Genomic DNA, 47,381 nt, shown 5'->3' with positions numbered 1-47,381 from the left:
ACCAAACGGGGCGAAAAGTAGCTGAAGACTTCAAAGCCACGATGACAATTGTCTTTGATGACCTCTTGCCTCAATGGAACTACACCGCCGTCCCAGAAGTTCAGGTTATTTAATCCACGTTCCTAAGCGTGCTGAAAGATTTGACTCAAACGCAAGGCTACATGATTCGAGGGTTGGCCCCAAGCGCTGAAGCCGCTCATGTGTTGGGGGAATCGCTGGGGATTGAGACCACAACCGTAGCGGGCCTATTGGTTTCTGATACACCTGATCAAGCACCCCAACCCACACTTTGGATTGTGGATGAGGCAGGGCTGTTGAGCATGAAGGATGCCCATGCCCTATTGCGGCGGGCGGCACTGGAGCAGGTCAGGGTCTTGCTGGTAGGGGATACCCGGCAGTTGTCAGCGGTGGAAGCGGGCAATCCCTTCAAAAGCTTGCAGGTGGGTGGAATGACCACCGCCTATCTGGAAACCCATCGGCGGCAACAGAATAGGGTGCTGCGATCGGCTGTAGAACTGGTGGCTCAGGGGCAGGTCAGCGAAGGCATTGAGATCCTGGCCCAGGCCGGATGTGTCAAGGAAGGGGATCAAACTCAGGAACGAATTCAGCAGGTGGCAGCTGATTATTTGGCGCTAGCGGCAGGGGATCGGGAGAGCACGCTAGTGCTGGCGGGAACTAATGCGGAGCGGTTGGCCCTGACTCAGGCGATGCGATCTGGGCTACGGGATGAAGGGGCTTTGGGCGCGGATAGCTTTGTGATGCAGAGCTTGCGGCGGAAGGATTTGACTACGGCTCAGGTCAGTTACCTCAAGGCCTACGCACCAGGCGATGTGCTGGTGCCGATTCAGGACTACCGAAAGCAGGGATTGATTAGAGGAGCAGTACCGGGTGGTGGCGGTGAATGCCGAGGCTCAGCAGGTGGTGCTGGAGACGCCGAGTGGATCGGTATTGTCAGTCGATCCGGCAGCGTGCCCGCGCAAAACTGTTTATACAACGCAATCGATTCAGGTAGCGGTGGGCGATCGCCTCCGATGGACACGCAATAACGCCAAAGCCAGAATCCGCAATGGACAAGGGTTTGTGGTAACGGGGCTTGAAGCCGATGGGATGGTGACTATTCAAGATAGTGCAGGGCAGACCACCACCATCAACCTCAGCGGGAATCAGTACATCGACTACGCCTGGGTGAGCACCACCTACAGCAGCCAGGGCAAGACAGCGGAGCTGGTGCTGGCGTTGCTGGGCGAAACGACGAATCGAGAAGCGTTTTATGTGGCGATCTCCAGAGCCAAGCGAGCGGTGACCTTGTACACCACCAGCCAGGCAGACTTGGAGCGGTTGGCCCAGGTGTCGCGGGCCAAGGAGAACGTGAGTGACTACGTGCCTTTAACTCAGCAGGTGATTAACCATGGACAAGTACTCGAACGGGAACAACGGAAACCAGAACCCATCCCCAGCGTTGACCCCAGAGCAGTGGGAGAGCGTATTGGAAACCGTGTTGCAGAGCAGCTTAGAGCCGCTGCGGGCCGAGATTTGCGTCAATACGCAGCGAGTTCTGCACCTCGAAGACCACGTCCAGACCTTGGGCGAGGATTTGGCGATGTGGCCGCAGCACTGGAACCAGAGCTTGGGGCGCTTGGTCGCGCAATTGCAGCATATCGTCAGCGACGACACCTCCTCCGATGCGCAGGCGACCTTGCAGGAGCAGTTGCGGCTGTTGATAGCAGCCTTGAGCAGTTGGAACGGGCAGCTCAAGATCGAGTTGGCTTTGCAGCAGCCGTTGATCGACTCGCTGGAGCGGTTGGAAGGACGGTTGGACGAGAGCAGCAAGGGGTAGATTCCCCCGAACCGCCAAAGGCGAATTCCAGGGAGCAGCTTTTGAAGCGGTGGGAGCACTACTCGGCGGGGTTACCGGCAGCGAGTTTGGATCTGCGGGTGGCGCAGCGGGCATTGCGGGATGGGTGCTCGGCTAAGGAGGTGACGCTGATGCTGGTGGCAGGGAGTGAGACGGTGAGGCTGATTTATGACAAGCAAGGTAGGAAAGAGGCGATCGCCTTTGCCCATCACATAGTTACCGTTGCTAACCTAAACCACACCTCATCTACAGTTACGAAGCACCATAGCCATGGGCTGGAGGTAAGCGACTGAAGTAGCTGTGGAGCCTTGAAGTTTTGAATCATTGCCGAAGTTGGCGGGGCGATCACGATCTAAACGGCCTTACAGCGCTGATCCCTGCCCCCTCGTTACGGAGTTTGCGAGAGACTGCTAGCTCAGCGAAAATCGCTCTGGCCAAAATGGTTTAGGGATGGGGAGTTTAGGTTGAACCGCTGACTGATTCTAGATGTGGACATATGTGAGTATGGTATTGGGCAGCTTTGGCAAGGCTGATAACCAACTTGGCTGACCCAGTGGATCTGGGCCTCGGTTAGCAAGCAGCAAGTCTCGAGGTTTTAGGGAGCACTCAGCAGAGGGAGTTTGGCACTGACGGTGGCTGGCACTGGGATACTCCAAGACCTGCTAAAGCAAAGATACGGCTCGTCATTGACTTAGCAACGACAGCACTTGATCATAAAGACAGGTGGTGGCTGACATAGTACAGCCCCTGAGCTGAAGCAAATTTCAGTATTTCATGACGGTCAATCTTTTTGCCGGGGCCTACAAGTTTTCAAGGCTTTCACACACTTATGTACGGGCATCTAGTGCAGGGAGATAATTGATGATTCAACGGCTTATTCTCGAAGATGAAGCAAACACCTATAACGTTCTGGTTGAGTCAACCTCAGCGTCTCCTGTGCGCAGCGTTGATGAGGATTTCGATTCTTACGATCCGAATACACCTAGAGGAGGTGTTCCAGGAATCCGTCAGCCTCAAATTACGCCTGAGCTGAGGGTCAAGTTGGCAGACGTACATCGCACAATCCAAGGCTATACGCAGTATGCCATTGGGGCATTTAAAGACTTGGCGATCGCAGAAGTCGAAGAGATTACTCTCCGCTTCAATCTCAAAATCACGGCGGAGGGAGGGCTGCCCATGCTCGCTAGCGGCAAAGCAGAGTCAGATTTTGCGATCGAGGTGAAGTGTAAATTCCCTACGTCTGGCTCTGAGGGCTAGCGATTGGCTCAATGATTAACCCTGTGTATGGCAGGCTTCAAAACCAGCAGAGTGCGCAATTCGATTAAAGAAGTTTGGGGAATCCCCAATGCGGGGGCATGATCTGAGCCTGGTTATCTAGGTGTGGCGGGGCTTTGGGCGATCGTGTTGGGGTATTGGCTTTGGGGTGGATGGCTTGGTGAAACTGGGCTCAAAGCAAATCGCCCTAGGAATTACGCAGGTACTCCCATGGTGACTTTGAGTTTATTGCCCACTGTTGCAGATGCCCGCCCAGATCGGTTTTCTGAGAGTCAAGAGGAACCCAGAAGAGCAGAGCTGGCTGTGCTAAGCCGTCTTTTTGAGGGGTTTGCGGATGGTGTGTTGTTACTGACCCAGGAGGGAAGCTGTCTCTATAGCAATGAGGAGGGGCGGAGGCTTTGTCAGGTTTTGAAGGAGGGGCAGCATTCTGCTGATGCTTTGCCGCTGGGGGTGTGGCTGATATGTAGGCACATGATCGAAAGCCGTAGTCTGTTTACAGATGAGGCTTTGGTACCCACTCAGACGCTTACAGGAGCTAAGGATCAGCTGGTTCGGGCTAAGGTGCAGTGGTTAGATTTGCCGCCTGACTCGGACGCTTACCTGTTGGTGTTGTTGGAAGATCAGTCTCGGTCGGCCCAGGCGACGGCGCTGCTGGAGGCGGTGCGATACAAGCTAACGCCACGGGAGAAGGATGTTTGGCTGCTGCGGCACGCGAATTGTAGCTATAAGGAAATCGCGGCGAAGCTGTTTGTCAGCGTCAATACGGTGAAACGCCATCTTAAGAGTATTTCTGCCAAACGCACGCTTGTACTTGAAGGTTGATCGTTAATGCCGCACCTCCTTTGTCCTTGCTCGTTGACAACTGATACATAGGCGTATCAGAGGGTTGTGGTACTTTATAGCTACCTATCAGCAGCGGCGGACTACTGTGGCCACCACCCAAGCCAAGCAGCGGATTACCTTTGATCAATTTTAAAGAAGTGACCAGAAGATGGCTGCAATGAGTTGATTGGCAGAGAAATTGAGAACATTCTAGACACCCGGCAGTACGTTGATAGCGTAGATTTTATTACCAAGAAGCTAGACCAAGTGATTGATCGAGAATAGTTGACTACAAAGGCTCTAGTCCATTTTTCTGGCGACTTAAACTGATACAGCCATTAAGCAGGGGCAAGAGCAGAACTACTGTTAGGTTATGGAAAACAGCATGGGCGAGGAAAAATTAGATGCCCGAGAGTCACAAGGGCTGATTTACGGTCAGTCAAGCCCAGTAAATCAGCAATATGGTGACAGACAGACTACCGACACTGGTGGGGGTGACTACTCTGGCGGAGATATTGATAAGCGCACCACCTACAATTTTTTCCTGAATTCAGAATTACCCAGCGCTATCTCGCATCAGTCCATAGAAGAATTAAGCCAAAGTCTTAGAGATCTAGCAAATGACCAAGCTGTAAAGCGTGCCTATCATGAATCGTTACCGCCAGATGCCTATGTATCTCGCCATAAAGCGACTGATGTTTTGGATATGCTAACTCAACTTCAGGAGTTCCGGCGATTGCAGGTTTTCTTGCAAAGGCTTGCGGTAGATCTTGATATTCCACATGATGTGAATAAGCAGATTGAAGAAATTAAAGACAAGCTAAAGGAAATAGAGACACAAAATCAGTCTTTTGCTCAGCCCAGTGACAACCAAAAGTCTCTCCAAGCTTATTTACAAGTTGTGTTGCGCTCCGACATTAACGTAGATAGGTTGCGCATGAATGCTTGGCTGATTCCTGACGATACAATTACTGACCCAGCCAAACGCTATCAGCCATTAGATCTTGAGGATGCTCAAAAAGGAGCGTTATGCCAGATCGAAGAGGCCCCTCAGATTTTTAACCAATTTTTGAATAAGGCTCTTGAGTGGCTGATGATACACCACTATGAATCGATGTATGAGTTGACAGTTGAAATCTTCTTGCCGCTAGACTACCTCTGCATGGGAGTAGATTGCTGGAAGCTTACTAACGATCAACCCTTTCCTGATGAATTCTTTTTGGGTGCTGATTACCAGGTAATTGTGCGTTCTCAGGAGCGTCTAGATATTCGTTACCTCAAGTCGCGACGAAACCTGTGGCGTCAGAACTGGGATAGGGTTAAGACCTATCTCGCTAAAACCCCTCAAGCTGATGATTTTGAGAACTTGGAGCAGGTTAATAGCTGTAATTGGGATCAGTTGAGTTATCGCCTTCAGCAAAAACTTGGTCTGAAGGCAACGTGTGGTCTTGATACAAACGCTAAAAAAGATATTTTCACCTGCATTTTAAAAGCAGCATCACCAATTGCTCTGTTGCCTAGAGTTGATTTGTCAGCTATGGGAAAAGGGGATGAAATTAATCGCTTAGTAACTTCCGGCCCACTTACGGAGTTACTAGCCTTGATTCAAAGAATTCGGCAGGATGCTGTGGGCGGTAGCAATCTAGAAGCACTTGGCTCACACCTGACTGTGTTGTGGGAAGATCCAAATCGACTCACACCGGATGCCTTAGCTCAGCTTAGACCACCAGAACAGTAGAAATCAGAGGTTGCAAAGTGACTGATTGGCGAATTTTCATGGGGGAGGGAGAGCCCCATAATAGAATTTTCGAACTGCCAGACCCTCCTACCTGGCGAAGCTTTGAGCGAGTATTTGAGGACGCTGATTGGGTGGATGTCCCACGGGAGTTAAGTAAACGGGACGAGATTAGAGGAAAAAGTTTTCAAGTCTCCTCTGATGATGAGGACTTGATCAATGTTGTAAACGCGGCGCTATATCTGCGGCGTCCATTGCTGGTAACGGGCAAGCCTGGCACTGGAAAGACATCGCTGGCATATCGTATTGCCTATGAGTTGAGTCTAGGGCCAGTATTGCCTTGGCCGATTACAGCTAGATCTACACTACAAGATGGTCTGTATCGTTACGATGCGATTTCGCGGTTACAGGATGTGCAGCTTAAACCCCAACAACCTGATCAGGTTAATGGGGCAAGCAGCGGTGATATTGGCCGATATATTCAGTTAGGGCCTTTGGGGACAGCGCTTTTGCCGACTGCCAGACTAGAACCTGGCAAACCACCTCAACCATTGCCGCGCATACTTTTGATCGATGAGTTTGACAAGAGCGACATTAATTTGCCCAATGATCTGCTGAATTTATTTGAAGAAGGACAGTTTGAAATTCCGGAGCTAGCACGGATGGCTCAAGATAAAGATAGAGTTCGAGTACGTACCTATGATGGCCAGCAAGTTAGCCTCAAGGCTGGACAAGTTAAATGTGCTGGCTTTCCGCTGGTTATTCTTACGAGCAATGGAGAGCGGGATTTTCCGCCTGCTTTTTTGCGGCGCTGCCTACGGCTAACAATGCCCGACCCAGATGAAAAGGCTCTGGTAGATATTGTAAAAGCTCATTTAGGAGAGGAAACCTTACAAAATGCAGCGCCACTTATAGCGCAATTCGTCAACAAGCGAATGAAGGGTGATCTTTCTCCTGACCAGCTTTTGAACGCAGTGTATCTGATTACTCGGCACTTTAGCTCGGTTGGAGAAAATCGAGAAAAGCTGATGGATGTGATATTGAAATATCTGACCAGTGCGGAGGATGGATGATTAACGGACTGGTAGCAGCACTGAGGCAAGAAATCGGTCTGTCGAGTGAGGAAATCGCAGACGTAGTTTGGCTGGCGTTGCAAATGAAATCTGTGCGGCAAGCACCCTCTAGGTCAGATGGTGGGCTTACTGATTTTGATATACGAGAGAAAATTGCAGAGAGGCTTGCTGCTAATAAGTCAAGTTTGACCTCCAACCTAGGACATACCTCTGAGCAGGGACAGGCTCCTGATGCAGCAATAAAGCCTTTTGATGCTCAATTGACTAATGAAAATGGTTTTGGAGAAGGACTATCTTTAAAGCTCCCCGATGCTCGCTCTTTGCGAGACCAACTGACTCTGGCTAAGTCATTAAGGCCTCTGCTGCGTAAAGTCAGCGCAGGGCCAAGTGCGGTTCTAGATGAAGAGGCGACAGTATCTCGAATCGCGGATGAAGGCATATGGATACCAATTTTGAAGCCAAGTTTAGAGCCATGGCTAGATTTAGCACTGGTTGTGGATGAAAGCATCTCAATGCATCTTTGGCGGCGAACAATAGAAGAACTGCAAAAGCTTTTAGCTCACTATGGAGTTTTTCGGGATATTAGATCCTGGAATTTGGTGACAGATCAAAATAATCAGATCAAGATTCAGCCGAGAGCCGGGTCTCTGAATCGTCAGAAGGTGCTACACGACCCTGGTGAGCTTATTGACCCCAATGGTCGGCGAGTAATTTTAATTGCGACAGACTGTGTCTCCCAAATTTGGCGAGACGGCTCTATATTACCAACTTTAAAGCTGTGGGCATCTAGTGGATCAATGGCCATTTTGCAAATGCTGCCAGAATGGTTGTGGGCAAGGACAGGTCTGGGGTTTGCGGCTTCTGTTCAGTTTCAATCGCTAATGCCAGGGGATAATAATCAGCAGTTAAGGGTGCAAGGGCTGTCGCCTTGGGATGACATTGATCTGAAAGCTGGAATACGAGTGCCTGTGGTGACTCTAGATCCGCAATCTTTTTCATCATGGGCAAATTTAGTCAATGCTAGCGGGGGCTCTAGATCGTTAGGATTTATTTTTGAATCGGAGAGCGTTGCTTCATTTGAGAGCATAGCCCAGTTGAATCAGTCTGTTGGAGGAAGTGCCCAAGACCATGTGCAACTTTTTCGCACGGTAGCTTCGCCAACGGCGCGGCAACTAGCAGGTTTGTTAGCTGCCACGCCAGTTATTAGTTTGCCTGTCGTTCGTATCGTTCAAGATCGACTGTTGCCTAAGTCGAGGCAGGTACATGTAGCTGAAGTATTTCTGGGCGGACTACTAAAGTCAGTAACGGAGATACAGCCAGAAACAAATCCAGACTTGGTGCAGTACGATTTTTTACAAGGAGTGCGGGATTTACTCCTCGAATCAGTTCCTCAAACAGATGCAATCAATATTTTATCTGAAGTTTCAAACTATATCGCCAGACGGATGGGGTTAACTGTAGAAGAGTTTAGTGGGGTTCTGAGGAGTCAAAACCAAGCCACTTCACTAGGTCTGGAACATGAAATCCGACCGTTTGCGATAATTTCTTCTCAAATTTTAGAGAGCTTGGGCGGTCAATATGCTGAGTTTGCTCGGGAAATAAAAGAGCAATTTACTGATGAAATCGCTGAGAAGAGTGACCAGAATGAACCTGTAATGGTTAACGGCACTATGATGCAGTGGTTTCATTGGTACACTCCTGCTGATGGCAGCCACTGGAATCGACTAAAAGAGGAAGCTGGGGCTTTAGCCAAAGCTGGCTTTACAGCCCTCCGACTTCCCCCAGCCTTCAAAGGGATAGGCGGTGGCTACGATGTGGGCTATGGAGTGTATGACTTATTTGATTTAGGAGAATTTGACCAGCAAGGCACGGTAAGAACTAAATATGGAACGAAGGACGAATATGTTAGTGCTATAGAGGCATGCCATGATGTCAAAATTGACGTTTATGCAGAGGTGGTATTTAGTCGTAAAATGGCTGCCGATTTTGAAGAAGAATTTGATGCAGTACCCTATGATCCAGGTAATCGATCTCGGGCTTTAGGCGAATCTCAGAAAATAAAATCATGGACAGGTTTTAATTTTCCTGGTCGAGGAGACAAATACTCCAGCATGAAATGGCATTGGTGGCATTTCATTAGGCTTGATTATAATAGCTATGAGCCAGACTTGAAAGCGTTCTGGGTAATAGGTGATAAACTTCTAGATAAAACAGAAAACAACCTTGAACTTGGTAGTTTTGATTACCTCATGGGTTGTGATATAGATGTGAATCATCCTGAGGTCATAGCTGAACTAAATTACTGGGGACAGTGGCTTATTGATCTAGTTGGCATTGATGGCTTTTTTATAGAGGGAATTGGCCATGAAAATATTGATTTCTTCAAAGAGTGGATGACTCATCAAGAAAATTATGTTGATCGAGAGCTTTTCTTTTTTGGCGAACGATGGAGTCAGACTTTAGAAGAGATAAAATGGGGTATCGAGAAATCAGATGAGCGGTTAAACTTTTCTGATATTCCTCTGCACTACAACTTTTCTCGAGCTAGTAGAGTTGGCCTAGACTACGATATGCGCACCATTCTGGAGGGTACTCTTATGCAAGAGTACCCTCGATTTGCTATAACCTTCGTGGATGATCATAATACCCAGCCTCTTCAAGCACTAGAGTCTACAGTTGAGTCATGGTTTAAGCCTTTAGCCTACGCCATTATTTTATTGCGAATGCAAGGCTATCCTTGCATTTTTTATCCTGACTATTATGGAGCCAATTATGTAGATAAAGGGCGCGACGGGAACGAATATGAGATTTGGATGGACTCTCACAAATGGATTATTGATCGCTTCTTAATTGCCCGCCAGAGATATGCTTACGGTCCCCAGTATGACTATTTCGATCATCCTTCCGTCATTGGCTGGACTCGTCTTGGCAACGAACAGAACCCTCGTGCCATGGCAGTGCTCATGAGCAATGGCGACGTAGGCAGAAAATGGATGGATGTTGGTAAGCCATTGACAAGATTTACTGATCTAACTGAACATATCTCGCGCGAAGTCTATACCAACAATGATGGATGGGCTGAATTCTTCTGTAATGGTGGTTCTGTTTCAGTGTGGATTGAAAGCTCCTAGACATTCAAATACTCGACCTGGATTAAAGCTTTGCTATTTTGATATGTTTCCTCCGGCATAGTCGCCACCGCCTGTATTGATATTTGTTGTATTCCCAAACTGCTGAGTAATAGAACTCTTTCCCCCAGGGTTCAAAATCGTGCCTGATGAATCGCTTAAATTGATACTGCTGATACCACTATCTGAACTTTCCTTTTCTGCTGTTTCAGATGCAGCAGCAGGCTCTTGCTGCAATTGATCTTTTACTGCCGAGTTGGTGAGTAGAACCAGTTTCTGGCTTTCCTTAAGTCCAATTAACTGTGATTTAGCAAGGTCAAAAGAAAACTCAACCGTGTCTCCTTCTCCAAGCGTTTCGTAAAAGGCAATCGCAAACTCAATTGCAGCCTTATCGCCAATCGCCTGATTCATCCCAATAACGTAAGGTACGAATTGATTAATGGCCTTGGCTTGTACCTCTGAATAGCAGGCATTTAAGACCACGCATTCTAACCCCTTGCTTACAAATAGCCTGAACATCTCTGCTATTTGCTCAGTTTGCAAGAATTGTGCTTTGCCATCGTTATTTTCTAGAACAATTCCATGATCGCCGCCACCATGACCACTAAAGTGAACAATTTGAGGCTTAATTCTCGCCATATGTCGGCGAAAGTCTCGTAATCGCACTGCCCCTTGATTTATCAGCTCAAATTGATCACGTTGAGACGATTGCCTCAGCCCATCGTCAATATCTCGAACTTCCTGATCTAAGCGAAGTCGGGCTGTGTCATGCGGATTTGCTGACAATATCAAAATCCGTTTCATTGGTGCATCCTAGGTGTACAAGCTAAAAAGCAAAGAGACTCGATATTTTTTAACGTCAGGTTTCACTTAAAATAAGTTATTTCTCAGTTCTGCCAGGGGAGCGATCATCATCAGATGTTGCCCCTTCGTCCGCACTAGGTTTTACCAAATCTCGAATTGCATCAGGCTGCTGACCTGCCTCAGGTTCAGGATCAGAGAGTATGTCTCGCTCAGTTTTAGTTGGGGAGCGATCGCCATCCTCTTCTCCACTTTGCTGAGCACTAGGAACGACTAATTCCCTGACAACCTCAGAGTTTTCTAATTCCTTATTTTCTTCCATCATAGTTACTGCACCCTTAACGTGTGGATAATCTAAACTTCAACTTTCACTGCACCCAACGCCCGCAGAACCTCAACCTGGGGCAGCAGTCAGTCCCGTAGCCCCCATAATATTCATGCCTTCATAGGGGCGATTACTTCTTAATACCCTTAAACAATCTCCCGTTTCAGTATTCCAGATTCTAATCGTGCCATCTTCACTACAACTCGCCAGCACCTGCCCATCACTGCCAAACGCCACCGACCACACAATCTGGCTATGCCTACTGATACCCGCAAGAATCCACGGCACTAGTTTTCTAGCGGGTGATGGCTAGAATGCAGGCAGTGATTGTCTTCATCTTGCCTTCGGTGTAGGATCCGTGACCCCAGGGGTAAGTGCGCGAGTTGTTTTGCCTAATTTTTATGCTGGCCATGTTGACACCTACCGCATGGTAACCTTTAGAAACCCTTAGCTTTTGCCTGATCCAATCAAAATACTCGGAGATTAAATCGTGACAGTTCATTGTTTTATGCCTTAATAGTTAGTATTCAAAGTTCTAAGTCCAATCCGCCACGTCGGCGGTGCGCTCTAGCTTCAGAGAGACGGGCTGAGTGAGCCGGTGGGCAGCTTTAGTTGTTTGGAAAAATCGCGGCGAATCAAGGCTGAATGAGCCTTCAGACGTCACCTGCTTTTGCAAAGCCACCCAATAGCGAACCATGAGGCGATCGCGCTCGCCGGACAGGGCTTCTGCAACACTGTCCTGCTGTGCCTCAGTCAAGTTGACGCTGAAAACAGCGGCGTAGGGCGGATAGCCCGAGGAGCCGCTAGTGCCTAAAACCTGAGGCTTCTCCGCTTTGGGGGTGAGCACCAAGGACACCTCCTCAACGGTTACGGGAGCAAACGCCACCTGAAGGGTTGCTGGGTCTACATCGCTGCACTGCTCGGCCAGAGCGGCCCGCAGTTCATCAAGCTGCAGGGGACTCAGACACCACTGACTGGTTAGCTGCAAAAAGCCTTTTTCGCCAACCTTCATCAGGGAAATCGCAGTTCTGCTCTGGGCATCTCGCTGGGGAACGGGTGCGCCGGGCACATAGTAGAACCGGGTAGGCGCGGCAGCATAACGAAAGCAGTGGATATCTTGGTAGACAAATTCTTCGAAAAAATCAGTCATAGTCTGACTCCTTCATTTTGAGAAAGGATTTGGAACCATCAAAAAACCACCAAGGTGTTCAGTCCCTTTGATTTCGTGGGGGCTGCCTTCAGACGAAAAATAGTTTACTTGATACTGATAGGTTCTATGACTTGGATTAAGTAGCCTAAGCCTCCAGATTTGAGCTTCACCACTTGGTTTTACAGTAAAGGTATTGCTAATTGCTACGTCTTGAGCCTCGTCTTGATAGGTCAAGGTAACTTCAGCTTTCTCAATGTCAGAGTGCTTTAATAGATAGCTAAGGATTGTAACTTCAAAGAACATAAAAAGAGAGTTGAGTGAAACTAAGAAGAACCTTTCAGTCCATTCTTCCCAAGGAAATAAAATATGGTTTGACTGACCCTGCCAGGACGATTCAGGCCTAAATAAAACCTCTAATTTGCTGCGATAACCCAGACTTCCCCAGTCTGGCCAGTCTTGAATCTCCCACTCCTCTCTGTTGCTAAAGAACGAATGCTGATAGATTTTGCCTTGGCAATCAATCTCGATAGTTATCTTTTCAATATCCAAGGCGTCAAACTCTTCTAAAACCATGGCTGTTAGCACAGTTTTCTTTAGACAAGCGTCAAGATAAATTGCAGAAACTAGGTCCTCTGCCGAAGTAGAAGCAATGCTGAATAAAGATAGCTCCTCAAGGGAAACATCGAACTCAACTAAATCATTTTCATGCTCTCCTGGTGACACAGACTGTCTAAAGCTGAGCATTCTCTCCAGTGTTGAGCGCAGGCTTGATTCAATGGTGGCGACCATTCTCTCTCGCTCACTCTCCTCAAAAGGACGCTCAAATGCCATAAAAATAGATTTATTGGCCCAGCGTTGAACGTCCTCGACGATACGAATTCGATCCCTAACCGAAGCCAAGAGGAACTGACTAGCCTGTTGATGAAGAGCCTCTATGAGGATCGAGATCTCCTCACCTGACATCTGATCAGATTCAATGGTAATTTGGCTAACCTCCAAATCCTTGACTCTCATTTCAAGGGAAGGCTCTGCCAAGTTAGACCAGCCAGATTGAGTTTCAGAATAGGTAATGAGCGGACTTTCGGCGAAATACTGCTTGGCATCAAAGGTGACGGATGCCAAGAGACTTGACGTTTGACCTAATGTTGTCAGACTTGTTGCCGTTACGGATAGCGTTGATGCTTCAAACCAGTCGCTTTCTAATTGGCCAACTTGTATAGGCGTGAGTTCTACCACAAAGAACGCTATGTTGTCTTGAACTGTGACGCTTTCAACAGGAGAGCTCAGCCATGGTGTACGCAAAGTGGCTTTTCCGGCGTTGATGGTCAGAGGTAATGGTTGAACAACCGAAGGATTTTCTTCGGCTATATCAGGCTGAAGGGCTTGATTGTTGAGTCTACGGGTGACTGTAGATAGTTTCTCAGCGGGAACAAACAACTCTATAGCGAAAAGACAGAGCCCCCCTCCTCTGGCCGTGGTGGCAGTAGGGTTACTCCACATAGGGAGGCGGTATTTCAAGAGTTTAATCAGGGGTTTGCCATGACGATCTGTCCCGAAGCGACCAGCGCTGGGTAGAACATGAATGATTGTGTCGCTCTGCTGGTCTTGATATATCTGTAAGCCATCAATTTCTGAGCGGTTTCTGGTATTTAACATGGGTTTTTACTCTGTGAAGATAGTTGTTTGATTGGGTAAATCACCGCAGGATTTTTGGGTCTCAGCTAGGGTGAGGCGGAAACATGATCAGATCGACATCTGAAGGTTTTTCTTCTGTGTTGACCTCAGTGCCATCGCTCAAAACCCTACGAGCGCTCCATCGATAGGGGCCGGGGGAGATTGAGAGCGTTTGGGGCGCAGTGCTGGTAATTACGGCGGTTCTCACCTGCTCTCCTTGGGCCAGGGTGAGGTCAATTTGACGGGTTGTCGTTGCGTCGAAGTAGATAGGCAAAATCTGCACGTCGCGCCGGGGCAATCCTGCTATCGAGATGACAATCACCCTGTCATCGGTGGTGTGCCACGGGCTTTGTTCAAAACGACCATCGGCAAAGCTGGCGTGGTAGCGCCAGGCCACAGCGGTTGGGGCGGCATCGCGGGCGGGGGCCTTCCACTGGGCTAGGGTATCGGGCTGGGTTAGCTCTAGCGTTTCTTCAAAGCAGACATCCCCATCGCAGTGGCGCAAATCTACCATCACCGCACTAACGTCATCCCAGCCGCTGCCCTGGGGTACGAGGGTGACTTGGCGTTGGGGAATTGCCAAGGGCTCACTGACGACGAGCTGGTCACCGGCAATCTCTACGGTCTGTTCAACGGATAGCCCCTGGTAGGACAGATAGGTCAGGGTAGCGGTCACGGTGCCGCGAATGCCGTTAAGGGGCCGATGCCAAAGGTCGCTGGGATTTTGCTGGTCGAGCTTGACCACATGGGAAACCGGGGCTAAGCCTGGAAGGGTATGCTCTAGCTCAACTCGCACTGACTGCCAGCGCTGCGTTAGGTCGAGGCCCGCCGCTAAGACCTCCAGGTCTAGGTGCGAGGGCAGGGTAACTGAGATGACAAGCCCATGGCCTGACTGGCCCGATCGCCAGTCAGACCAATCGCCGACCGGTTGAATTTTGGCTTTGGCTCGATAGCGCCACCGAAAGGTGGCGGCCGGTGGCGGCAGGAATTTTTCTTGCCCATCGCTAATCGCGAGTTCCACCGGGTCGCCATCAGCGGGCTGAAGTTGCACATCGACTCGTTCTAACGCCCCTTCAAAGTTGCCTAGTACCTGGATAGATAGAGGCGGGCGGTTACCCAGATCGTCGCCATCAAGCTGGATATCGTGCACGACATCCCAGTGCTGAACTTTATCAACCGCGTCGTCCAGGGTGCCAGCCAGGTGGATGGGCCAGGGCACTAGGTCAGAGGTGGTGGCCTGAACTAACAGATCCTGGCCCTGGTCAAAGCGTTCAGCCAGCTGAGCGATCGCCCATTCCCGCAGGGCGGCTTCCACCGCTGCATCGGCCACCCCCTCGATGGTGATGCGGGCGCTGGCGGCGGTTACGGCCCGTTTGACCAAAGTTTGTTCTTCGCCCTGAACAGACTGCAAGCGGTGCTGAATCTCAGCTCTATCGGCGATCGCGACCACCTTGGCAGCGGGTAGCCGCACCATTACGGTGCCCCGCCAGGTGAGCTGCAAGGGGGAGGTGGTCGTTCCTTCAAGTAGGGAGGCGAGTAACTCGGCGGTGGTTGGGGGCAAATCGAGGGAGAGGCCGGTGGGGCCATGGCCAGCGGTAAAGACCTCTGCGATCGCCGGTGCCATCCCCGGCGCATCGAGCTGAAGCTGGGCAGTCACCCAGGGAAAGGGTTGCACCTTCGCCGGATCAACCCCAGCAGCAGCGAGGGCTTCAGTCTCAGGGCTGAGGTCAATCTCCAGACTCAGCCGGGCTCCGGTGATTGGACTGTCGGCCATACTGGCCCCAGGGGCATGCCAGCGGGTCAGGCTGAGGCGAGGCCGGCCATCGCCGTGGCGAGCCAGGCGGGGGCGAGCGGCAACGGCATAGATGCAATCGCGATCACTGTCATCTCGGGCGAGGACTAGGGGGCTAGGGGTCTCAAGCGGTAGGGTCAGCATGGCTAAAGGTCGACCTCCACAAGTTCTCCCTGGCCCTGATGGGCCTGGGGTGCAGTTAACACGGCGGTGCGCCCATCAGCAGAGCGAGGCACATGGCGCGTGCGGTAGGCAATTTGAGGCGGCTGAAAGCGGTTTTGGCGGCGCACTGCCCAGGTCAACTCCGCCCCGGCCTCTAGGGTGCGCCAGGGGCCAGAGTCAATTTGCACCGCTAGATAGGCCGCCCGTTCTAAAAGGTTGGCGGGGGCGCGCAGGGTGACTACCACCACCTCCCCTACCCCTAATTCCCCCGTGCCGAGGGTCAAGCCCTGGGGGCCGATCGCCAGATTGCCTAGAGAAACAGCTTCTCCTGAGGGTAGTAGGGCACTGACGACAACTGTAGGGGGCAATGTGCGGCCCACCGCCCAGGCTTCGGGAGCGGCGGGAGTGAGGGTTAACCGCCGCTGCCCAATCTGCACCTCTAAGGATTTGACCTGGCTGAAGACCTCTGGCTCAGCCCTAAACCGAAGCGGTCTAAGGCCGACATTGGCCGCCGTTAGCTCAATCAATTGAGTGCCTGGGCGCAGGTCAGTTTCTACCAGGGTTGGCCCCTGGGCGGTTATCACGGCGGCGCGCACCTGCCAGCGCAGGTTGAGCTCTTCAAAGGTCTCTCGAATGAAGCGCAGCCGAGCTGAGCTGGGTTCGCCGAGGCGAAATTCATGACTGATTAGCCCGGATGGCCCGCCGGTAAAAATGTCTACCGTCAGGCTGGTGAGGCCCCCAGGGGCCAGGGCCAAATCGTTAACTATATAAAGATCCGCCGCTTCAAAGGGGGCGGGAACTTGAATATCTACTAAATGGCGATCGGGGTCGGGCTGGGCGGCCAAAAAGTCTGACCAAGACCAGCGCAGGCCAAGGGTTTGGTGTTGCAGGGTGGGCACTTGCAAGCTGAGGCTGACCAGGTCAGGGCCATCTGCCAGTAGACTCCAGCCGTCGGGGGCGGCGGCAAACAGCCGGGGGCCGAGCTGCTGGGCGATCAGCCGCAGGGCGTCATCACTGGGGGGGGGGAGGGCTCCGGGTGCCAGGGGATACCAGGTGAACAGGTCTGGGGAGAGTTCTAGGAAAGCCGTTTGCACCGCCTCCCAAGGAACGGGGTTGTGGCCCAGGAGGGCGGTGAACTGGGCCTGAAGGACGGCAGCCTCTGCACTGACCCGCCAGGGATAGGCAGGCGTCATCCCCTGAAAGGTCAGCTCCACCTCGACATCCACTAGGTTTTCGCCCCGGTTGTTGAGCTGTCGAGCAATGGCCATTTCCAGGGGGCTAAAGGCAAGGTTGCAATCGACCGTGGCATTGCGATCGAGCGCCAGGGGCTGCCAGTGGCCGCATTCGTCGGTGGTCGGGGTGTGCAGCCGCAGTCGAAAGCGCCCCCTGCTGAAGGGAATCTGGCGGTCTTGGGAGGATAACTCTGGCCAGGTGGCACCCAGCCGCAGGTGCATCAGCCCCCCCTCTGCGCTGCGAATCAGGATCGCCTGGGGCACCCCATCGTCCCCAGGCAGGGGGGCGAGACCGATCGGCAGACGATAGTGGATGGCGTTATCCCCATCATCGGGATAGCCCGCCTTGGTGAGATTGAGGACTAGCATCAGAAATCCAGCTGAGCAACAACGGCAGGCACCTTGAGTACACCCTCGACCCCACGCCGTTCTAGCCAGCCGGTGCGGGCTCCTTCGCCACTGCTGGTGAGGTTAGTCACGCGGTAAAAGTAGCGCTGCTGATCGTCATTGGTACCCAAGATTTGATCGATCAGGCGGCCCACCAGGGTTACCTCTGCGGTTTCGTCTCCGGGGGTGAGGGTGACCCGCGTGCCGTCATCAAACTCGACCAGCAGACCGCTGAGGGCTTCGCCGTCAATGGTTTTGTTGGCCTGAAATGTCCCTTCCAGGGCCTGAACCGTGAGGGGAAAGCTGAGGGCGTCGTAGCCCGGTTTGACCAGCAGCAGCTTGAGCAGGGCTTTGAAATCGGGTTGAACCTCGCCAAAGAGGGTGGGCTCCGCCGGAATTGCCCCAGCCGCCCCGGCGGGCACCTGGTAATCGAGGGCGATGACTTCCTGGGATTTTAAGACCTGGCTAATTAGCGCGGCGGGATTGACGGCGCTAATGCCAGCCGCACTGGCCGACGGCTGCTCTAGAATCTGCGTAATTCTGACTGGGCTTTCTAGCCGGTTGCGCACCATGAACCGGTGGCCGCCCTCCTGGCCTGGCACTGGCCCGGCATAGCTGATCTCAAAGCACCTTGGGCTTTCTTCAAAGAACGACAGGCGCACGGGGCTTTGGGTGAGGGTGCCGTCGAATAGGGTGTAGTCTACCCGGCCACCAATGCCGCCCGTTGGCTGGGTGAGGGTTTGCTGCCACAGGTTGGTGAAGGCGTTGTAGTCGAGCTCGAAGTTGTCGGTGATGGCGGTGCTGGGGTTGATTTCGACGTTCTGCCGCTGCTGCCCATCTTCTAAGTAGGGCAGGGTTAAAGAGAGCTGGGCATCGCGCGGCACAATGGGGGTGAGGCGAGCGCCCGGAATCGCTCTCTGGGCCAGTTCCATCACGTCGGGGTCGATCCAGGGTTCGAGGCGATAGACCACCGCCATGCGAAATAGCACGTCGGCCTCCTGGTCGTTGGTAGTGGTGCTGAAGTCACTCGGCAGAAATTGAATGGCGGGTAGAAAGGGGGGCTGGGTATCCCGCTGGAGGCGAAACTCTGAGGGGGCAATGTAAACCACCTCCCGCATCAGATTGTCTTGGTAGACCAGGTGGGTGGTGCCGTCGGTCTCCCGCAGCAGTAGGGGCAGCAGTAGGTGGGGGCCGCTGCTGACAAAACCCTCGGTTACGTAAACGGCGGGATGCTGGAGGGGATCAAAGCTAAAGGGCAAAATTTGCTGGTTGCTGAGTTCTATATCTACAATGGCGGGCTGGCAAAAGCGATCGAGCGGCATGACCGTGGGCACCATGGACTGGTTGTGGATCATCAGGTCGCTGGCCAGAACCGCCTGGGAGAGCTGGGGGGTATTGACCCGCGCCATAGTGTCGGCGGTGATCTGGGGTTTCATGGCGATCGCCCCTGCCGACCCCTGAACCGCCGCTGCCATCATTGCCGGGTTTGCGATCGCCACCGGCTTGGCCACAACCGCCTGGGCAGTTACCGCGCTGGGCAGGGGGGTGGCCATGGCCCGCATCACCGCTGGGCTGGCTGTCACCTGGGGGGGGGCCGCTTTAGCAAAGGAGGTCATCGCCGGGGCAGCAGCGGTGGCCATGAGGGGCATCATTCTCGTGTTGGCGGAGACCGCAGCGGTATTCAGCGATTTCACCCGTAGGTTTTGTTGGGCCAAGCCGGGGTTGAAGGTAATGGCTGGATGGGGGATGACCTCTGACAGCACCTGGCGGGTAGCCTCGATGCGCATGGTCTCTTCCGGTCGGGGAATGGCCAGTTTAACCTGGGCCGAGGACTGAGCTTTAGAGGGGGGGCGCACGGTTAGCCGTCGGGTATCGAGCACCTTAGTCACCAGGGCCTGCTTGCGCTTTAAGACATCGGCCTGTTCATATTCGGTCACCTGGCCCACAAACACCTGTCGCCAGGTGCGCAAGCCCACCGGAGCTTTGATATTGATTTCCAGGGCGGGGGCGTACTCAGGCTGCTTCATGGCCTGATACACCGTGTCAAACTGCGCCTTGTCGGTGAAGATCGTGATGGAGCGGGCCACATTGCCATCGAGCCGCTCCAGGGGTTGGAGGGCGATCGCCTGCTCTCCGCCATTGGTGCCGGTTGAAGCCTGATCTTTGATCGGAATTCTGTACCGCAGCGTCAAATCAGCGGTGTGCTCCATGATCTTGAGCCGAATGTTGGCCGTGGTCACCGGGGCTGTCCAGGTGGTGGTGATGGTGAGCCGACCTTTTTCGCCACTGCCTTTTTCGCCGTAGCGCAGTTCTACCGCTGGCTGCCCCGTCGGCATGGTCGAGATTTGATAGTGGGGCAGATAAAATTTCAGCGATGCATCTGCGGCGGAGCTGTAGAGCTGGTTGGGCTGAAGAGCGCCGATATTGTCTTGCCCCTCGACGATGGGGCGATCGAGGCCGGTGGGGGGTTTAGGGGTTACTACCTGGTAGTCTTTCAGGCGGTGGCTGGCATCTAAGACCTGATTCAGCTTGATCGCTTGAAGATTGCGATCGACAACAAACATGGCATTCTGCATGGGGGTTTTCCTCAAAATTCTGATGACCAGAAAAAGACTAAAAAATTCACCTGGGCCATGAATTGAGGCCAACCCATGGCAGCACTGTTGTGATAATTGTCATCCCAGATTTTTCTCTGGCTAGTCCTTAGTCTGGGACTATTTATTGTTAGGTTTTAGCCTTGCAACCGTGGAAAGCCTCAACGGCAAAAAGCCAGGTAATAGCCAAGTGATGACGCGCGATAGTCTTTGGGATAAAGGCTTACTTAGCATGATGACTTGCACAGACTTCTGCAAACAGTACCCGCGCGGGTACTGTTAGGGCTGCGGAGCCAACTCCTATACTGCGAAGTATTCATAAAGTTTTTTCAGTTTGTCAGGGCCGCCATTTTTCAGGATCAGACTTATTAGTTAACCCAAAGGCATAATCTCAGATCTGATCCTGAATAAATTCAATTTAGACCCCTTGCTCTCCATTTTTTCTTTCTCTAGAGTCTGTAATCAAGCTTAGGGATTGCTCAATTTGACTCTTCGTGTTTGTGTTTCCCAATCTAAGTCAATCTCTGGTTTTTAGCTCGAGCCTTATTTTTGGCTGGGGAAAATTAATTTTGTCATCAATGCGCATTGCTTTAGAGCAAGTGCAGCTGGCCTAGAGAGCTGATCTCCCTGGGCCAGAGAAAGATACCCAACGAAATTCTTGACTTTGTATTTGCATGCCCTGAGGCAGTCGTGTTTTGAGCTACTAAAGAGTAGGTAAAGATGCTAAAAATCCCATCATTTCGAAAAATAGACGATGTCACGGTCTATCAAGACGATACCGTTTGGTACCAGTTTTGTTTAATTCCATCGCTGCCCACCATCAGTCGCGATCGCGACGGCAACCCCGTCTTTTTGCTCACCACCTTTCAAACTACTGAACAAGACGACAGCGGCAGTCAAAATGCCTCGGTGGGCGGCGGGTTTATGAACCTGGACGTGCAGTTTGCCGTCGATGAGGCCACCACCGCCGCCGCCCGAGCAGAACTGCAACAGTGGGTCAATGAAGAGTACGCCCGTCGTTGCAGTGACCCTCAATATGCCTCCCTGGCTGACTATAAATCCCCCACGCCGCCCTCGGTAATTCTGGCCGATCCGCTCTATTCGGGCGGCACGGTCAAAATGCTCACCACCCAGTCGGAGCTGCTGACCACCGATCGCATCGCCGAGGCCCCGGCCTCCCTGGTGAGCGGGTCTACCGCCGTGTTTAACATTGACCTGACCGCCGCTGGGGCCAGCTTTATGAAACAGCTGATGGTCAACCCCGACGGCAGCGGCAAGATCGACCTGACGCCGGTTTCGGTGCTGTACTGCCTCAATATGCTGGCCCGCATGCCAGCGGTCAAAATCAACATTGTCGGCGACTCCAGCCGCATCCACGAGACCCTGATGGAACTGTCGGCCAACAACCAGGACAACCCCTGCACCCCCAGCGAGGTGGAGTCTTACCGAGAGACCAGCACCAACACCTCGACCCTCAAAGAGACCGGCATGGTCACGGTGCACATCGACAAAGGCGATTTCAGCGTGCCCGATGAGGTGCTGCAAGAGCTGCAAGATTACGCCTTTGAGCTATTCGACACTATGGTGCAGGAGCGGTTTTTGGTGCCCGCCGAGGGCAGCGATCGCCCCCTAGAATTTGAGGACGAGTTCCCTGGCAGCGACGGTCTCGACCCCGGCTGGGCCGCCATTCTCTACCAACACTCCAACTATACTGGCGCATCCCTGGAGGTGAGGGGCGACCTCAGCAGCCTGGGGCATCTCAACGGCCAGGTGTCGTCGGTGCGGGTGCGGGCCGGTCACCGCATTACCCTCTACCGCAGCACTCAGTTTCAGGGGGCGAGCCAGCAGTTTAGCGGCTCGGTTTCGAGCCTGGGGGGCGGCTGGAATGACGGCACCGCCTCGGTGAAGGTCTGGCGACCTCCAACGAGTCGCTACAAGGTGCAAAAAACCGTCAACCACGCCACCATGCATTTGGAAGTGGCCCTGGAGCGATCGCAGGTGGTGGAGTGGCCGGTAGTGGCCCAGGCGACCCTGCAAACCTTTTTTGCCGATGCCACTAAAGAGGCCATGCAGCGCCACGTGGTGCATCTCACCCTGGACGATTTCAAATCCCTGGGGGTGACGGTGCGCACCTTTGTCGATTTCGCCCACGAGCCCATTCAGGCCGTTGTGGTGCAGGCCGAATACAGCGCTAAAGATGAGACCGGGGATGCCAAGCTGTACGAAGGATCCTGGACGTTTACCGCTGAGGACAATCGCCCAGAACGCTTTAATCCGCCCCTGATCGCCGACAAGCGGCAGTATCGCTTCCGCTATCAGCTAATCTACGACGATGGCAGCATCACCGATTTCACCCTCTGGGAATCGACCACCAATCGCGCTTTGAACATCAGCGCGCGCGATCCGGGGCGTCTGGAGCTGGAGGCTAGCGCCGCCAGCCTCAACTGGGACCTGGTGAAAAGCGTGGTGGTGCGGCTGGCCTACGGCGATGCGACTACGGGCATTCAACCCGTTACCAAAACCTTTCAGCTCACCCCCCAGACCCCCAGCCGTAAATGGGAAGAGCGCTTTAAAACCCAGGTGCAGGGCGCGGTTGAGGTCAAGCTGACCTACCACATGGCCGACGAAAAAGTCTTCGAGGCCAAACCCCAGGCCGTGGCCGTCACCGAAACCCTGTTTGTGGTGCCGCCGCCCCAGGTCGATATTCTCAACATCAACCTGGTGCCCGCTGGCGACTGGAACGCTGTCTCGCAGGTGGTGGTTTCGCTAGAGTACGACGCTGGGCAGGGCCGCATCTACGACAAGGTGTATCGCCTGAGCAAGCTGACCGATAGCGCCGAGTGGCAGGTGCTGCTCCAAGACCCCAACCGCCGCAGCTTCCGCTACAAGTATCTGGTGATTTATAAAGATGGTCGCTCCGAAGATATTGCCTGGCAAACGAAGACTGGCGACCAGCCCATTTCGATCCAGGTGAAGGGGTTGCCGGTGCTTAAGGTGGGGGTCAACGTCAGCAGCTTTGAGGGCATGGCTGCGGCGGTGGTGAAGTTCACCTACGGCGGTGAAACCAGCACCCTCACCTTTACCGATGCGGGCGTTAAGGGGTGGGAAGCGCCCCGCCTGCCCAGCGGCGACACCCAATACACCTATGAGGTGATCTGGTATCCCGACAATGGCGACCCCATGCCAGCCGCACCCGTGGTGACCAATCTCACGGAACTGGTGCTGCAACCGCCCCGCCAGCCGAAAGCGGGCAAGCTGGATGTCATGATTCGGGGCTTTGCCGTCGATTTTGAGGCCACCCCCTTTGTCGATGTCATGCTGCGCTGGAGCGATGGTCAGCGGGAAGAGCAGCACATGGTCGTGCTGCACAAAACCCAAACCGGGGATACATGGTCGGTGGATATTGGCCCCAGCAGCCAGCGCCAGTACCACTACGACGTGATCTACAACCTGGCCGACGGCAGCCGCGTGAATGGGCCGTCGGTGGATACCGAGGTGCCGGTGATATCAGTAATGCCCTATCGCCCCAGCACCTAGGTCAAAAATTGGCCTAAACCGCTCAAGTTTTCCCTCAAGTTTTCTCATTGGAGCGATCGCATCTAACCGTAGCTGCGATCGCCAGCCGATGCTGCCCCTTTAAGGGCAGCAAAACTGTTCATCAACTCATATATTTGGAGTAAGTTCATGCTGAAGCTACCTGCCTTTAAGCACTTCCAATTTGGCGATGGCAGCACCGCCACCGTCTTTCAAGACGACGCCATGTTCTGGAAATTCTACGTTATTCCCGGCTTTCCCAGCGTTCGTTTAATCAATAAAAATGGCAGCACCAGCGGCAATCCAGGGGAAGAAGAATTTGAAGACGACGAAAGCGGCGATCCTGTTTTCATGCTGATCAAATACTTGCTTTCCGATGAGTCGCGCGAAGAAAACCCCGAATTGCCCCGAGGGGGCGGCTATATGGTGTTTGACTCTGAACTCAGGGTTAAAAACCGCCACCTCAAAACCATTAAAGAAGACCTCGAAAAGTACATCTCCGGTGAGTACAACCGCCTCAAAAACCTGCCGAATAGAGAGCGCACGCTGACGGCCAACGCCATTCGCAACGATGTCATTGGTGAGCACTGGAAGCAGACGGGCCATGAAGGTACTCCTCGGGCCTCCTCTCAAACAGGCTTTACCAGCAGCTTAACCATTCCTTCGTCCAACGCGCCAGAGACCCCGCTACCGACTGAAGCCCCCCCAGTGATTTTTGCCGAACCGCTGTGGAAAGAGGGCAAAGTCACCATGAATGCCCCCGAGGCACCAGGTCTGGTGAATGGCAAAATTGGCGAGCGTCCGGCCTCTATGCTGGGCAACTTTGTCGCCTCCTTTAGCCTTGATCTCACCACCGATGGGGCCACCTTTATGGAAAAAACCCTGGTGGGTGAGAGTGGCGTAGGTGCCACTGACCTATCCCCCATTCAGATCGTCTACCAACTGGTGATGCTGGCCAAACTGCCTCCGGCCACGCTGTATATCCACTACAACACCCAAGAGGTGTACCACGCCGTTCAGGAACTATTCCACGAACACCATAACTGCTCGGACGATTACTTCACCTCCGAAAGCATGGTCAGTACGGCGATCGAGGCCGGTCTGATCACCGTCAAAATCGACATGGGCGGCGTCACCGACGATGAAATTCAGCAGATGATGATGCAGCAGGCCATGAGTTTCATTCAGCAAACCCTGGCAGAACGGCTGGCCGACAAAGAGCAAGCGCCCCTGGAAGAATGGGCTACTGAAGACGTCGCCGAAAGTAGCCAGGAGGTCTATCGCCTGAAGCGGGTCACCGAAGTGGATATGACCGACTTCACCATGACCCTAGACTTCCACCCCACCGTGGAGTACAAGATTGCTCCCCAGGGCACGCTGGCGACCTTCTTCCGCGATCGCACCGACATGGACAAATTTGTGCGCGTGGTCGATCTCGAGGATCGCTTCTTCAAGACCCTCGACCTCAAAGCCCGCGCCTTTGCCCAGTGGCAAGAGGACGAGATTGCCTTTGTTGAACTCGAAGTCAAGTACGACCAGGGGGGCGACCTCAAGACCAAGACCTTTACCTTCACCCCCACCGAAACTGAACCCCAGGAGTGGGATCCGTCACTGGTGGAGGGCAAGCGTGAGTACGAATACCGCTGGCGGGTTGGCTTTGAGGGCCGCGAAGCTGGCGACTGGTCGCGCTGGCAGAAAGAAACCACCCGCAACCTCAACGTGTCGGTAGAAACCCCCGGCAAGCTCAACGTCGAAGTCACCGGGGCCGGTCTCGACTTCAAGGATATTTTCAACGCCGTGCTGGTACATCTGCGCTACGAAGACAGCGCTAACGATGTGCCCCTGGCCGGGCAGTCGGTGCTGCTCACCGCCGATCGCGGCTCGGGCAACTGGAACCGCAACCTGTTCGCGCCCTTTGAGAAACCGATTGAGTACCGCGTTGAGTATCTGCTGACCAACGGCACGGTGGTTGAAACTCCCTGGCAGAAGACCGACGGCCCCACCCAAAACATTCTGATTGCGCCCCCCGACGATATTGATGTGCTCAACCTGAATATTCTCCCCGCCGGTAAGTGGGGCGGCGTAATTCAGGCGATCGCCTCGTTTATCTACGACGACGGCGACTACAGCCAAGACCAGCAGTTCCGCTTTACCAAGCCCGACGAGTTCAAACAGTGGAACGTGCTGCTGCGCAAGCCCGACTTCCGCAAGTTTCAGTACAAAGTGCTGGCCACCTTTGAAAATGGCGACACCCAGGAAACCGACTGGTTTGTGCGAGAGAGTGACCAGGCCGTCCCCATTCAAATCAAGGGGCCACCGCGCCTCGATGTCACCCTGAGCTGCCCCACCCACGACTTTGCCGGGGTACCCCTGGTCAAAGTTGACCTCGACTACGACGACCCCGAAGGCACCAGCGAGACCGACAGCTTTACATTCCAAAAGCTCAGCGATGTGCACAAATGGTCGCTGCCGATTCGCGAAGCCGGCCCCCGCAGCTACCGCTACCGCGTCACCTACTACCCCCTAGAGGGCGACCCAGTTGCCCGCGCCTGGCAGGTGACCGAAGAGGAAACCCTAATTATTCATCGCTACGAGGTGCCTAAGGTCGGGGCAGAGTTTAAGCCCATGTTCCAAAACTTTACCCTCACCCCAGCGGTGGAAGTCACCCTCAAGTACAGCGACCCGCAGCGCGGCATCCACGAGTCGGAAACGCTGATCTTCACCGACAAGACCGCCCAATCCTGGTTCGAGGTGGTGCCCGACAGCGCGATCAAGACCTACGACATGATCGTCACCTGGTACTACGAAGACGGCAGCCAGCAGTCGTCTACCCCAGTGACCCTCGACAAACCCGTGGTGCTGCTGCCCAAGCCACCCGCCCAGCAATCATAAGGAGGCCACCATGCTGTATTTAGGAAATGGGGCGCGCCAGATCACTGTCGGGGAAAACCAGACCCTGTACCTGTTCCCAGACTTTTCTGACCCCGCCCACTACCACTATCTGCCCAACAACCCGCACATCGCCAAAATGGAGGATGGCACCCCGGCCATTCGGCTGCTGGTCTACCGCGAAGACCTCGACAGCCTCGGTGCCGACGATGAAGAAGCCGTCGCTTTTCTCAGCCTCGACGTCGATCTCTCCTGGGACCCGGCCCTAATTGACGAAGCGGCCAGCCAGCTGCGGGTGGAGGGCAACCTGCTGCAAAAGCCCCGGCTGACGCCCATTTTCTTTCGCCAGGGCACGGTGAAGCTGATGCTGCTCGACGCCGTGACGCCGGAGGGCGACGACGGCGCTGGGGAAGAGATTCGGCCCACCGACTTTGTCACTCAAATTATGGGCAGCGGCTCCCCCAGCCTCTACGGCGACAACCGGGCCATTTTTCAGGCCTCGCTGACCAAGAAGGGAGCCGCCGCCCTCTCGGGGGCGCTGGAGGGGGTGACCCCCATCGGGGTGGTCTACTCCCTCACCTTTGCGGGGCTGCAACCGGCCTTTAACGTGCGGGCCAACGTCGATTGGCAAAGGGTCTACGACCACTTCAGCGAGCAGGAAAAAACGGATCTGCTCTTTTACGAGAAGGAGATTCAAAAATCCATCGACAAGCTTAAGGATGAACGGGCGATCGCGTTTGAGGTGACGATTGAAGGCATCGGGGCTGAAGCGATGGACTCGGCCCGCGAGGAGGTGGAAAAATCGGTGCGGCAGCTGATCTTTGATCAGTTTTTTGAAGCCACCTTTAAGCGCGAGACCGCCGCTGGCCAAGAAACCAGCGAAGAAATCGTCGATACCCTCACCCACATCGCCAAAAATGGCCTCACCCTGGGGGTAGGCTACACTTACCGGCGCAAAGAGATCACCGTGGAGGAACTGCGCACCCTCAACCTCGACTGGACCGCTCGCCGGGCGGCTGAGCGCACCATCTATCCCCAGGCCCACATGTACAACCTGCTGAGCCAGGGGGGCGTAACCCGAGAGCAGCTGATCACCATTGTCGATGGGTCTGACGATCTCTGGAAGGTGCAGCCTTTCGAGGTCAACACCACCGCCGCCTGGGAGGCCGACGGCATCGCCGGCATTACCGTCGACATTGAGTACGACGATGCTGATGAGGGCACCACGCGCTCCTGGAGCACCTTTTTGAGTGAGGCCAAACCCAGCGACACCCATCGCGACTGGATGGATCGCACCAGCGGCAACAGCTTCCGCTACAAGTACGAGGTGGTCTTTCAGGACGACGGGGTGCCTGGCCCCCGCCCTAAGGTCAACTCTGGGGCCGAGTGGTTGACCCACACCGGCACCACCCTGCCCATTACCCCCCGGCAGCTGTACGACAGCGTGGAACTGGAGGTGGGGGCTGTCCCCAACTTCTCGTTTACGCGCTGGCCAGCGGTGCAGGCCATTCTGCGCTACCGCACCCTGGATGGCACCTTTGTGCACTATCACGATGCCGTACTTAAGGATAACTCCCGCACCATGAGCACTCGCTTCCGGGTCGACAAGGGGGTGCCCGGTGTGCGCGAAGTGCGCTTTGTCTACATTGGCGCTACTGGCGAGCGGGTGACCACCGACTGGATGCCGATGCCCCAGAACCAGTGGGTGGTCGAAGACCCCCACGCCGAAGACCTGACGGTGCGGGCGATTGTGGCGGGCGATCGCAAGCAGATCTCCAATCTGCTGGTGGATCTGGAATACGTCGATCCGGTGGCGGGCATCCATGAGACGGGCTTTTTGTCCTTTAGCACCGACAACATCAACCAGCCCCAATCGTGGACGGTGCACCTGGCCGACCCCACCCAGCGGCGCTACCGCTACCGCATGACCCTGGTCAAGACCGACGGCGACTTTATGCAGACGGGCTGGCTGGGCACCGATGCCCCCACCCTGCCGGTGGGCGAGGTCTACGTACGTCGGCTGACGGTGGAAGTGGTGACCGGCGAACTGGACAGAACCGTCGAAGCCGTGGAGGTGCAGCTGGTCTACACCGACGCCGACAACGATCTGCGCAAGGCCGACACCTTTACCCTGGGGGCCAACAGCCGCGCCGAATGGCAGGTACAGCTCCAGGATGCCAGCCAGCGCTCCTACCAGTTCACCACCACCTGGAAGCGCCGCACGGGCTTTAACACCACGATTGGCCCCAGCAGCAGCAGCTCCAGCTTTCTGATCATCCCTGGTACTCCGCCGGAGAATTAGCCATGCTTGCCCTTGAACGGTCTTTGGGGGTGGTCGCCGATCTCGCTCTGTTTGGTGACCACGCCGACCCTCAGCGAATTTACTACAGCCCCACCCGGCCCCGCATTGCCCAGGTGAATGGCCAGCCAGAGATCTCCCTGGTGAAGTTTCACGCCAGCGACGGGGCGACCACCGATGGGGCGGGTCTGCTTTCCCTGGTGACGGAGCTAGCGGCGACAGCGGAGGAGCTAGAGTCGGCCCGAGAGTTTCTGGCCCAGCAGGGCGTGTCGGAACCGCTGCTGGTGCCGGTGCCCTGGCGGAGCCGGAGCGGCAAGGCAGTGTTTGCCGCCGCCCTGCAGGAGGGGGATGGCTTTGTCGAAACCCTTTATGGCGAGGTCACCCCCGATCTGGTCGCCAACAACCGGGCGATGTTTTCGGTGCTGCTAACCGAAGCGGGGGCCAAACTGGTGGAGGCTCTACTGGAAGAGGACGGGCCAAATCCCCTGGGGGTGCGCTACGAACTCAGCTATGCCGGGCTGCAACCCGCCCTGGATGTGCGCATTCGGGCCGACTACCAACGCATCTACGATGAGCTGGCCTGGGGGTTTGAGTTTGGGGTGGCCTACCAGGGCATTGGGGTGCGGGCTGGGGTTGAGTCGGCTACCCAAAAACTGCTGGAGTCAGGCGCGATTCAAGTTGAGGTGCTGCACTTCACCGATGACGCCGACTTGCAGCAACGGGTCGATCAGGCGGTGCGCTGGTTCCAGGAAAAAATTCTGGAGGAGTTTTTTCAGCCCAGTCTGCGGCCCCCGGCCCAAAAGAGCCTGCTCGATCGCGCCGTAGAAGCCGCCCTGGCCCTGGGGGCGGCAACCCTAGACGAGGCTCTGGCCGACACGGCCCTGGCTACTCAGCTAACGGAGCAGCTCGGCCTTTCCCCTGAGGCCTTGGGACGGCTGGGGAATTTGGCCCAGGGAGACGCCGCTAGCGGGGGGGCCACCAATGCCCAATCGACCTTTGCCCTGAAGCTGCAATTCACCTTTCGCGACATTCGCCAGGAAGAGCTTAAGACCCTAACCCTGGACTGGACTGAGGCCCGGGCCGAACCGCGCACCGCCGCCCCCCAGGGCCTGCTGGCGGAACTGGGGGCTAAACCGCAGATTCGTGAGGTGGACGACAGCGACGATTTCTGGCAGAAGTTGCAGGTTAAGGTGCGATCCCTGGGAGATTTTGAAGCCCTGGGGGTGGAGCGGCTGGTGGTGCAGATCGCCTTCCCCGACGAAGTGGATAGTGTGGTCGAGCGCCCCTTTGTGTTTGAGCCGGAAGACAGTCAGCCCCAGGTCTTTGCCGCCTGGACCAATGGCTTGCCCAAACGGTATCGGGTGCGAACGGAGGTGCAGTTTAAAGACGATGGCCCCTGGCCAGGGCTGCCCGTGTTTCAGGGCGAGTGGAAGACTTCGCAGTCTTTAGAGCTGGCGGTGCATCCCCTCAGTGAGGTGCCTCGCCTGGAGGTGGAACTGTCGCCGGGCAGCCTCAAGTTTGAGGAGACGCCGCAGGTGCAGATCGACCTGCGCGTAGATGGCGAACCTGCCGATACCCTGACGCTGACGGCGGCGCAACCGACCGCTCTGTTTCGGCAGCGGCTCAATGTCTTGCGGTCGAACCCACCGATTGCGATCGCCGATCCATCCCCCAGAGGCAGCGGGGATATTAATGCAACTCCGCGCCCCCTAATCGAAGCCCGACCCACCTGGTACCTGGCCGATGGTGGCCGCGTTCAAGGCGACTGGCTACCGATCGCGGGCAATGCCTTCATGGTGCCCCACCCCTGGCAGGGGCAGCGCACGGTGCGGCTGTTTCCCCTGCTGCCCGACGACTTTATTGAGGCGCTGGTGACGCTGACGCTGGAGGAGGAGGGGCGATCGCAGACGGTCGATCTGCGGTTTCAAACCGGGGAACGGCGCACCAAGTCGGTCACGCTGCCCACCCTAAGCCCGTCGCCGCCCCCGGTCACCGTGGACACTGTGGTGATTCGCGGCGATGGCAGCACCTATTTTGGCCCGCCCGTGACGACGGCAGAGCCGGTGGTGGTGATCCGCGATCGCGCTGGCGAGTTTCGCCAGATAGCCGTTCGCCTGCTGGCGGGTCTGCGCCTGGCCGACCACGGTCTAATCGCCGTTCAGGTCGAACAGCTGGATGAAAACGACGAGGCGATCGACAGTATTGCCTTTACCGAATCTAGCCGCGAGCCGGGGCAGTTGCTGGTGCCCGTGGTTGATGGTAGAGCGATCTCCCGCTACCGAGTCATTCGCTATGCCCTAAGCGGTGCGGCGACAGCCTCCCCAGTGCAGACCAGCCCGGCAACAGAACTGCTGATTCCAGCAATGGCTCCCCTGACCTAGGATCGTTAACCGCAACTTGGCGCAACCAGCCTCTTCCCAACGGGTTATCCCGAATCCGAGGCCGACATCACTAGTTCAAAACACGAATGCTGTAGGGGCACAGCAAGCTGTGCCCCTGCGGGATTGCATCCAGATAGCCATTTCAAAACCGTGAACTAACAGCCTATTTTTATACGGCAAAAGAATCTAAAAATGGCATCTTTCCTCCACTCAAAAGTACCCAGACGGGTAATGGGAACGATTAATGTTGCTAACTACAATAGAGAAAACCAGGAAGATAAACGCTGAAAAGTCTTCTTTTTGCATCAGACCTTAATCATGGTCACGGGCTTTGAAATCACATCAATATAACGTTCTAAGTTGATTCATAAAGCCAGGACTGGGAACTTGTCAGTACAAGCAAGATGCCTGCCCTAGGGATTCTCAAGGTTATATGGGACAGCTTCAGGTTCTTCACTATTCCTTATTTTGCGGACTGCTTCATCTCCCCGCATGAGGCGCTGAATCACCTTGATGCATTGGTCCATCGCCATAACAGTCTCTACAGAATCGTTTAATTCTCGTTTTTGATTAATTCTCAATTGCTACGGAAATTGCCACAGCCAAGACCTCAAAAACCTTAGAAACTCAATGCTTAACATCAACCCATCGCTGAGGATATACCCTTCATGCTCTACCTCGAGACCGGGCTGGAACTGCACGGATTAACCCTATACCAGGACTACAACAACAAATCGCTGTTTTTCTATCTGCCGAAGTCGCCTCGCCTGGCTACCGAAGCTGGGCAACCGATGTTTCAACTGCTGATCTATCGCGATGCCAATGCACCGGCAGCTGATATTAAGGCGGGTGGTTTTTTGACCATGACCACCGATCTGGGCGTTCCTGCGGGAGTTTTGCAGCGGGTGCGTGACGACCTCTCTCGCCTATATAACGTGCAGGTTAGCCTGGCCCCCGTACCCATCAAGTCGGGTTCGGTGCGCGTGACGGCGTTGGACAGCGCCTCGGCGGGGCAGGTGGCCCCCGGTGAGCTGCGCTTTGTAGAAAATTTGATCAGCAGCAGCAGCCCTAGCCTTTACGGTGACCAGCGCGCCGCCTTCTCAGCCGAGCTGAGTCAGCAGGGGGCCGCCCTGATCAAGGCCGCCCTGGAAAAAGAAGGTGCTACCCCAGTCGTATTGCTGTATGACCTGGTCTACGAGGGGTTGCACCCGGCCTACGACGTCACCATCACCATTCAGTTTCGCCAGGCCTATGAGCATCTGCGCAACCGCACGCAGATGAACACCCTCTGGTTTCGCACCGACCTCGATAGCGAGATGGAGTCGCTGATCAAGTCAGGGGCGATCGCGATCGAAGAGGTCGTTTACGAAACCGAGACGCCTGAGGACACGGCAGCCCGCATGACTCGCCTGCACAACTTGGCGAAGGAGCTGGCCCAGTGGACTTTCTTTAAACCGGCGCTGAACCCCGGTACAGTAATGGCCAGCGATCGCGGCACCCTGACCGCCTACGACGCTCGCCCCGACCTGAACAGCATTTTGGCGGGGCTGACCAGCACCTCCAGAGCCGCCCTGACCGGCGTGGGTGCCCAGGCCGATGTGGGTACGCCCCGGCGACCCGGTGCCGCCGTCGCTACCAGCGCCGTGGAAGGCGAAGCCCAGGGTGGAGCCGCCGAACCCCCGACAACTCCTCCCCAGAACGGGACTAGCTCAGAACCCCCGACCGCTGTAGAAGCCTGGAACCGGGCCGGTCGCCCCCAGGGGGCATTCATGCTGCGCAACTTAGAGCAGGAGGAACGGCAGGAGATTAAATATGAACTGCGCCAGGTGGCGGCGGTAGAGCGGGCGATCGCACCCCAGGGGCAAATTCGCCTGCTGGAAGGCGCGGCCAGCCTGCCCGGTCGCATTCTAGAGGTCGATCTGAAGGACGAGTTTTTCGACACCCTGGAGGGCACGGTGTCAACGGCGGCAGATTTAACGGCGGCTGGGGTCACCTCGATGGTGGTGAAACTGCGCTACGGCACCAAGCCAGACGGCAGCCACTGGAAAGATGCCTTTGAGGCCCCCCTCACCGCCGCTGGGCAGAGCCACCCCTACCGCTTTTTTGTCGATCACCTGGGCAGCCGCGAGATCGAGTACCAGGTTGTTTTGAACTACCAGCCCGATTTTGCCATTGGCGACCCGGCTACGGTGGAAACTTCCCCCTGGCAGCCCACCACCACCCGCAGTTTAGATATCAACCCCTCGACCTTCAGCGCAATTTTGCCGGTCAGCCTGGAGGGAGCCATGGTCGATTGGAACGCTATCCAGCAAATTCAGGCCCAGGTGCAGTACGAGGATGCTGAAAGCGGGCTGACGGCCAGCGATACCAAAATTTTGACCCGCAGCACCCCCACCGCCAGCGTGCCGATTCGACCCAAAAACCCGGCTCGCAAGGAGGTCACCGTCACGGCCACCTTCTTTTACACCGATGGTGAAAGCGAAACTGTGACCCTGAAGCAGGCGGGCGATCGCCCCTTTGTGATCAACCAGCCCTCCGATTTGACCAAAGTGGTCGATATTCAGCTGGCGGATCTGCTGAACCGCTACCAGCAGATGGTCGTGCAGCTGGCCCACAATACGGCCGACTCTCCCGAGGTGGAGCGCACCATTACCCTTAGCGAGGGCACCACTACGGGGCAGTGGTCATTCCGCCGCCAGCAGACCGAGAGTGCTCAGTTTGCCTACCGCTACACGGGCTTTTTGAAAAACGGGGCGGTGCGAGCCGCCGAGCAGTGGGTCAAAACTGAAAACCCTCTGGTGATTGTGGGCGATCGCGCCGCTGGTCTGCTGACCGTCGAAGTCGCCTTTTTAGGCTCCCTGGCCGAGGGTAACTTTCGCATGGCCAAGCTCAAGCTCACCTACCCCGATGCCCCCGACTGGGCTGACAACACCGTCGAAACCCTATTTCGCACCGGGCTAGAGCCTTTTTCCTGGCGGGTGCCCATGGCCCACCCCGAGGCCACGGCCTACACCTACGAAGTCACCTGGTTTAGCCACGACGGCCAGCGCCTGACGATTGGCTCCATTACCACCCACGACGAAATTCTGCTGTTGGATCCTTTAGCCCCTCAGACCCATGCCACACCCTAACCTTTCGAGCTACAAAGACGGCTTTTTTGAGTGGTTTTTGGCCGAGCTACCCGGCAGCCCCACCTTAGAAAGCCTTGAACAGCGCCAGCCCGCTAATTGCCCCCTGGTGCTGATGGCCGACTACACCGAGTACAGCGGCGCGGCCCTCACTCCCCTGCCGAATGGCTCCATTACGCCCCAGTTTGCGATTCGCACCGAGACCGAGGGCGCGGTACGCACCTACGTCATGCTCTGGGTGGTCGAGCGGCTAGATGTGGCCACCGACTCTCGCCAAACCATAGCCCGCATTCTGGCCGACTTTCGCCCGTCTACCGCTCTAGAAGACGAAGCAGAGGTAGGTCTCAGCAGTAGCGAGGCTGACGCCTGGGCCAGCGCCCTAGACAATGCCGCCATTCGCCAGGCCCTCGCCCAAAACCTCGGCACCCTGACCGCTGTGCCCGCCGGGCTGCCCACCAGCGATCTAGACGAACTGCGCAGCTTTTTACTCCACTTCGGCACCTATCGGCCCGATGGCACCTACTACGCCAAGGGCACCGTTGCCGAGGGCGAATTTCCCGCCGGGGTAAGCCCAGACTACCTGGCACCGGAAACGGGAAACTTCGCCGAGATCAAACTCCAGCGCGACAGCTTTTACTGCTTTGCCCTGGTGCCAGAACAGTACTGGCATCCCCAAGCCTCGGCCTCAAACTTTCGGCAGCTGGTCTACCGCATCGATGACCTAGGGGAAGCCGCCGCCGATCGCTGGCGACTGGCCCTGCTGCACACGGTGGCCTCCCACCAGCCCGATGCCCCGGCCTTCGCCCGCTTTATCTTCTTCCACGCGGATGTTGGGGTTGGGCTACCGATCGCCGCTACCGCCCAATCCTCCCTGGCCCCCTCAACCGCTGGCTTTTTAGAAGACTTACCGGAGTGGATGGCGGCGTTGGGCGAGGCTCTGCGCGACCCCAACACGCCAATTGTGGGGACAGAGCAATCGCCCTACGTATTGCTGCTGGGGTCTGTCGCCCCAGACTTCCCCCGCACGCCCTTGCCAGAGGGGGTGATCGAAGATGGCAGCGGGGCCATTCGCACCTTTCGCTGCCCACCCGAGCAGGTGATGGCCCTAGCCGAGCGCAGCGATGTCGAAAACCTAGAACTCTCCACCCCGGTTTGGGTTTGCATGACCGACGCCAAAAATGAAATCAACTTGGCGGGGCGCACCTTGCCCGCAGGCATCACCCCGGCCAACACGGGCCGAGACATCGTGGTGGGCATTGTCGATTCGGGCATTGACGGGGGGCATCCGGCCTTTTTGGGGCGGCAGGACGATGCCACTAAAACCCGCATTCACGCCGTCTGGAACATGGACGAATCGGGGGGGCAGTCTCCCTGGCAGCGCAGTGGCCAAAATGCCGCCTACCGCTCCATGAATTTTGGCAGAGAATACCTGGGCCACGACGAGGTGATCACCACCACCGACTATGTCACCAAAGCTGACGGTACCCATAGTGCTGGCCACGGCACCCACGTGGCTGGCATCGCCGCTGGCCGCGCCGTAGGAGGCTGGCCGGGCGGCATTGCGCCAAGGGCGACCCTGGTGGTGGCTGGCGTCGGCAGTACCGGAGGCTACGTCAACGATGTGATCGCCGGAGTGAAGTACTGCTTTCAAAAGGCTACGGAGTTAGGCAAACCCTGCGTGGTCAACATCAGTTTGTCGACCCAGCGGCATTCTCACGACGGCACCGACCCGCTGTCGATTGGGCTGACCCAGCTGGTAAGCCAGAACATTTTGCCCGCCACCGGATTGAGCGCCACCGGCTTGGGCTCCCTGCCCAGCGCTATGCCTTCCTACATCGATGGCCGAGTGATCTGTGCCGCTGCCGACAACCTGCGGGGCGATCACGTTCACTGGCAGGCCACCGTTGCCGCTGGCGACCAGGTGGAGGTTGTCTATCAGCCGCAAAGCCCCGACGGCATCACCTTCTGGGCCTACAACGAAGACGGCACCGCCGTGCGGCTCGACCTATCCACCCGACATTCCACCAACGCCATTTTGGCCACCCCTGAGATCTCCCTCAGAGCCTCCAACGGTGCCGTCTCCACTAACCTACCGGGAGGGGTGCAGGTCAACCTGCACAACGGTCCCGAACGCCCCAACAATCGCCACTACAGTCCTGAGGTGTACTGGTCTGGGCCGCTGCCCGCTGGCCCCTGGATTGTGCGGTTTCGCAACCGGGGGCGATCGGTCTGCGTCATCCACGGCTTTGCTGCCTACCGCAGCTTTCGGGGTCAGTTCATCCTTGACCCAGCCGTTACCCAGCCGCTGATTGGCGTCACCTACACCGCCGCCCAGCTGGCCCAGTTTGAAACCTGCAAAGTTGGCACCCCCGCCAACGCCCCCGGCACCATTGGGGTCGCGGCCTTTACCAGTCGACCGGGCATTAGCAGCCCGGTGGATGAGATCGCGCCCTTTTCCTCCCCTGGCCCACTGCGGGCGGCGGCTCCAGGGCAGCGGGCGATCGATGTCACCGCCCCAGGGCACATCATTAGCTCGGCAAAGTCCTGGATGCCCAGCGATACCAGCCGAGGCGTAGTCGATATGTCGGGCACGAGCATGGCCAGCCCGATTGTGACGGGCCTGGTGGCCGCCCTGCTGCAAATGGATGCCAACCTCGACACGGGGCAAATTCGCGATCGCCTGGAGCTGGCCAGCACCCGCCGCCCCACCGATGGAGTGGATGACTGGGGCCTGGGGCGCATCGACGCCGCCCAGTTTCTACGGGTGTGAGTTCAGTAACTTTCCACGGTGAAGCACCATGTTGGACATTGGCAGACCCCCTGAATTCATCGACGGCCTAACGGTCTTTTTTGACCATGCCGACGAACAGCGTCGCTATGGGCTGGCCGATGCCCCTCGGCTGGTGGCCAATCCACACCCACAGCTGTCGCTGTGGCTCTTTCGGGGCGAAGACAATCAGGGCGGCCTGCTGCAATTTGAGGCCGAGCTGGCCCCCAGCGCCGAGCAGATGGAGACAGTCCGTACCAGGTTGTCTCAGTCTGGTGAGCCCCCTCTGCTGTTGCCCCCCCACTGGCGCACAGGAGAAGTCCGGCTGACGGGCTGGCTTGACGGCGACGAACTGGCTCCCCTGTCGCTATCGATGGGCATGCCGTCGCTGCTGGGAAACCCCCTGGCGCTGGTGGCCGCTCGGCTAGATGCTGCCGGGGCCGCTTTGGCCGATGCGGCGCTGCGGGGCAATGCCCTGCCCACCGTGGTGGTGTTTGATTTGGAAATGCTGGGGCTAGCCGGGCCGTTGGGCATCGAGGCGGAGGCCGACCTGCACGCCATTCACGATCGCCTGACGGTAGAGGGAGCCCTCACCACCCCCTACGGTGCGGCCCGGTTGGCGATCACCTGGGAAGAGCTGGTCCGCGACAACCTGATCCGCCTGCGGGTGGTAGACGAGAGCGGCGATGTAGAAAGCCAGCGAGCCGAGGCCTTGCGTCGGGTCGGCCAGGAGCTAGTGGCCCGTATGTTTTCACCCTTTCCCCCGGCGGAGAAACCCCCGCTGCTCAACGACGACTCGGTGGCTGCCCTCGAACTCAGCTTTCGCCTGACAGCCCGCCGGGAAGAACTGGAAACGACATCCCGCTGGAGCTTTTTGGAGCGGCGAGCGATGCCCATTCGCCATTATGCGGCGGCTAGCCTAGTGGATCTGCTGGGCACCCAGGCGGCGGTTGAGGTGATCCACTGGGTGGATTTGACCCCTGCTCCCATGCAGATGACGGTGCGGGGGGAGCGAGAACTGGCCCGGCTGGGATTGTCTGCGGTTGAAGTGGAGCTGAGCTGGAGCCCTGAGAAGTCTGTCGGTATTGCGGGCGATCGCCCCATCGATCACACCATCATCCTGACCGACGATCGCTTTGAGGAGCGCTTTACCCTCAGCCGGGTGCCGACGGAGCCGGTGCAGTATCGGGTGCGATCGCACCCCGACCCCGAGCAAACCCATGTCCCCAGCCAAACCACCGACTGGCTGAGAGCTGAGGGCGGGCTGATTCAGATCTCGCCCCGGCGACTCTTTCCGCCTCGGGTGGTGACGGCGATCGCCAGCCCCATCGACTTTGCCTGGCTAGACCACGTCGAACTGGTGTTCAATAGCCCCGCCGAGACCGCTCGCTCGCTGCGCCTGGATACCCACACCCGCAGTGCCGACCTGTTTCTACCGGCGGTGGGCGCTGGTCCCGTCTGGTTTAGCGCTCACTGGCGAGGTCGCCCCGGCGAACCCAGCTACGTCGAACCGCCCCGGCTATTAGAAGCAGACATTCTCATCCTCGACAGTCCCTTTGGGGCCTCCCTGGAACTACTGCTGGTGCCCCTGCCCCTAGAGGAGGTGGCCACCCTGGTGGTCGAACTGCAAACCGGGCCAGAGAACGGATCAGGCAGCTTTGAGCACCAGCGAGCCGTTACCTGGGATGGGGGCGATCGCACCCCCCAGCGGGTTGGGCTGCGGCGTTTGCGGGGCACCCCCCGCCACTACCGCTACCGAGTTTCCCTCATGCATCACAGCGGCAGGCTGGAGCAGCAGCCCTGGTCATACAGCGACGCCACCACCCTGGTCATCGGTGCCACCGAGCCCATGGCCACCTACACCACCGAAGTGGTGCTGCTAGAGGGCGGGCCAGCCCAGCGGGATAGCTTTGCGATCGAGCTCATCCTGGCTTCTGGGGAACACCAAACCCGCCAAATTTTGCAGCAAGACCAGGATCAGACCGAGCTGATTTTAGTGGTTCCGGCTACCGCCCCGCCGCCTGAGCTAACGGTGCACGAATTCATGAACTCCGGCCATGTTCACGAAAGTCACTGGCCTCAACCCGCCGCCCTAACCGTTTTGCCGACTCCCTCCCTCATCCATCCTTAACCCATTCCCTCGAGGTTTCACTATGCTTTACGACGAGCCCGTTCTTTACTTTCGCGGTCTAACCCTATTCAAAGACTTCAGCAATCCCGACACCTTCTACTACCTGCCGCCCGAGGTGCCCAAAATTGCCCGCAGCGCCGAAGACGACGATGACTACGCCCTGCGGCTGGTGCTCTATCGTCCCGACCCCAACGCCCCGACTCCCCAGGGCATGGAAAACGGCGGCGGCTTTCTCAACCTGGATGTCGATCTACGGGTCAGCGATCAGCTGCTAGAGGAGGTGCGCGAAGAAGTGCAGCGGCGGTTTGGCAGCCAAGCCAACCTGGTGCCTGTGCCCTTCATGAATGGCTCCGTCGAGCTGGTGCTGCTGGGCACATCCCGAGACGATGAAAACCAGCCCTTTGTGCGCAAAATTGCTGGGTCTACCGTGCCAGCCCTCTACGGCACCCAGCGGGCCGCCTTCAGCGTGGTGCTCGATCGCGACGGTGCTGCCCTGATGAAGCAGGTGATCGAAGCCGGCGGCGATACCATGGCCCTGGCCCTCTACCACCTCACCTACGCGGGCATTGGCCCCGCCTACAACCTCAAAATTACCGTCGATTACCAGCGGGTCTACGAACACCTGGATCTGCGCCTGCGGGCGGGAATTGCCGCCAGTAGTGGCAATAGTTCCTTCGTGGGCAAAGCGGGCTTTCACCTGCTGATGAAAGAACTCAAAGAAAACCGCGCCATTCTGGTCGAAGAAGTTGACCCCATCCCAGGGGAAAATGGCCGCGACGCCGTCAATCAAGAGCAGATCAACGGCATTATTCGCGATTTGATGGGCTCTACCTGGTTCAAACCGACCCTAGCCCAGGTCGGGCAAATGGCCAATCTGGCCGGTGCAGCCGGGGGTGCCGAAGGCGGCTCCTCTGGAGGCACCCCGTCCGGCAGCGCCAACGGCTCAGCCAGCCCCAGCGGGTCAGGCACCAACCCACCGCAGTCGGGCCGAGTCAATGCCACCTGGACGGAGGACAGCAAGGAGCCCGCCCAAAACTTCCCTGCCGAACGGGGTCTGGAAGCGTTTCAGCCTGCCCCCAGTGGCACCGAGGAGACGTTAGTGGTTAGAGGGACTGGGGCGATCGCCAAGACCGGCACCGAAGCTGGGTCGTTGCAGCCTGCGACCCTAGACGGTGCCCGCCTAAAGGTAGACGTTCCCGCCGGGCAAACCCGCTACGTCGAAATTACCTGGCCTGCCACCCAGGGGCAGCCCTCGGCAGAGCGGCAGCCCGCCCAGTGGACCCAGGCCCCCGGCGAAGTGCCCCCAGACCGAGGGGTCGCCCCCTTCCAAGCCGCCGCCAGCGGCACCCGCGAAACCTTGACCCTGAGGGGAGAAGGGGCTACCGCCCGAGTCGGCAATAGCGCCAGCACGCTCCAGGGTGCTCCCCTAACCGGCAGCACCCTGGCTGTGGAGGTGCCCCCCGGCGAAACCCGCCAGGTGGAAATTACCTGGCCCGCCACCCAGGCGACGGAAGAGGTCTTCCATCTCTTCTTTGACTATGATCGCCCCACCAGCGCTAGCGATGTCAGCGGCTACTCCAGCCGCAACCCCCAGCCGCCCGAAGGCACCCTGCCGCCCCCCGCCAGCGAAGGAGCCAGATTTCTAACGACCTCGCGGGCGGCATCTAGCACCGCGACTGGCCCCAGTGCCCTAGATGCCTGGCTCAGCACCCTACCCCCCGGCACCACCCTGGAGCTAGACGCCCACGCCAGCTTTGAAAATCATCAAAATATTGATACTTCAGTCCAACAAGCCACTAATCAAGTCCTCTCTGACCGGCGGTTACAGGTCGCCCGCAATTTAATTGTCGGGCGCTTTCCGATCAACGGTCGAGCCCATGGGCATGACCAGGCGAGAACCAATCAAATTCCGACCCTGGGCAACGACAGCGCCCCAGCCAACAGTCGTGGGGGCAGACCCCAGCACCGGGTGGTGCTGATTCGCGCCCAGCGGCCTGGCCGCCCCCAGACTGTACTGCGAGGCACTCTGACCCGGCCCCAGGCATCTCAACCCGGCAATGGCTTACCCCAGTCAATTTTGCGCGGCCACTTACAGCGGGGCGGTAGCGCCACCCCCGGCCAAGGCAGCAGCACTAGCAAGGTCGAGGCCAGTTTTGAAGTCAACCTGGAGATCATTCAGCAGGAAGAAAAAATTACCGCTACCTACGAACTCAACTCCCGTAAGGCCCGCACCCAGGAGGTGCATCCCCAGGGACAGCTGATTCTCGATGCTATCAACCCAGCCGACTACGTGCTTGAAGCCGACGGGGCGATCGATTTCTTCCAGTGGCTGGAGATCGCCGCTTCGACCACGGCCCAGTGGCAGCAGGAAGGCATCGACTCCATCGCCATTCAAATTCGCTACGGCCCCGATGGTACTGGTGGGTTTCAGCGCACGGGCGACCTGCTGCTCACCCCCGAGCAGGAGACCGACAGCTGGAAGGTCGGCGTCTTGCACGAGAACGACGACCCCCAACTGCCAATAGCCTACTGGTACGACTACCGAGTGACGGTCAACTTTTTGCCCGACGTAGCCCTGGGCGACCAGCGCGGAGCCGTTACCAGCGTCGGGGCCGCCAACGCCGATTCCGAGGGCTGGATTCGCACCACCGAGCGCAACCTCGTCATCCATCCCCGCGATGTTACCCCCGCTGTGATGGTTGATCTGGCGGCAGGTATCATGCACTACGATCTGATCGAACGCGCCCAGGTGGCCCTCAGCTACGGCCCCTATCGCCAAAACCTACTGCTGTCGTCCACCAGTTCCCAGCACCGCCTGGTAATTCGCCCCGAACCCGATCTGGAAGACAACCGCCTGCACACCACGGGCACCATCTTTTACAAAGACGGGGCGCAGGTGCCCTTGCCCGCCAAAGACTGGACCCTGCAAGAGCTGATTGTGATCAACGAGCCCAGGGAAAACACGCTGCTGGTGCAGGTGATTCTCATGGACCCCCGTGATGAGTTTGAGCGGGTCAATGTGCGGCTGCGCTATGAGCACGACAATCGCATCGTCGAAGACGATTTTGACCTGATCAACCACGCCCAGCTAGAGGAGTGGAGTGTGCGACTAGAAGACCCCAACCATCGCACCTGGCAATACCAGGCCACCTTGATCAAAAAATCGGGCGATATCGACATTATTGAGTGGACTGAGGGCAACGCCGACGGTCTGCTCACAGTGGGCGTCAGAGCCGTGGATGTGATTCCGGTGCAGGTAACGCTGCTGGTGCCTCCGGCGGGTGACCTACTGGCTGTCAAGGTGGAGCTGCGCTACGAAGACGCGGCCAACAACCTGCTGTGGGATTACGCCATGCTCTTGCGCGGCACCGATCAGCCAGACTTCACCTGGTCGATTCCCATCCTAGACCCGCAGATTAAGAGCTACCGATATCGAGTCACCGAGTTTTATCGCTCAACAGGTATGCGCCAGGGCGAGTGGATTGAGCACTCGGGTACTTCCCTTGAACTGATACCAGGGTTCTAAGCATGGAAGCTCTGTTGCTGAGGGCGGCGCTGCTGGCGGGCTACGGCCGCGAGGCCGCGCCCCTGGCCCAAAAACTGGCGGCGGTGGTGCAGGCCGGGGCAGCCCGCTCCTGTCTGGATGCCGGTGCTCTGGTGCAGCTCACCGTAGCAGCACCCGGCCCACCCGATTTGCAGGTGGGCCTACGCTTGGCCGACCCCTTTGATGCCAACGCGCTCACGGAGCTTTTGCCGCCCCCCACCCTGGGCTATTTGGCCCAGGGTTTGGATCGGTTGCCGCCAGCCGACCATGCCTCTATGGGCACCTGGTTGTTCTGGTCAGAAACCCGGCAGTCTGTCTATGTGGATCTGCGCGATCCCGACCCGGCTTGCGCCCTAAAGCGATTGCAATGCCTGCTCACGCCCCAGCAGCAGGACCGCTTAGAGCAGGTAGCAATCCCTGTCCACCAGGGGCGGCCCTGGGCAGTGCGACTAGAGGCTACCTCAGCGGGGATAAAACGGGTGCAGGTGCATTGGCTGCTCCATCGCCATACCTTGGTGCATGAGGTGGCGGAGGGCATTGCGCCAGGGCACTGGCCAATGGCGCTAGAGGTGCTGGGGCATCTGCTCAAACGACCGGGGCATTCAGGCCGTTGGGTGATTGCTACTTCGTTGAATAACCAGAATAGCCCCGGCCTATCTATTGCCAACTCAGGCTGGGCCCTAGTACCCGAGGATGCTGAGAAGCATCGGGCGATCGCCCGATTGTTTAAGCAATTAGGTGGCCCCCAAGATTATGCTGAGGCGCTGTGGAGTCTCTGCCAGGGCCAGGTCGGCCCTAAATGGCGGGTCGGCAGAGCTTGCGAATTGCATGTTCACGGCAATCACATCCACACCAAACTCTTTTTTGTACCCCAGCCAGATGCTAATCAGGTATGAAACCTCGGCGAACTAACCAAGTAGATTTTATCGAGGTCGAAAAGGCAAAGAAGTTTGTCGAGTTTCTCCGGCAGTACTAGAAGCCTCGGACGATTCGCGATGGTCTAAAGATCGGCCTAAGGGTCATCACCTAGCGACCCTATCGGAATGCTAAAAGTGGGAACGTCAGGATTTTGATCCTTGAAAACTGGTGAAGGTGAAGGACGACCTGAAGTCAAAGTCTAGGCCATTTACCCACGCCGAGGTGCAGCAAATTTGGAGATCTTTGAGGGCGATCGCTACTACGCCCACTACTATCCCTACGTGTACTTTCTGCTCAATACAGGGTGCCGCCCGGCAGAAGCCGCCGGTCTGCGCTGGAGTGCTACTGATGAGAAATGCACAAACATCTGGATTGGGCGCACCCTTACCAAGAGATCTGGCGATCGCAGAGGTCGAAGAGATCATCTTGAGTTTCAATCTCAAAATTACGGCAGAAGGTAGTCTGCCCATGGTTGCCAGCAGTAAAGCAGAGTCAGATTTTGCGATCGAGGTGAAGCGTGAGTTTCCGATTTCTGGGCATGAGAGTTAGCTTCTGTGGGTCTCTAAAGAAGAATTCTTTGGGGAACTTGGGACTAACTGAGGCTGAAAAGTTTGGGGAATCCCCAAGGTAGGCTGCTTGGCTTAGGCCCTCTATGGCAGTGCTGACAAGGCTTAAAAGGTTTCTAAAGAATCACTGGCTTTGGGGCAGCTAGTTGCGTGAAATTTGATTCACAGCAAATCTGCTGCCCTATAAGCGAGATCTTAAATCATGCCGAACAGAATTAATGGAACAGCGTTTAGCGATAACGGAGTAGTTCGTTCAAAGCTGGTTGGTCGAGACAGAGAAGATTTTCTCTTCATCAACATCAATGATGGGATTGATATTATCCAAGGATTTGCCGGAGATGACATTCTTGAAGGCCGAGGAGCTAATGACCAACTCTATGGTGGTGAGGGTAATGACCGCCTTGATGGTGGAGATGGCGCTGACCTAATGTATGGAGGCAGTGGTTTTGATGTCTACACTGTAGACAATCAAGGCGATCGTGTTGTCGAGCTTTTGAATGGAGGCATTGATACTGTTCAATCATCGATTTCCTTAGTGGTGCAGAAAACTTTTTTGAGTCTCATGATGGACGACCCAGGCGGTCAAAATAGCCTCTGAAACCCATTGCCTTCGTTCGATCTCTTGATAAATCCTAAATCTGCTGTCTCAGCGAGAATCCTTTATCCATAAGAGTTTCAGGAGTTTTCTGCACCACTAAGCATCGATTTCTTACGGTCTAGGAGCCCATGTAGAGGATCTGGTCCTACTGGGCAATGCGAACCTTAATGGTGCAGGTAACAATCTACCAAATTACATTTGGGGGAACGTCGGCAATAACACCTTATTAGGTGAAGGGGGTGCAGATAACCTCTATGGAGGAGATGGAGCCGATCGACTTTTTGGCGGGTACGGGTCTGATTTTTTTGAATGGTAGAGCAGGCGCAGATTTTATGCAGGGTGGACAGGAAGCAGATACCTATATTGTCGATAATATAGGCGATCACATTGTTGAGGTGGCTAATCAAGGCACTGACACTGTTTATGCGTCGATTTCTTACACACTGAGCGCCAATGTAGAAAATCTGACCCTATTTGGTACGGCAAATCTTAATGGCGTAGGTAGTATCTTTAGCAATATTATCATAGGCAATAGTGGTAGTAATACTTTAATTGGCGGTACGGGAGGCGATCGCCTGGATGGCGGAGTCAGCGCAGATGTTATGCAGGGAGGTCCAGACTCAGATACATATGTCGTAGACAATATAGACGATCGCGTCCTTGAATTCTTTGGCGAAGGCATCGATATTATTCATTCGTCGGTTTCTTACAGGCTAAGTGCTGATGTAGAAAATCTGACTCTGCTCGGTGCAACGAATCTTGGTGGGACAGGTAATGACCTCGACAATGTTATCAAAGGCAACAGAGGTGATAATCTCTTACTTGGCGGAGGGGGTAACGATCGTCTGATTGGTGGAGCAGGCAATGATACTTTGCTTGGAAATGCAGAGGCTGATCGCTATATCTTTGACTCAGGGAGAGCCTTTAGCAACGGAGATTTGGGAGTTGATACTATTATCTTTTTTGAGCGCGGTTCCGATAAAATCGAGCTGTCTAAGGCTACATTCACAACCTTAGCCAGTCGCGGTAGTCTCGTAGGTACTGCTGGGTTTAGCGACATTTCAGAATTTGCCCTCGTTACCAGTGATGCGGCGGCGGCCCTCAGCCGAGCTGACATTGTCTATAACGCTGGCAATGGCAAATTGTTTTACAACCCAAATGGCAGTCTTGCAGGGTTTGATTCGTCATCTGTTCAGGGTGGGCATTTTGCTACTTTATCTGGAGCACCCAGTTTAAGCAGCAACGACTTCTGTTTAACTGAGCCTATTCAGATTACTTAGCCTTGGGTTGATGATTGTGCGATCGCTCTTCAATTTAGGAGGGCAATCGCTTTTTGTGCAGTCTATTTTGAAATGCCTGTTAGAGACCTGAAAGAATTGCTGGTTCGTTGATGATGAAGTTTGGGGAATCCCCAATGCGGAGGCATGATCTGAGCCTGGTTACCTAGGTGTGGCGGGACTTTGGGCGATCGCGTTGGGGGATTGGCTTTGGGGCGGATGCCTTGGTGACACTGGGCTGAAAGCAAATCTCCCTATGAGTTACGCAGGTGCCCCCATGGTGACTTTAAGTTTATTGCCCACCATTGCAGATGCTCGCCCAGCCCGGTTTTCTGAAAGTCAAGAGCAACCCAAAGAAGCGGAGTTGGCTGTGTTGGGCCGTCTTTTTGAGGGATTTGCAGATGGTGTGTTGTTGCTGACTCAGGATGGAACCTGTCTCTATAGCAATCAGGAGGGGCGGAGGCTTTGCCAGGTGTTGCAGGAAGGTCAACGTTCTGCCCGTGCTATTCCTCTTGGTCTGTGGGTAATGTGTAGGCACATGATCGAAAGCCGTAGTCTGTTTGAAGATATAGCTTTGGTGCCAACTCAGACGCTGACAGGGGCTAAGAATCAGCTGGTTCGGGCTAAGGTGCAGTGGTTAGAGTTGCCGCATGACTCCGAGGCTTACCTGCTGGTGTTGTTGGAAGACCAGTCGAGGTCGGCGCAGGCTACGGCGCTGCTGGAAGCGGTGCGGTACAAGCTGACGCCTCGGGAGAAGGATGTTTGGCTGCTGCGGCACGCGGATTGCAGCTATAAGGAAATCGCAGCGAAGCTGTTTGTTAGCGTCAATACGGTGAAACGCCATCTCAAGAGTATTTCTGCCAAGCGGATGCTGATGGTTGAGGAGTAAGGGGCGATCGGTGATTTCTGGTAGTTGGAAGGATGACTATATTGATAAGTATTGCCAATTGGGTATTTTAGAGTACTGGATCGTCGATTATTTGGCGTTGGGAAGTCGCAACTATTTGGGCAACCCTAAGCAGCCGTCGGTGCTGATTAATAGGCTAAATGAGCAGAAGCAGTATGAGATGCAGTAGCTTAAAGAGGATGAACGTATCCTTTCTGCTACGTTTCCTGAGCTTGGTTTGACCATGCATAAGATTTTGCAATCTTAGTGCTTTGTTAAGCTTTAATTTACAAGCGGTGTAGAGGACTAGCAGAACTGAGGAAAGCGTAAAGGGTAGTGCATTTTAGTAAAGGACAGAGGAAAGTAAAGGGGCTTCCCTTTCTGACAGCTTCTCTCTGACTCGGCGATTGTAGTCATGGATGAACATCCAGATTGCCCCGATGTGATTCTCTAGCTTC

Annotated in this window: 29 protein-coding genes and 1 pseudogene; 22 read left to right on the top strand and 8 right to left on the bottom strand. The window is 55.9% G+C overall.

Annotated elements, in window-relative coordinates:
• Positions 1-125: 125 nt before the first annotated feature.
• From VB780_RS24700 to VB780_RS24665, 8 genes and pseudogenes are all read left to right on the top strand, one after another.
• Positions 126-1,046: pseudogene (locus tag VB780_RS24700) on the top strand (AAA family ATPase); the annotation flags it as partial.
• A gap of 362 nt (positions 1,047-1,408) precedes the next feature.
• Entirely contained in the window at positions 1,409-1,837 is a 429-nt protein-coding gene (locus VB780_RS24695) for a hypothetical protein (RefSeq protein ID WP_323353847.1), read from the top strand.
• A 41-nt stretch (positions 1,838-1,878) separates the two neighbouring features.
• Positions 1,879-2,148 (top strand): hypothetical protein, encoded by a 270-nt coding sequence (locus VB780_RS24690; RefSeq protein ID WP_323353846.1) that lies wholly within the window; start codon positions 1,879-1,881, stop codon positions 2,146-2,148.
• Positions 2,149-2,716: 568 nt separating this feature from the next.
• Positions 2,717-3,112, top strand: coding sequence for a CU044_2847 family protein (locus tag VB780_RS24685; protein WP_323353845.1), 396 nt, complete (start codon positions 2,717-2,719; stop codon positions 3,110-3,112).
• A gap of 228 nt (positions 3,113-3,340) precedes the next feature.
• A complete protein-coding gene (locus tag VB780_RS24680; RefSeq protein WP_323353844.1) occupies positions 3,341-3,952 on the top strand; it encodes a helix-turn-helix transcriptional regulator in 612 nt (203 codons plus the stop codon).
• Positions 3,953-4,325: 373 nt separating this feature from the next.
• Positions 4,326-5,690 (top strand): hypothetical protein, encoded by a 1,365-nt coding sequence (locus VB780_RS24675; protein ID WP_323353843.1) that lies wholly within the window; start codon positions 4,326-4,328, stop codon positions 5,688-5,690.
• A gap of 17 nt (positions 5,691-5,707) precedes the next feature.
• On the top strand, positions 5,708-6,760 hold the full coding sequence (locus tag VB780_RS24670) for a MoxR family ATPase (protein ID WP_323353842.1): 1,053 nt from the start codon (positions 5,708-5,710) through the stop codon (positions 6,758-6,760).
• The gene (locus VB780_RS24665; protein ID WP_323353841.1) at positions 6,757-9,891 is read left to right on the top strand and encodes an alpha-amylase; all 3,135 of its coding nucleotides are present in this window, start codon (positions 6,757-6,759) and stop codon (positions 9,889-9,891) included. The genes VB780_RS24670 and VB780_RS24665 overlap by 4 nt, the downstream gene beginning before the upstream one ends.
• A gap of 33 nt (positions 9,892-9,924) precedes the next feature.
• Here the strand turns inward: VB780_RS24665 and VB780_RS24660 are convergent, their stop codons facing one another.
• The 8 genes from VB780_RS24660 to VB780_RS24630 all read right to left on the bottom strand — a co-directional run bounded on the left by VB780_RS24660 (position 9,925) and on the right by VB780_RS24630 (position 19,987).
• Entirely contained in the window at positions 9,925-10,692 is a 768-nt protein-coding gene (locus VB780_RS24660; protein ID WP_323353840.1) for a CHAT domain-containing protein, read from the bottom strand.
• Between the two features lie 76 nt (positions 10,693-10,768).
• Positions 10,769-11,014, bottom strand: coding sequence for a hypothetical protein (locus tag VB780_RS24655; protein WP_323353839.1), 246 nt, complete (start codon positions 11,012-11,014; stop codon positions 10,769-10,771).
• A gap of 69 nt (positions 11,015-11,083) precedes the next feature.
• Positions 11,084-11,302 carry a WD40 repeat domain-containing protein gene (locus VB780_RS31490; RefSeq protein ID WP_416349259.1) on the bottom strand — a complete coding sequence of 73 codons (219 nt, stop codon included), beginning with the start codon at positions 11,300-11,302 and terminating at the stop codon, positions 11,084-11,086.
• 247 nt (positions 11,303-11,549) lie between these two features.
• The gene (locus VB780_RS24650) at positions 11,550-12,164 is read right to left on the bottom strand and encodes a hypothetical protein (RefSeq protein WP_323353838.1); all 615 of its coding nucleotides are present in this window, start codon (positions 12,162-12,164) and stop codon (positions 11,550-11,552) included.
• A 12-nt stretch (positions 12,165-12,176) separates the two neighbouring features.
• Positions 12,177-13,820 carry a hypothetical protein gene (locus tag VB780_RS24645; RefSeq protein WP_323353837.1) on the bottom strand — a complete coding sequence of 548 codons (1,644 nt, stop codon included), beginning with the start codon at positions 13,818-13,820 and terminating at the stop codon, positions 12,177-12,179.
• Positions 13,821-13,881: 61 nt separating this feature from the next.
• The gene (locus tag VB780_RS24640; RefSeq protein WP_323353836.1) at positions 13,882-15,774 is read right to left on the bottom strand and encodes a hypothetical protein; all 1,893 of its coding nucleotides are present in this window, start codon (positions 15,772-15,774) and stop codon (positions 13,882-13,884) included.
• A 2-nt stretch (positions 15,775-15,776) separates the two neighbouring features.
• Positions 15,777-17,393 (bottom strand): hypothetical protein, encoded by a 1,617-nt coding sequence (locus VB780_RS24635; protein WP_323353835.1) that lies wholly within the window; start codon positions 17,391-17,393, stop codon positions 15,777-15,779.
• On the bottom strand, positions 17,393-19,987 hold the full coding sequence (locus VB780_RS24630; RefSeq protein WP_323353834.1) for a hypothetical protein: 2,595 nt from the start codon (positions 19,985-19,987) through the stop codon (positions 17,393-17,395). The genes VB780_RS24635 and VB780_RS24630 overlap by 1 nt, the downstream gene beginning before the upstream one ends.
• Before the next feature lie 738 nt (positions 19,988-20,725).
• On the opposite strand from VB780_RS24630, the gene VB780_RS24625 reads away from it, so the two are divergent.
• The 14 genes from VB780_RS24625 to VB780_RS24565 all read left to right on the top strand — a co-directional run bounded on the left by VB780_RS24625 (position 20,726) and on the right by VB780_RS24565 (position 46,926).
• Positions 20,726-23,542 carry a peptidase inhibitor family I36 protein gene (locus VB780_RS24625; protein ID WP_323353833.1) on the top strand — a complete coding sequence of 939 codons (2,817 nt, stop codon included), beginning with the start codon at positions 20,726-20,728 and terminating at the stop codon, positions 23,540-23,542.
• A gap of 147 nt (positions 23,543-23,689) precedes the next feature.
• Positions 23,690-26,431: a hypothetical protein gene (locus VB780_RS24620; RefSeq protein ID WP_323353832.1), complete on the top strand. Its 2,742-nt coding sequence runs from the start codon at positions 23,690-23,692 to the stop codon at positions 26,429-26,431.
• Between the two features lie 10 nt (positions 26,432-26,441).
• On the top strand, positions 26,442-28,730 hold the full coding sequence (locus VB780_RS24615; RefSeq protein WP_323353831.1) for a hypothetical protein: 2,289 nt from the start codon (positions 26,442-26,444) through the stop codon (positions 28,728-28,730).
• A 2-nt stretch (positions 28,731-28,732) separates the two neighbouring features.
• Positions 28,733-31,108: a hypothetical protein gene (locus VB780_RS24610; RefSeq protein WP_323353830.1), complete on the top strand. Its 2,376-nt coding sequence runs from the start codon at positions 28,733-28,735 to the stop codon at positions 31,106-31,108.
• 668 nt (positions 31,109-31,776) lie between these two features.
• Entirely contained in the window at positions 31,777-34,239 is a 2,463-nt protein-coding gene (locus VB780_RS24605) for a hypothetical protein (RefSeq protein WP_323353829.1), read from the top strand.
• Positions 34,226-37,006: a S8 family serine peptidase gene (locus VB780_RS24600; protein ID WP_323353828.1), complete on the top strand. Its 2,781-nt coding sequence runs from the start codon at positions 34,226-34,228 to the stop codon at positions 37,004-37,006. Before VB780_RS24605 ends, VB780_RS24600 begins: the two co-directional genes overlap by 14 nt.
• Positions 37,007-37,034: 28 nt before the next feature.
• Positions 37,035-39,134 carry a hypothetical protein gene (locus tag VB780_RS24595; protein ID WP_323353827.1) on the top strand — a complete coding sequence of 700 codons (2,100 nt, stop codon included), beginning with the start codon at positions 37,035-37,037 and terminating at the stop codon, positions 39,132-39,134.
• A 22-nt stretch (positions 39,135-39,156) separates the two neighbouring features.
• Complete coding sequence (locus VB780_RS24590; RefSeq protein ID WP_323353826.1) at positions 39,157-42,660, top strand: hypothetical protein; 3,504 nt, start codon at positions 39,157-39,159, stop codon at positions 42,658-42,660.
• Between the two features lie 2 nt (positions 42,661-42,662).
• Positions 42,663-43,574 carry a hypothetical protein gene (locus tag VB780_RS24585; protein WP_323353825.1) on the top strand — a complete coding sequence of 304 codons (912 nt, stop codon included), beginning with the start codon at positions 42,663-42,665 and terminating at the stop codon, positions 43,572-43,574.
• Between the two features lie 370 nt (positions 43,575-43,944).
• A complete protein-coding gene (locus tag VB780_RS24580; protein ID WP_323353824.1) occupies positions 43,945-44,145 on the top strand; it encodes a hypothetical protein in 201 nt (66 codons plus the stop codon).
• Between the two features lie 219 nt (positions 44,146-44,364).
• On the top strand, positions 44,365-44,760 hold the full coding sequence (locus tag VB780_RS24575) for a hypothetical protein (RefSeq protein WP_323353823.1): 396 nt from the start codon (positions 44,365-44,367) through the stop codon (positions 44,758-44,760).
• A 106-nt stretch (positions 44,761-44,866) separates the two neighbouring features.
• Entirely contained in the window at positions 44,867-45,076 is a 210-nt protein-coding gene (locus tag VB780_RS31485; RefSeq protein ID WP_416349260.1) for a hypothetical protein, read from the top strand.
• Positions 45,015-46,040: a calcium-binding protein gene (locus tag VB780_RS24570; RefSeq protein ID WP_323353822.1), complete on the top strand. Its 1,026-nt coding sequence runs from the start codon at positions 45,015-45,017 to the stop codon at positions 46,038-46,040. The genes VB780_RS31485 and VB780_RS24570 overlap by 62 nt, the downstream gene beginning before the upstream one ends.
• Positions 46,041-46,314: 274 nt before the next feature.
• The gene (locus VB780_RS24565) at positions 46,315-46,926 is read left to right on the top strand and encodes a helix-turn-helix transcriptional regulator (protein ID WP_323353821.1); all 612 of its coding nucleotides are present in this window, start codon (positions 46,315-46,317) and stop codon (positions 46,924-46,926) included.
• The last annotated feature ends 455 nt before the right edge of the window (positions 46,927-47,381 follow it).

Source organism: Leptolyngbya sp. CCNP1308, assembly GCF_034932455.1.
In the GTDB taxonomy this organism is placed as follows: domain Bacteria; phylum Cyanobacteriota; class Cyanobacteriia; order Phormidesmidales; family Phormidesmidaceae; genus Nodosilinea.
The sequence above is the reverse complement of the archived record's forward strand: the minus strand, read 5'-3'. Positions and strand labels throughout refer to the sequence as shown.

Bases quoted from the DNA above. Each gene is read 5' to 3' on its own strand.
- VB780_RS24590 (WP_323353826.1), top strand. From the start codon at position 39,157: ATGCTTTACGACGAGCCCGTTCTTTACTTTCGCGGTCTAACCCTATTC.
- VB780_RS24620 (WP_323353832.1), top strand. From the start codon at position 23,690: ATGCTGAAGCTACCTGCCTTTAAGCACTTCCAATTTGGCGATGGCAGC.
- VB780_RS24650 (WP_323353838.1), bottom strand. From the start codon at position 12,164: ATGACTGATTTTTTCGAAGAATTTGTCTACCAAGATATCCACTGCTTT.
- VB780_RS24605 (WP_323353829.1), top strand. From the start codon at position 31,777: ATGCTCTACCTCGAGACCGGGCTGGAACTGCACGGATTAACCCTATAC.
- VB780_RS24585 (WP_323353825.1), top strand. From the start codon at position 42,663: ATGGAAGCTCTGTTGCTGAGGGCGGCGCTGCTGGCGGGCTACGGCCGC.
- VB780_RS24600 (WP_323353828.1), top strand. From the start codon at position 34,226: ATGCCACACCCTAACCTTTCGAGCTACAAAGACGGCTTTTTTGAGTGG.
- VB780_RS24575 (WP_323353823.1), top strand. From the start codon at position 44,365: ATGCCGAACAGAATTAATGGAACAGCGTTTAGCGATAACGGAGTAGTT.
- VB780_RS24665 (WP_323353841.1), top strand. From the start codon at position 6,757: ATGATTAACGGACTGGTAGCAGCACTGAGGCAAGAAATCGGTCTGTCG.
- VB780_RS24645 (WP_323353837.1), bottom strand. From the start codon at position 13,820: ATGTTAAATACCAGAAACCGCTCAGAAATTGATGGCTTACAGATATAT.
- VB780_RS24630 (WP_323353834.1), bottom strand. From the start codon at position 19,987: ATGCAGAATGCCATGTTTGTTGTCGATCGCAATCTTCAAGCGATCAAG.
- VB780_RS24595 (WP_323353827.1), top strand. From the start codon at position 37,035: ATGTTGGACATTGGCAGACCCCCTGAATTCATCGACGGCCTAACGGTC.
- VB780_RS24610 (WP_323353830.1), top strand. From the start codon at position 28,733: ATGCTTGCCCTTGAACGGTCTTTGGGGGTGGTCGCCGATCTCGCTCTG.
- VB780_RS24635 (WP_323353835.1), bottom strand. From the start codon at position 17,393: ATGCTAGTCCTCAATCTCACCAAGGCGGGCTATCCCGATGATGGGGAT.
- VB780_RS24655 (WP_323353839.1), bottom strand. From the start codon at position 11,014: ATGATGGAAGAAAATAAGGAATTAGAAAACTCTGAGGTTGTCAGGGAA.
- VB780_RS24660 (WP_323353840.1), bottom strand. From the start codon at position 10,692: ATGAAACGGATTTTGATATTGTCAGCAAATCCGCATGACACAGCCCGA.
- VB780_RS24680 (WP_323353844.1), top strand. From the start codon at position 3,341: ATGGTGACTTTGAGTTTATTGCCCACTGTTGCAGATGCCCGCCCAGAT.
- VB780_RS24685 (WP_323353845.1), top strand. From the start codon at position 2,717: ATGATTCAACGGCTTATTCTCGAAGATGAAGCAAACACCTATAACGTT.
- VB780_RS24570 (WP_323353822.1), top strand. From the start codon at position 45,015: ATGGAGGAGATGGAGCCGATCGACTTTTTGGCGGGTACGGGTCTGATT.
- VB780_RS24695 (WP_323353847.1), top strand. From the start codon at position 1,409: ATGGACAAGTACTCGAACGGGAACAACGGAAACCAGAACCCATCCCCA.
- VB780_RS24675 (WP_323353843.1), top strand. From the start codon at position 4,326: ATGGAAAACAGCATGGGCGAGGAAAAATTAGATGCCCGAGAGTCACAA.
- VB780_RS24640 (WP_323353836.1), bottom strand. From the start codon at position 15,774: ATGCTGACCCTACCGCTTGAGACCCCTAGCCCCCTAGTCCTCGCCCGA.
- VB780_RS24565 (WP_323353821.1), top strand. From the start codon at position 46,315: ATGGTGACTTTAAGTTTATTGCCCACCATTGCAGATGCTCGCCCAGCC.
- VB780_RS24615 (WP_323353831.1), top strand. From the start codon at position 26,442: ATGCTGTATTTAGGAAATGGGGCGCGCCAGATCACTGTCGGGGAAAAC.
- VB780_RS24625 (WP_323353833.1), top strand. From the start codon at position 20,726: ATGCTAAAAATCCCATCATTTCGAAAAATAGACGATGTCACGGTCTAT.
- VB780_RS24580 (WP_323353824.1), top strand. From the start codon at position 43,945: ATGAGAAATGCACAAACATCTGGATTGGGCGCACCCTTACCAAGAGAT.